The sequence below is a fragment of the Pareuzebyella sediminis genome (assembly GCF_008367235.1).
GTDB classification, from domain to species: domain Bacteria; phylum Bacteroidota; class Bacteroidia; order Flavobacteriales; family Flavobacteriaceae; genus Pareuzebyella; species Pareuzebyella sediminis.
Genome location: NZ_VTZS01000001.1, coordinates 980,109 through 1,037,779 on the forward strand (window position 1 = coordinate 980,109; position 57,671 = coordinate 1,037,779).

At 40.0% G+C, this 57,671-nt stretch carries 62 protein-coding genes (1 of these 62 only partly in view); 35 read left to right on the forward strand and 27 right to left on the reverse strand.

The genetic code is table 11. The features are described from left to right. The 6 genes from F2B13_RS04060 to F2B13_RS04080 all read left to right on the forward strand — a co-directional run. A protein-coding gene (locus tag F2B13_RS04060; RefSeq protein ID WP_149275997.1) for an acyl-CoA thioesterase crosses the window boundary here: on the forward strand, positions 1-336 show its 3' portion. It extends 75 nt beyond the left edge of the window; only the last 336 of its 411 coding nucleotides appear in the window; its start codon lies off the left edge, out of view; the stop codon is at positions 334-336. Between the two features lie 470 nt (positions 337-806). Further along, the gene (locus F2B13_RS04065; protein WP_149303305.1) at positions 807-1,538 is read left to right on the forward strand and encodes a LytR/AlgR family response regulator transcription factor; all 732 of its coding nucleotides are present in this window, start codon (positions 807-809) and stop codon (positions 1,536-1,538) included. A gap of 138 nt (positions 1,539-1,676) precedes the next feature. Continuing rightward, positions 1,677-1,835 (forward strand): hypothetical protein, encoded by a 159-nt coding sequence (locus F2B13_RS20360; protein WP_198439806.1) that lies wholly within the window; start codon positions 1,677-1,679, stop codon positions 1,833-1,835. Between the two features lie 71 nt (positions 1,836-1,906). After that, positions 1,907-4,021, forward strand: a complete 2,115-nt coding sequence (locus F2B13_RS04070; protein ID WP_149303307.1) for a tetratricopeptide repeat-containing sensor histidine kinase — start codon at positions 1,907-1,909, stop codon at positions 4,019-4,021. 10 nt (positions 4,022-4,031) lie between these two features. Beyond that, positions 4,032-4,703 (forward strand): response regulator, encoded by a 672-nt coding sequence (locus tag F2B13_RS04075; RefSeq protein ID WP_149276000.1) that lies wholly within the window; start codon positions 4,032-4,034, stop codon positions 4,701-4,703. Positions 4,704-5,041: 338 nt separating this feature from the next. Further along, complete coding sequence (locus F2B13_RS04080; RefSeq protein ID WP_149276001.1) at positions 5,042-5,515, forward strand: hypothetical protein; 474 nt, start codon at positions 5,042-5,044, stop codon at positions 5,513-5,515. Positions 5,516-5,777: 262 nt separating this feature from the next. Here F2B13_RS04080 and glyA read toward each other — a convergent pair whose 3' ends face one another. Beyond that, positions 5,778-7,052, reverse strand: coding sequence for a serine hydroxymethyltransferase (glyA, locus tag F2B13_RS04085; RefSeq protein WP_149276002.1), 1,275 nt, complete (start codon positions 7,050-7,052; stop codon positions 5,778-5,780). Positions 7,053-7,162: 110 nt separating this feature from the next. On the opposite strand from glyA, the gene F2B13_RS04090 reads away from it, so the two are divergent. Together F2B13_RS04090 and F2B13_RS04095 are read left to right on the forward strand one after the other, a co-directional pair. Beyond that, positions 7,163-7,357, forward strand: coding sequence for a hypothetical protein (locus F2B13_RS04090; RefSeq protein WP_149303309.1), 195 nt, complete (start codon positions 7,163-7,165; stop codon positions 7,355-7,357). Positions 7,358-7,616: 259 nt separating this feature from the next. Then, positions 7,617-8,810 (forward strand): hypothetical protein, encoded by a 1,194-nt coding sequence (locus F2B13_RS04095; RefSeq protein ID WP_149303310.1) that lies wholly within the window; start codon positions 7,617-7,619, stop codon positions 8,808-8,810. Positions 8,811-8,839: 29 nt separating this feature from the next. On the opposite strand, the gene ytxJ is transcribed toward F2B13_RS04095, so the two are convergent. Further along, positions 8,840-9,253 (reverse strand): bacillithiol system redox-active protein YtxJ, encoded by a 414-nt coding sequence (gene ytxJ / locus F2B13_RS04100; protein WP_149303312.1) that lies wholly within the window; start codon positions 9,251-9,253, stop codon positions 8,840-8,842. A 165-nt stretch (positions 9,254-9,418) separates the two neighbouring features. Here ytxJ and clpB point away from each other — a divergent pair, with 165 nt between their 5' ends. Together clpB and F2B13_RS04110 are read left to right on the forward strand one after the other, a co-directional pair. Beyond that, positions 9,419-12,019, forward strand: a complete 2,601-nt coding sequence (gene clpB / locus F2B13_RS04105) for an ATP-dependent chaperone ClpB (RefSeq protein WP_149303314.1) — start codon at positions 9,419-9,421, stop codon at positions 12,017-12,019. A 110-nt stretch (positions 12,020-12,129) separates the two neighbouring features. Continuing rightward, a complete protein-coding gene (locus tag F2B13_RS04110) occupies positions 12,130-12,723 on the forward strand; it encodes a TetR/AcrR family transcriptional regulator (RefSeq protein WP_149276007.1) in 594 nt (197 codons plus the stop codon). A 102-nt stretch (positions 12,724-12,825) separates the two neighbouring features. Here the strand turns inward: F2B13_RS04110 and F2B13_RS04115 are convergent, their stop codons facing one another. Then, positions 12,826-14,349 (reverse strand): PorP/SprF family type IX secretion system membrane protein, encoded by a 1,524-nt coding sequence (locus F2B13_RS04115; RefSeq protein ID WP_198440078.1) that lies wholly within the window; start codon positions 14,347-14,349, stop codon positions 12,826-12,828. 97 nt (positions 14,350-14,446) lie between these two features. Between F2B13_RS04115 and F2B13_RS04120 the strand changes: the two genes are divergently transcribed. Further along, positions 14,447-14,995 carry a SixA phosphatase family protein gene (locus F2B13_RS04120; protein WP_149276009.1) on the forward strand — a complete coding sequence of 183 codons (549 nt, stop codon included), beginning with the start codon at positions 14,447-14,449 and terminating at the stop codon, positions 14,993-14,995. 140 nt (positions 14,996-15,135) lie between these two features. Continuing rightward, entirely contained in the window at positions 15,136-15,600 is a 465-nt protein-coding gene (gene smpB / locus F2B13_RS04125) for an SsrA-binding protein SmpB (RefSeq protein ID WP_149276010.1), read from the forward strand. 25 nt (positions 15,601-15,625) lie between these two features. Here the strand turns inward: smpB and F2B13_RS04130 are convergent, their stop codons facing one another. Further along, positions 15,626-16,267, reverse strand: coding sequence for a protein-L-isoaspartate(D-aspartate) O-methyltransferase (locus F2B13_RS04130; RefSeq protein WP_149276011.1), 642 nt, complete (start codon positions 16,265-16,267; stop codon positions 15,626-15,628). Between the two features lie 240 nt (positions 16,268-16,507). On the opposite strand from F2B13_RS04130, the gene F2B13_RS04135 reads away from it, so the two are divergent. From F2B13_RS04135 to F2B13_RS04165, 7 genes are all read left to right on the forward strand, one after another. After that, positions 16,508-17,485 carry a Gfo/Idh/MocA family protein gene (locus F2B13_RS04135; protein ID WP_149303318.1) on the forward strand — a complete coding sequence of 326 codons (978 nt, stop codon included), beginning with the start codon at positions 16,508-16,510 and terminating at the stop codon, positions 17,483-17,485. Positions 17,486-17,537: 52 nt separating this feature from the next. Next, the gene (locus F2B13_RS04140; protein WP_149276013.1) at positions 17,538-18,428 is read left to right on the forward strand and encodes a 3-hydroxyacyl-CoA dehydrogenase family protein; all 891 of its coding nucleotides are present in this window, start codon (positions 17,538-17,540) and stop codon (positions 18,426-18,428) included. 107 nt (positions 18,429-18,535) lie between these two features. Then, the gene (locus F2B13_RS04145) at positions 18,536-19,198 is read left to right on the forward strand and encodes a YggS family pyridoxal phosphate-dependent enzyme (RefSeq protein WP_149276014.1); all 663 of its coding nucleotides are present in this window, start codon (positions 18,536-18,538) and stop codon (positions 19,196-19,198) included. A 74-nt stretch (positions 19,199-19,272) separates the two neighbouring features. Further along, positions 19,273-20,646, forward strand: a complete 1,374-nt coding sequence (locus F2B13_RS04150) for an exonuclease domain-containing protein (protein ID WP_149303320.1) — start codon at positions 19,273-19,275, stop codon at positions 20,644-20,646. Continuing rightward, on the forward strand, positions 20,643-21,491 hold the full coding sequence (locus F2B13_RS04155) for an ion transporter (protein ID WP_232623002.1): 849 nt from the start codon (positions 20,643-20,645) through the stop codon (positions 21,489-21,491). The genes F2B13_RS04150 and F2B13_RS04155 overlap by 4 nt, the downstream gene beginning before the upstream one ends. Continuing rightward, complete coding sequence (gene miaA, locus F2B13_RS04160; protein WP_149276016.1) at positions 21,491-22,405, forward strand: tRNA (adenosine(37)-N6)-dimethylallyltransferase MiaA; 915 nt, start codon at positions 21,491-21,493, stop codon at positions 22,403-22,405. The genes F2B13_RS04155 and miaA overlap by 1 nt, the downstream gene beginning before the upstream one ends. Next, positions 22,392-22,898 (forward strand): gluconokinase, encoded by a 507-nt coding sequence (locus F2B13_RS04165; protein WP_232623003.1) that lies wholly within the window; start codon positions 22,392-22,394, stop codon positions 22,896-22,898. The genes miaA and F2B13_RS04165 overlap by 14 nt, the downstream gene beginning before the upstream one ends. Before the next feature lie 84 nt (positions 22,899-22,982). Here the strand turns inward: F2B13_RS04165 and F2B13_RS04170 are convergent, their stop codons facing one another. The 13 genes from F2B13_RS04170 to F2B13_RS04230 all read right to left on the reverse strand — a co-directional run bounded on the left by F2B13_RS04170 (position 22,983) and on the right by F2B13_RS04230 (position 35,660). Further along, entirely contained in the window at positions 22,983-23,696 is a 714-nt protein-coding gene (locus F2B13_RS04170) for a response regulator transcription factor (protein WP_149276017.1), read from the reverse strand. 9 nt (positions 23,697-23,705) lie between these two features. Beyond that, the gene (locus F2B13_RS04175) at positions 23,706-25,283 is read right to left on the reverse strand and encodes a sensor histidine kinase (protein ID WP_149276018.1); all 1,578 of its coding nucleotides are present in this window, start codon (positions 25,281-25,283) and stop codon (positions 23,706-23,708) included. 80 nt (positions 25,284-25,363) lie between these two features. Beyond that, complete coding sequence (gene coaE / locus F2B13_RS04180; RefSeq protein ID WP_317131635.1) at positions 25,364-25,948, reverse strand: dephospho-CoA kinase; 585 nt, start codon at positions 25,946-25,948, stop codon at positions 25,364-25,366. After that, complete coding sequence (locus F2B13_RS04185) at positions 25,948-26,919, reverse strand: CdaR family protein (RefSeq protein ID WP_149276020.1); 972 nt, start codon at positions 26,917-26,919, stop codon at positions 25,948-25,950. Before F2B13_RS04185 ends, coaE begins: the two co-directional genes overlap by 1 nt. A gap of 9 nt (positions 26,920-26,928) precedes the next feature. Further along, the gene (locus tag F2B13_RS04190; protein WP_149276021.1) at positions 26,929-27,927 is read right to left on the reverse strand and encodes a glycosyltransferase; all 999 of its coding nucleotides are present in this window, start codon (positions 27,925-27,927) and stop codon (positions 26,929-26,931) included. 110 nt (positions 27,928-28,037) lie between these two features. After that, positions 28,038-28,853, reverse strand: coding sequence for an enoyl-ACP reductase FabI (locus F2B13_RS04195; RefSeq protein ID WP_149276022.1), 816 nt, complete (start codon positions 28,851-28,853; stop codon positions 28,038-28,040). Positions 28,854-29,011: 158 nt separating this feature from the next. Beyond that, the gene (gene recN, locus F2B13_RS04200) at positions 29,012-30,664 is read right to left on the reverse strand and encodes a DNA repair protein RecN (RefSeq protein ID WP_149276023.1); all 1,653 of its coding nucleotides are present in this window, start codon (positions 30,662-30,664) and stop codon (positions 29,012-29,014) included. 56 nt (positions 30,665-30,720) lie between these two features. Then, complete coding sequence (gene porD, locus F2B13_RS04205; RefSeq protein ID WP_149276024.1) at positions 30,721-31,608, reverse strand: type IX secretion system protein PorD; 888 nt, start codon at positions 31,606-31,608, stop codon at positions 30,721-30,723. Continuing rightward, entirely contained in the window at positions 31,601-32,806 is a 1,206-nt protein-coding gene (gene coaBC, locus F2B13_RS04210; protein ID WP_149276025.1) for a bifunctional phosphopantothenoylcysteine decarboxylase/phosphopantothenate--cysteine ligase CoaBC, read from the reverse strand. The genes porD and coaBC overlap by 8 nt, the downstream gene beginning before the upstream one ends. A gap of 6 nt (positions 32,807-32,812) precedes the next feature. Then, positions 32,813-33,139 carry a DNA-directed RNA polymerase subunit omega gene (locus tag F2B13_RS04215; protein ID WP_149276026.1) on the reverse strand — a complete coding sequence of 109 codons (327 nt, stop codon included), beginning with the start codon at positions 33,137-33,139 and terminating at the stop codon, positions 32,813-32,815. A 17-nt stretch (positions 33,140-33,156) separates the two neighbouring features. Further along, complete coding sequence (locus F2B13_RS04220) at positions 33,157-33,981, reverse strand: outer membrane protein assembly factor BamD (protein ID WP_232623004.1); 825 nt, start codon at positions 33,979-33,981, stop codon at positions 33,157-33,159. Positions 33,982-34,238: 257 nt separating this feature from the next. Further along, a complete protein-coding gene (gene dapA, locus F2B13_RS04225; RefSeq protein ID WP_149276028.1) occupies positions 34,239-35,129 on the reverse strand; it encodes a 4-hydroxy-tetrahydrodipicolinate synthase in 891 nt (296 codons plus the stop codon). Beyond that, the gene (locus tag F2B13_RS04230) at positions 35,130-35,660 is read right to left on the reverse strand and encodes a DUF6913 domain-containing protein (protein ID WP_149303322.1); all 531 of its coding nucleotides are present in this window, start codon (positions 35,658-35,660) and stop codon (positions 35,130-35,132) included. Between the two features lie 99 nt (positions 35,661-35,759). Here F2B13_RS04230 and F2B13_RS04235 point away from each other — a divergent pair, with 99 nt between their 5' ends. The 3 genes from F2B13_RS04235 (at position 35,760) to F2B13_RS04245 (ending at position 37,970) form a co-directional block, all read left to right on the forward strand. After that, positions 35,760-36,524, forward strand: coding sequence for a 5'-nucleotidase C-terminal domain-containing protein (locus F2B13_RS04235; protein WP_149303324.1), 765 nt, complete (start codon positions 35,760-35,762; stop codon positions 36,522-36,524). Positions 36,525-36,593: 69 nt separating this feature from the next. Beyond that, positions 36,594-37,505 (forward strand): metallophosphatase, encoded by a 912-nt coding sequence (locus tag F2B13_RS04240; protein ID WP_149276031.1) that lies wholly within the window; start codon positions 36,594-36,596, stop codon positions 37,503-37,505. Between the two features lie 15 nt (positions 37,506-37,520). Further along, positions 37,521-37,970, forward strand: coding sequence for a GNAT family N-acetyltransferase (locus F2B13_RS04245; RefSeq protein ID WP_149303326.1), 450 nt, complete (start codon positions 37,521-37,523; stop codon positions 37,968-37,970). A 15-nt stretch (positions 37,971-37,985) separates the two neighbouring features. Here F2B13_RS04245 and F2B13_RS04250 read toward each other — a convergent pair whose 3' ends face one another. Further along, positions 37,986-38,279: a hypothetical protein gene (locus F2B13_RS04250; RefSeq protein ID WP_149303328.1), complete on the reverse strand. Its 294-nt coding sequence runs from the start codon at positions 38,277-38,279 to the stop codon at positions 37,986-37,988. Between the two features lie 73 nt (positions 38,280-38,352). Here F2B13_RS04250 and F2B13_RS04255 point away from each other — a divergent pair, with 73 nt between their 5' ends. Both F2B13_RS04255 and F2B13_RS04260 read left to right on the forward strand, forming a co-directional pair. Then, positions 38,353-39,573: a hypothetical protein gene (locus F2B13_RS04255; RefSeq protein WP_149303330.1), complete on the forward strand. Its 1,221-nt coding sequence runs from the start codon at positions 38,353-38,355 to the stop codon at positions 39,571-39,573. 118 nt (positions 39,574-39,691) lie between these two features. Continuing rightward, positions 39,692-39,859, forward strand: a complete 168-nt coding sequence (locus F2B13_RS04260) for a lmo0937 family membrane protein (protein WP_149276035.1) — start codon at positions 39,692-39,694, stop codon at positions 39,857-39,859. A gap of 104 nt (positions 39,860-39,963) precedes the next feature. Here the strand turns inward: F2B13_RS04260 and ligA are convergent, their stop codons facing one another. From ligA to F2B13_RS04280, 4 genes are read right to left on the reverse strand one after another with little or no spacing between them, the layout of a single operon-like run. Next, positions 39,964-41,961 carry an NAD-dependent DNA ligase LigA gene (gene ligA, locus F2B13_RS04265; RefSeq protein ID WP_149303332.1) on the reverse strand — a complete coding sequence of 666 codons (1,998 nt, stop codon included), beginning with the start codon at positions 41,959-41,961 and terminating at the stop codon, positions 39,964-39,966. After that, positions 41,961-42,542, reverse strand: a complete 582-nt coding sequence (locus F2B13_RS04270) for an LOG family protein (RefSeq protein ID WP_149303334.1) — start codon at positions 42,540-42,542, stop codon at positions 41,961-41,963. The genes ligA and F2B13_RS04270 overlap by 1 nt, the downstream gene beginning before the upstream one ends. 37 nt (positions 42,543-42,579) lie before the next feature. Further along, the gene (prmC, locus tag F2B13_RS04275; RefSeq protein WP_149303336.1) at positions 42,580-43,449 is read right to left on the reverse strand and encodes a peptide chain release factor N(5)-glutamine methyltransferase; all 870 of its coding nucleotides are present in this window, start codon (positions 43,447-43,449) and stop codon (positions 42,580-42,582) included. Positions 43,450-43,505: 56 nt separating this feature from the next. Further along, a complete protein-coding gene (locus F2B13_RS04280) occupies positions 43,506-44,000 on the reverse strand; it encodes a GNAT family N-acetyltransferase (RefSeq protein WP_149276039.1) in 495 nt (164 codons plus the stop codon). Positions 44,001-44,045: 45 nt separating this feature from the next. On the opposite strand from F2B13_RS04280, the gene ribD reads away from it, so the two are divergent. The 4 genes from ribD to F2B13_RS04300 are packed head-to-tail and all read left to right on the forward strand — an operon-like array spanning position 44,046 to position 47,145. Beyond that, on the forward strand, positions 44,046-45,080 hold the full coding sequence (ribD, locus tag F2B13_RS04285; protein WP_232625190.1) for a bifunctional diaminohydroxyphosphoribosylaminopyrimidine deaminase/5-amino-6-(5-phosphoribosylamino)uracil reductase RibD: 1,035 nt from the start codon (positions 44,046-44,048) through the stop codon (positions 45,078-45,080). Continuing rightward, positions 45,073-45,678: an HAD family hydrolase gene (locus F2B13_RS04290; RefSeq protein ID WP_149303339.1), complete on the forward strand. Its 606-nt coding sequence runs from the start codon at positions 45,073-45,075 to the stop codon at positions 45,676-45,678. Before ribD ends, F2B13_RS04290 begins: the two co-directional genes overlap by 8 nt. A 1-nt stretch (position 45,679) precedes the next feature. Beyond that, a complete protein-coding gene (locus tag F2B13_RS04295; protein WP_149303340.1) occupies positions 45,680-46,543 on the forward strand; it encodes a DMT family transporter in 864 nt (287 codons plus the stop codon). Then, positions 46,543-47,145 (forward strand): IMPACT family protein, encoded by a 603-nt coding sequence (locus tag F2B13_RS04300; RefSeq protein ID WP_149303342.1) that lies wholly within the window; start codon positions 46,543-46,545, stop codon positions 47,143-47,145. Before F2B13_RS04295 ends, F2B13_RS04300 begins: the two co-directional genes overlap by 1 nt. A 12-nt stretch (positions 47,146-47,157) precedes the next feature. Here F2B13_RS04300 and F2B13_RS04305 read toward each other — a convergent pair whose 3' ends face one another. Next, complete coding sequence (locus tag F2B13_RS04305) at positions 47,158-47,556, reverse strand: acyl-CoA thioesterase (RefSeq protein WP_149303344.1); 399 nt, start codon at positions 47,554-47,556, stop codon at positions 47,158-47,160. A 209-nt stretch (positions 47,557-47,765) separates the two neighbouring features. On the opposite strand from F2B13_RS04305, the gene dnaA reads away from it, so the two are divergent. The 3 genes from dnaA to F2B13_RS04320 are packed head-to-tail and all read left to right on the forward strand — an operon-like array spanning position 47,766 to position 50,403. Then, complete coding sequence (dnaA, locus tag F2B13_RS04310) at positions 47,766-49,190, forward strand: chromosomal replication initiator protein DnaA (RefSeq protein ID WP_149276045.1); 1,425 nt, start codon at positions 47,766-47,768, stop codon at positions 49,188-49,190. 25 nt (positions 49,191-49,215) lie between these two features. Further along, positions 49,216-49,662: a low molecular weight protein-tyrosine-phosphatase gene (locus F2B13_RS04315; protein ID WP_149303346.1), complete on the forward strand. Its 447-nt coding sequence runs from the start codon at positions 49,216-49,218 to the stop codon at positions 49,660-49,662. An 18-nt stretch (positions 49,663-49,680) separates the two neighbouring features. Further along, complete coding sequence (locus F2B13_RS04320) at positions 49,681-50,403, forward strand: SAM-dependent methyltransferase (protein ID WP_149303348.1); 723 nt, start codon at positions 49,681-49,683, stop codon at positions 50,401-50,403. 108 nt (positions 50,404-50,511) lie between these two features. On the opposite strand, the gene F2B13_RS04325 is transcribed toward F2B13_RS04320, so the two are convergent. From F2B13_RS04325 to dapF, 4 genes are all read right to left on the reverse strand, one after another. Then, positions 50,512-50,988 (reverse strand): hypothetical protein, encoded by a 477-nt coding sequence (locus F2B13_RS04325; RefSeq protein ID WP_394348958.1) that lies wholly within the window; start codon positions 50,986-50,988, stop codon positions 50,512-50,514. 301 nt (positions 50,989-51,289) lie between these two features. Further along, positions 51,290-52,333 carry an endolytic transglycosylase MltG gene (gene mltG / locus F2B13_RS04330; protein WP_149276049.1) on the reverse strand — a complete coding sequence of 348 codons (1,044 nt, stop codon included), beginning with the start codon at positions 52,331-52,333 and terminating at the stop codon, positions 51,290-51,292. Between the two features lie 2 nt (positions 52,334-52,335). Then, entirely contained in the window at positions 52,336-52,860 is a 525-nt protein-coding gene (locus F2B13_RS04335) for a GNAT family N-acetyltransferase (RefSeq protein WP_149276050.1), read from the reverse strand. After that, complete coding sequence (dapF, locus tag F2B13_RS04340) at positions 52,854-53,630, reverse strand: diaminopimelate epimerase (RefSeq protein ID WP_149276051.1); 777 nt, start codon at positions 53,628-53,630, stop codon at positions 52,854-52,856. The genes F2B13_RS04335 and dapF overlap by 7 nt, the downstream gene beginning before the upstream one ends. A gap of 182 nt (positions 53,631-53,812) precedes the next feature. On the opposite strand from dapF, the gene F2B13_RS04345 reads away from it, so the two are divergent. The 4 genes from F2B13_RS04345 (at position 53,813) to rplS (ending at position 57,520) form a co-directional block, all read left to right on the forward strand. Continuing rightward, positions 53,813-55,210 (forward strand): S1C family serine protease, encoded by a 1,398-nt coding sequence (locus tag F2B13_RS04345; protein ID WP_149276052.1) that lies wholly within the window; start codon positions 53,813-53,815, stop codon positions 55,208-55,210. 320 nt (positions 55,211-55,530) lie between these two features. Beyond that, positions 55,531-56,148 (forward strand): tRNA (guanine-N1)-methyltransferase, encoded by a 618-nt coding sequence (locus tag F2B13_RS04350; protein WP_149276053.1) that lies wholly within the window; start codon positions 55,531-55,533, stop codon positions 56,146-56,148. 214 nt (positions 56,149-56,362) lie between these two features. Further along, positions 56,363-57,049, forward strand: a complete 687-nt coding sequence (gene trmD, locus F2B13_RS04355; protein WP_149276054.1) for a tRNA (guanosine(37)-N1)-methyltransferase TrmD — start codon at positions 56,363-56,365, stop codon at positions 57,047-57,049. Between the two features lie 120 nt (positions 57,050-57,169). Beyond that, a complete protein-coding gene (gene rplS / locus F2B13_RS04360) occupies positions 57,170-57,520 on the forward strand; it encodes a 50S ribosomal protein L19 (RefSeq protein ID WP_149276055.1) in 351 nt (116 codons plus the stop codon). The last annotated feature ends 151 nt before the right edge of the window (positions 57,521-57,671 follow it).

The window sequence follows — 57,671 nt, forward strand, 5'->3', positions numbered from 1 at the left end:
TATGTACAATGGATTCAAGATATTTCGAAAGAACATTGGCTTTCATCGGCTTCGGAACAAATGCAGGAAGGTATCATGTGGGTAGTTATGAATCATAATATTACCTACAAGAGTGCGGCCAAACTTGGTGATGTCATCGACATGAAGACTTATATTGCGGAGAGCCGTGGTGCGACATCAATTCGTATTGTTGAAATGTACGATGCGACTACAAACCATTTGTTGGTTCAATCGACCACACAATGGTGCCTGTTAAATTCCAATACCCTTAGACCAGTTCGCATATCGAAAGAAATCAAAGATGCTTTCGTAAATGAAGACAGAGATAGGCTTTGAGCGCAGATTCTGGAAGCACATTCAGACGATAGCAAAAGCACTTGAATAATATGGGTTCAAAAAAACTTCTCAATACCACGGTCACTCTTTTATGATGTACACAAATCTCTTTTCAGACAGTAAGTAGTCCAATAACTACTATTCCCCTATTTAAATACAGCCTAAACATCTACTTTTCGACCTCCCGAGACCAATATACCGGATTTCAAAGATAAATAAGGCCTAGAACGTTCGAGCCATCAGAGAAAAAATAACGGTGATTGCGAAAAATTATCGAAACTTTCAGATGACCTCTTAGAAGAAGAAACAAAAGTTTAAATATATAAGAAAAAGTTTAAATTTTTTGAAAGAAAAAACTTTCAAAAAATCTCATACTCAACGAATTACGGACAAAAACCCCAAATATTATGGGGAATATCTTGGTTCGTATGTAACTTACTGTCATTAATTTAGCTAAAAATCACCGTACATTGGAATACACCTATAACATTATAGATTCGGATGCTACCTCAAATTTGCAATTGCAGCACTATTTGGGAGAGTATGGTGATTTCACCTGTACTGCTATGTGCAAAGATAGTTCCGAAGGCATTAATCACGTGCTGAAATATTCTCCTGACATTATTTTTATCAATCTAGGGGAAAACGCATATGAATATTTCCATATGGTAATGGAACTGCACCAATATTTGACGGACCTCCCCATTATCATAGGGATTGCCAAATGTAAAAAGTATGCGTACGATGCAATAAAAGGTGGGTTCTTCGACTATTGGCTAATGCCATACAACGAATTTGATATTAGAAAATCGATTTACAGATTAAAGAAACTTCTTCCTGTAAAAGTAGAACCGCAGACACTTTGTCTAAAATCATACCGAGATTTTCAATATATCAATACCGATGATATTCTTTATTTACAGGCCGATAATAACGCGACCGAGTTTATTATGAAAGACGGTACAATAAACAATGCCTTTAAAACGTTAAAGACTTTTGAGAATCAACTTCCTAAAAATTTTGTTCGTATTCATCAGAGTTATATTGTAAACACAAAATATATTTCACGCATCAGTTACGGTAAATCGGTATGTACGCTAAAGCAGAACAAAGAGCAACTGCCATTCTCCAAATCATACCGAAAAAACATTGATGAATTGAAGAAAATACTTTCAAAAAACGTGATTTCTAGTCTTAATTGATCAAATACTCACAGAAGTCGCCTGAATACTTTTGAAAGTCGTCGATTTACTAATACATTTTTTGATGGCTATTTTTTCTTACTTATCAGCTGTAGTTTAGCTGTAACAATTAACAATAACCCCCTAAAAATTTTAAGTATGAAAAAAGTAGTTTGTATTTTCGCAGTAGTAGCAATGAGTATTGGATTTTATTCCTGTGAGTCTGACAGCAATGTAGATGAGACCGACGCAGTATATGAGTTACATGTCGACGCTCTACCTGACGGAGAGCATGCGCCCAGTGACGGAAGAGACTAAAATTCACCGATTGATAAAGTAAAAAGCCTTAAATTTATTTAAGGCTTTTTTTTTAAGTAATCATTCTATCTATGCGATTGGAATCATACAAGAAATCAACTTGGATTTTTGCATTATGGAGTTTATCTATACTGCTTACTATTCTTTCATGTGATTCAAATCTTAAGGGCGACAGTACAAGTAACAATCAACGAGAGGTCGAAATGATATTTGATTTGATTGCGGAAGGAAGAAATATACAGTTACCCTTAGTGGAAAGAAAAAAGCGATTAGAAGAAGCCCAGAATGCAATTTCAACCATCGAAGGTGATTCATCACGTGCTAAACTTTATTCTAGGTTGTCATTGGCCTATTTACGTTTAAACGATTCTCTGAAATTCAGAAACACCAACAAATCGACCATCGAGCTTTCAAAAAAAGTAGACGATAGCATAAGTCTAGCGGAAGCCAAATGGGATTTGGCACTTTTTCTCAGAAAACTTGGCGTACCCGACAGTGCGTATTTTCACTATTCTGAAGCACAAAAAATTTATTCAGATCTCGGCATGTCCTATGAATCGGGAAGAATGCTCTATAACATGGCTAGTGCACAAAGTGATATTAAAGATTATACCGGTGGTGAAATAACGACCATACAAGCTATAGAAACCCTGAAACCCTTCAATAAAAATCAACAATTGTTCAACTGTTACAACCTACTTGGTATAATCACAAGGGGACTGAAGGAGTATGACAGGGCGATTGAGTATTATAATACGGCCTTGGAATACCAAAAGGAAATTCCAGAACAGAACAATTTAGATTTAATAGTAAAAAATAATATTGGTATTGTTTATCAAGAACAAGAAAAGTACCATGAATCCATACCCTATTTTGAGGAAGTGCTCCAAAACAATTTTCTCATCGAAGAAAATCCGGATTTATATGCAAAAGCGATGAGCAGCCTAGCCTATAGCCGATTAAAAGTGGGGGATGAAAATCAACTGCAGCAACAATTTGAAAAGGCCATTCGAATTCAAGACAGTATAAATGATATAAGTGCTATTTCTCGAACCCAGTTCAATTTAGCTGAATTTTTTTTAAACCAAAAAGATACCTTGAGCGCGATAGAGCATGCAAAAAAGGCGAGGAACTCAGCTGAGCTGACTGAGAACAACGAGAGAATACTACAAACATTAAAGTTACTGGCAAAATTGGAACCTGAAAAATCGGCCTATTATACCCAACAATATATTACACTTAATGATAGCCTCCAACAAGAAGAACGAAAAGTGAGGGACAAATTTGCCCGTATCCGTTTCGAAACCGATGAGTTTATAGCCGAAAACCAAATGTTAACGCGAGAAAAACAACTATGGACGGGTATCTCAATCGCGGTATTGTTGTTAGGATTGATGACCTTTTTGATATTAGATCAACGATCAAAAAACCAAAAGCTTAGGTTTCATCAAGAACAACAAGTCGCTAACCAAGAAATTTTCAACTTAATGCTTGCCCAAAAACAAAAGGTCGAGGAGGGTAAAAAATCAGAGCAAAAGCGCATCAGTGAAGAACTTCATGACGGAGTTCTTGGTAAGATGCTTGGAGCACGTATGGTACTTACGGGCCTTAATCAAAAAAATGACCAAAATGCGGTTGTTGAGCGTAAAAGAGCTATCGACGCACTTCAAGATGTTGAAAAAGAAGTAAGGGCCATTTCCCATGAGTTAAGCCATGCTGCTTATCAAAAAATGCATAATTTTATACTTTCGTTGGAAGATCTTATAAAAACGGTCGAGAATACTGCCGGCTTTAAGGTGCAGATGCATTACGCTAAGAACTTTGATTGGGATGCGCTGAAGGGCGAGGCTAAAATAAATCTATACCGTATCATACAAGAATGCCTACAAAATAGCGTAAAGCACGCGCGCTGTGAAAATGTAACGATAGATCTGGAAAAATTCTCCACTAGGATTACCATTACCATTGCTGACGATGGCCAAGGATTCAAAAATAATTCTGGAAGAAAAGGTATTGGTATGCGCAACATCGAATCTCGGGTCGAAAAACTAAACGGGGAATGGGATATAAAGGGAGTACTTGGAAAAGGCACTACAGTCAGGCTTGAATTTTCACTTTCGGATATTATGGAAAATGGTAGTTTATATTCGGTAAAAGAGAAATCTTTGAAAGAAATTAGCGGTTAAATTTTTTATCATGAACACTCTAATTAGAATACTTGCGGTAGACGACCATGAAATGATTGTTTTGGGGTACAAATACACACTTGAATCTTGTGAATTCGAAGACTTTAAAGTGGTGGTACATATAGCACCAGGCTATCAACAGGGAAAAACAGAAATTGAGAGTTCAGCAAAGCGAATGCCTTATGACATTATTTTGTTAGATATCAGCATGTTCCCCGATAGTGCCAAAGAGGAAAGAGGCGGTCAGGATCTTGGTTTGCTCGCCAAACAAATCTCGCCTTCCTCTAAAGTTGTTTTTTTATCTTCTTTCAGCGATAGCTACCGAATAAACAATATACTCAAAACCGTAAATCCCGATGGGTATATGGTCAAGTCAGAGGTCGACCAACGAACACTACAGCAAATGGTAACAACGGTATTGGAAAAACCTCCCTACTATACCGCAGCAGCATTACAGGCTATTCGAAGAAAAATGGCCAACGAAGACCAGATTGATGAACGCGACAAAAAAATATTATATCAACTATCGATAGGAACCAAGACCAAGGACATTTCAAATGTAGTTGCGGCAGCGACCACTACAGTTGAGAATAGGAAAAGACAATTGAAATCCATATTCGGCGTAGAGAATGGTAACGATTTTGCCCTGATAGAAGAGGCAAGAAAAAGGGGATTTATTTGATTTTAGTCCATAGAATTATAACGCCATTTTTATCCCTACCGCTGGCTTTTCTAAGGTGAAAAAGAAAAACCCCAATTATTTTGAGGTTTTTCTTTGTTTAATAAGGGGCGGGGCTGCCTAATTTTGTATGCCAATGGAACCAGACTATACATTTTATGCCACTTTATCTGAATAGTTTTAATAATAATTTACCCGAAAGATCCAACTCTAATACCCAGATCAAAGGTGTTGATTCCTTTCGTCGGGACTTGGAGAAGTACTTTTTTTCACGGGTGATTATTCGAACTGGAAGACCTCAGATATCAATCACGAACCTTGTGGTTGAATTGCATTGCAACATGAGCTTAGTAGAGACGCTTTTCCATTTCAATAAAGGTAATTGGGGTAATTTAAAAAATGATAATAGGCCTTCCCTTCGAAGTATGATTAATGACATGACCTTAAAAAACAAAATGAGGTTGGACATCGGTGAGTTCTCTTTATTTTTTAAAGACACCACGATCGTTATTAGCAAGATTTATGACAATAGTATACCTGAACAATTCGACACCATCTTTACGGAAATTGGCAAGAATTATGTTCATTTTAGTAAAGGTCTGTCTGAAATTCCATACGAAATCTATGTACCCGTGTTTGAAGATTCAAAAGATGAAAATAACGCGGTCATAAACAATATCGAAGTTTCCAATAATTCTAAAAAGGATTTTTATAAATATTGGGCACTATATTTTGATTCAGAAGAAGACGCCATTATTTATAATCTAGAAAAATCTCGTTTAGAAAACGGCGACCTCTTTATGCTTAACCACTAACTGGAACATTTTGAGGTGAATGGTATAAAAGTAACTACCCATCCCCAAAAGCCAGTTCCCCCGCTGCCTGCAAAGATGCAGATGGGGATGGGATTTTAGATATCAAAATTGTATCCTCGTAAGCTCTATAGGACGGAGAAATTGGCTTTTTGGATAAATTACCCCCCCTGTTTACCCGCATTACAAAGATGGAAGAACCAAGTGATACTCTTTTTCAAGGTGATTGGCATTTCTCCACGGATCAGCAAAAGTCATGTGTGTACTAGAAGTTGAATAACTCCCTATCCCCCATCAAAGTGTTCACTTTCTTCTTTACGGATATAATTTTGCTTTCGTCCTCTGAGTTTGTCAATACTTCATCGATTAAATCGACTATTGTTTTCATATCGTCCTCTTTCAAGCCTCTTGTAGTAATGGCCGCTGTTCCAAAACGGATGCCTGATGTAACAAAAGGGGATTTATCATCAAATGGAACCATATTCTTGTTGGCGGTAATGTCGGCCTTCACGAGTATTTTTTCGGCATCTTTACCTGTAATATTCTTATTTCTTAAGTCAATCAACATCATATGATTATCGGTTCCGCCCGATATAATATGATAACCTTTTGCTACAAAAGCATTGGCCATGGCCTCCGCATTCTTCTTCACTTGTATCATATAATGTAAAAAGTCATCTGTAAGTGCTTCTCCAAAGGCTATGGCCTTTGCGGCAATAATATGCTCCAATGGACCTCCTTGATTTCCTGGAAAAACGGCCAAATCAAGCAAAGTAGACATTTTTCTTAGTTTTCCATTCTTTAGGGTAATACCAAAGGGGTTATCGAAATCTTCCCCCATCAAAATGAGTCCTCCTCGCGGCCCCCGAAGCGTTTTGTGCGTCGTGGTCGTAACGATATGACAATGGGGAATAGGATCATTTAATATCCCTTTGGCGATGAGACCTGCAGGGTGTGATATATCTGCCAAGAGTATGGCCTCGACGCTATCTGCAATCTCCCTGAATCTCTTGAAATTCATATCTCTAGAATAGGCAGAGGCACCTGCAATAATCAACTTAGGCTTTTCCTTGAGTGCAACCTCTTGAATTTTATCATAATCCAAAACCCCTGTTTCCGGGTCTACACCATAAAAAACCGGATTGTATAGACGACCTGAAAAATTGACCGGTGAACCGTGCGTTAAATGCCCACCATGCGAAAGATCAAAACCCAGTATAGTATCTCCTGGTTTTAGACAAGCGTGATAAACCGAGGCATTGGCCTGAGAACCTGAATGGGGCTGTACGTTGGCATATTGGGCACCGAACAATTCCTTAGCCCTGTCAATGGCCAACTGTTCAATTTGATCGACCACCTCGCACCCCCCGTAATAGCGCTTCCCGGGATAGCCTTCGGCATATTTGTTGGTCAGTACCGATCCTGCGGCCGCCATTACTTGCGGACTCGTAAAATTCTCCGAAGCGATAAGCTCAATGCCGTCAATTTGTCTTTGTTTCTCTTTGGCAATTAAATCGAAAACTTGGGTGTCGCGATGCATACGTCAATGTTCTGTTAAATGAGTTGCAAAAATACAAATTGCTCTTTGTTAATACTCATAAAAAAAATATTTGATTTGTAATTTATCAAATACAAATTAACAATTCTACCATGACCATTGCAGTCAATAATCCAAAGAAAATACCATGGTTGCCGGTACTGAAATTCGGATTTTCCCATCCAAAATATTCCTTTGACATTTTTCTCACTCGGGATGCTAGTATCACCATAACTAGTCATATTGAAAATCAAGCTATTGCCCTTAACGCCCTTTATCAGATCGAATATTTTAATGGGAGTGCTTAAACAAGGCCATTTTTACAGGATATCTTGAACGACTTACTTTCCGATGGTCAAAACCGGTACAAATAATTTTTCAAGGGTGGTCTGCAAATTGGATTTGGCGAGATTAAAACAAATTTGCTTCCTACCCAATCTTATAAATTGTAGGGGCTGAGCCCTAATTTCATCGATTTCATACGATATTTCATCGTTTTACGTTAGTAGAAGTACTTGTTTTGGCATGGCACTTGATTTCATGTCAAAAATCCCAAATTTGTATGTCATGAAAAAAAACCTACTTTTTCTTTCGATTTTAGCGCTATCGATCGCTTGTGGCGGTGTAAAAAAAACACAAAAGGCGGTAAACACGGGCAACTATTTTAATGCCATTAATACCTCACTAGTTAATTTGTCAAAAAATAAGGACAAAAAGAGCAATCAACCCTATATAGTTCTTCTAGAGGAAGCATTCAAAAAAAATACAAAGCGTGAACTACAACGCATTGATTTTCTGGAGAACGATGAAAATCCCGCTCATTTCGAAGAAATTTATAAGACCTATACCGCTCTGCATCAAATTCAGGAGCGCATAAAACCGTTACTTCCCTTACGCTTATATGACGAAGGCCGAAATGCCTCATTCGCTTTTAACGATTATCAAGATGCCATCTTAGATAGCAAAGATGATCTTTCAGACTACCTTTACGACAATGCCAGCGAGCTTTTACTCAGCGCCAGGAATAAAGTAGACTTTAGACAGGCCTTTGATGACTTTACCTACCTCAATGAAATCAACCCTGGTTACGAAGACACAAAGTTAAAAATGGAAGAGGCCTATGAGAAAGGACTCGATTATGTAAGAGTCGATATGATTAACGACACGGATCAAATAATACCCGCACGATTAGAGGAAGAGTTATTGAACTTCGACATTTACGGTTTAAACGATTTATGGACACGATACCACAATAACCCACAAGCTGATATAGCCTACGATTATGCCATGGAGCTGGCCCTAAAAGAAATAATTATATCTCCGGAACAAGTAAGTGAAAAACAGATTATAAAGGAGAGGCAAGTTAAAGATGGCTACAAATATGCCATAAACAGTGATGGAAATGTACTCAAAGACAGTTTGGGCAACAAAATTAAAGTCGACAAGTTCAAAACCGTAAAATGCAATTTCTATCAATTCACCCAACTAAAGACGGCACAAGTTTCCGGACTTGTGCGCTTTACCGATTTAAGGAATAAACAACAATTGAGTTCTTACCCACTTTCGAGTGAGTTTATATTTGAGCATAACTACGCAAATTACGATGGGGATAAAAGAGCCTTAGAAGATGATCTAATACCTCTCCTACAACTTGGTGCCGTACCTTTCCCTAGTAACGAACAAATGGTCTACGATGCGGGAGAGGATATGAAAATGAGGTTAAAGACAATTCTAGACCGACAACAATTTAATGCAAGATAAAATCTCCAAGCCAAATTCCTAGTTGAATCCTACTGCCTTTCCTCCAACGATACATAGGGTTCTAGGTCAATCTCGGTGATCGCACCGTGGGATTTATGCGCAACAACCGCTCCTTCCTTTATTATCAGAAGTTGAGGTGATTGATGTGTGACCCCAAATTTACGGCTAATCTCATCAGATACGTCCCTGTGCTTATGAAGGTCAAGAAAATACATATCCATATGTCCTTCTTCGATCCGATAATTCGCGCTGAACATATTCAGTACCATGCGACTAATGCCGCAGGTTGTTGAATGCTTGAAAATGACTTGAGGCCTTATTTCAGATTTCTCTTCTATTTCATCGATCTCTACCAGTGAGGTAATCGGTATCCAAGCTATTTTTCCTGTAGCTTTTTCTTCTTGATTCTTATTATGCCCGAAAAGACCATTAAATAATCCCATTTGGTAAATTTAATTGATAACAACGCTCATCCTTAAAAAAGAAGACTGACTAAATGTCTTTTTTCTACTTGGTTTTACCGACATTTTGTCAACCCCTTGGTCTTGGTAAGATTGTTGCCTTGAGTTTACCAAAAAATAAGGAATACACCAAAAAATAATAGAGACATGAATATGAATAACTACACAATAAAATCACAAGAAGCTCTTCAGCGTGCCCAGCAGCTGGCACAGGGCTTCGGACACCAGCAAATTGAAAATGAACACCTTTTTAAAGCTATTGGAGAGGTAGATGAGAATGTATTGCCCTTCATCTTGAAAAAGTTGAATATCAATGTAGGGCTGCTCAATCAGATTTTGGATAAAGAGCTAAGTAGTTTCCCAAAGGTATCGGGAGGCGAGCTCATGCTTTCACGAGAAGCAGGAAAGACCGTAAACGAAGCTGCAATTATCGCACAAAAAATGGGTGATGAATTCGTTTCAATCGAACATCTTCTTCTGGCCATTCTTAAATCTAAAAGTAAGATTGCCCAAATCCTTAAAGACCAGGGCGCGAACGAAAAAGATTTAACGGCGGCTATTGAAGAATTGAGAAAAGGTGGTAAGGTGAATTCGCAAAGTGCTGAAGAGACGTACAACGCCTTGGAAAAATATGCAAGGAACCTGAACCGACTGGCTGATAACGGCAAATTAGATCCAGTAATCGGACGTGACGAAGAAATCCGTAGAATTCTTCAAATACTATCTAGAAGAACTAAAAACAATCCAATGTTAGTGGGTGAACCCGGTACCGGTAAAACGGCAATCGCGGAAGGCCTAGCACATCGTATAGTGCAAGGAGACGTTCCTGAAAACCTCAAGGACAAAGTGATCTATTCGCTTGATATGGGAGCTTTGATCGCCGGCGCCAAATACAAAGGAGAATTTGAAGAACGTTTAAAATCCGTTATTAAAGAAGTTACTTCCGCTGATGGCAATATCGTTCTGTTCATCGACGAGATTCACACCTTGGTAGGGGCCGGTGGTGGCCAAGGAGCCATGGACGCCGCAAACATTTTGAAGCCGGCGCTGGCTAGGGGAGAATTACGGGCTATTGGGGCAACAACCCTTGATGAGTACCAAAAATATTTTGAGAAGGACAAGGCGTTAGAACGCCGATTTCAGAAAGTCATCGTAAATGAACCAGACACAGAAAGTGCCATTTCCATTTTAAGAGGTATAAAAGAAAAATATGAAGCGCATCACAAGGTTCGGATCAAAGACGAGGCCGTAATTGCAGCAGTCGAACTATCTCAACGTTACATCACAAATCGCTTTTTACCGGACAAGGCCATTGATCTAATGGACGAAGCCGCTTCAAAACTACGAATGGAAATTAATTCCAAACCGGAAGAGCTTGATGTACTGGACCGCAAGATTATGCAACTTGAAATAGAGATTGAAGCGATAAAGCGAGAAGATGACCAAGCTAAATTAAAATTACTGAATGTAGATTTGGCCAATCTAAAAGAGGACCGCAATGAGGTATATGCTAAATGGGAAAGTGAAAAATCGGTTGTCGATAATATCCAGAAAACAAAACATGATATTGAGGAATTCAAACTGGAAGCAGAACGTGCAGAACGCAATGGCGAATACGGAAAAGTAGCAGAACTTCGTTACGGCAAGATTAAAGAGGCCCATGAAAGACTGGAAATACTGCAACAAGAATTACAGGAACAGCAAAAGGGAGAAACGCTAATAAAAGAAGAAGTCACCACCGAAGATATTGCGGAGGTAGTGGCCAAATGGACCGGAATTCCTGTAACCAAAATGATGCAGAGCGAGCGTGAAAAGTTACTCAAATTAGAAGATGTACTGCATAAACGTGTAGTGGGTCAAGAAGAGGCCATTCAAGCTGTTTCTGATGCTATTAGAAGGAGTCGGGCAGGCTTACAAGACGCAAAACGGCCTATCGGATCGTTTCTGTTTCTTGGAACAACCGGCGTCGGTAAGACCGAGCTGGCCAAAACGTTGGCTTCATATCTCTTTGATGATGAGAATGCCCTGACCCGTATCGACATGAGCGAGTATCAAGAGCGCCATTCGGTCAGCCGATTGGTAGGTGCACCTCCAGGATATGTGGGGTACGACGAAGGTGGGCAGCTCACCGAAGCTGTCAGAAGGCGGCCTTACTCGGTCGTATTGCTCGATGAAATTGAAAAAGCACATCCAGATACTTTCAATATTCTGTTACAGGTTTTAGACGAAGGAAGACTGACCGATAACAAGGGACGTGTTGCCGATTTTAAAAACACGATAATTATAATGACAAGTAATATGGGTAGCCATATCATACAAGAAAAATTTGAGGACAGTGACGATATTTACAGTGCTACCGAGGCGGCACGTGTAGAGGTGTTGGGGCTGTTGCGTAAGACAATACGGCCGGAATTTTTGAATCGTATCGACGATATCATAATGTTTACACCCCTAAGTAAGGATGATATCACCAAAATTGTAAGGCTTCAACTTGAACAATTGAAGAAAATGATAGCCAAGCAACATATTACAATAGACGCTACCGATGAGGCCGTAGCCTATCTAGCCAAAAGAGGATATGATCCACAATATGGCGCGAGGCCAATCAAACGTGTTATTCAAAAAGAAGTGCTGAATAATCTTTCCAAGGAATTGTTAAGTGGAAAAATTTCGGCCGAAAGCATTGTTTTGATTGATTCATTTGACGATGCTTTGGTATTCAGAAACCAAAATGAATTGGTGGAATAACCGAAATGGGGTTGAAATTAGGGCATCCATAAAAAAGATGCCCTTTTTTTAGCGATACAATATACCACGCAGTATATATATTTTTTATATTCGTATAAAACCTCTCCTTCATGACGACCAAAGCCGAAAGAACCACAGCATATATAATAGAAACGGTGGCTCCCATCTTCAATAAGTTGGGTTACATTGGTACCAGTATGAGTGATTTAACCGAGGCAACAGGGTTAACTAAAGGAGCCCTCTACGGCAACTTTGAAAACAAAGAGGCCTTAGCCCTTTCTGCTTTCGAATACAATAGTAAAAAGTTATTGGCTAAAATCGATGAAGTCTTGACCGGGGGCAATGCCTTGGATAAAATTTTTGCCCTAACCGACTTCTATAGAAACTATGACACCTTCACCTTAGAAATGGGGGGATGCCCAATACTTAATACAGGGGTTGACGCACAAAATAACAATCGATTACTGGCAGCGGCCGTTAAAGAGACGTTGAGGGAAGTTGAAGGTAAAATCGCATTGGTTTTGGAAAACGGTATCAATAACAACGAATTGAAGCTTCCCGTAACACCTTTACAATTCGCAAAACAACTGTTCACCATGATTATGGGGGCTGTGTCGATGTCAACAATGACTCGGGACAGAAAGTATTTGGTGAATACTATTGCCTATTTAGACCTTCTAATCAAAAAAGAACTAAAAAAGTAACTTCCATTTCACGGCGCACATGGGGCAAACTATTGCCACGACATTTTTACCTTTCCCAAACGAGCTGTTTTCCTTATTGGAAGTCTTGACTTCGCTCCTACTTTATTCACCTACAACCCTAAAAATCCAAGTTTTTCCTGCGTAATTTCCTTCGAAATTAGTGTCTCTGGCCCTTCTTGCCTCTTGCATGGTATCATACCGACGAAGATAAACATAGTCGTAGTTATTCTTACTTCTTAAGAACGATTTGGGCTGTAACCCATTTCGCCGTAAATCGGTCATGAAGGCATTCAAATATTTTTTGGTTCCGAATACATTGGCAATCAGATAATAACCGGCCTCTAGTCCATCTTCTGTCTTTACCTCTTCATATTTTTCACCTTTTTGCGGTTTATCAGCTGTTGCCGACTCCATTTTGGCTCGTTCTTCGGCCTGTCGCCTTGTCTTCTCGGCCGCTTCAAATTTTATTTGTTCCAGTGAATCTACTCTACGCTGCTCTTTTAACCTTTGCGCCGCCACTAGAGCCTCGGCCTGCTCTGCCTTACTAATAGAGTCTAACCTTCGAGCTTGTTCTTGTCGTTGTTGTTCCCGAAGGGCCTCCTCCTTAGCAATTTCATCGGCATCTTCTTTAATCGGTTCGGGCTTGTATTGCGCATCTCCCAATATTAATAGGCCCTCCTCTTCCTTATCCACTTCAAAGCCGACGACCTTATGCCTTTCGTCCGGTTTTCCGAGAAAATAGGCCGCCATGATTTCAAAAGAAGGGTCTTTGGTTACCGATGAACTAACACCTAGTTCTACCAAGGCTCCTAAGGACAAATGCTTGAAGAAAGTGGCACCACCGCCTACAGCGAAACCATAAAAATTGTTATACCCCACCTGACCCCAGTACTTGTTAGTATTCAACAAGGTATAAAAACCCACTTGGTTTGCCTGGCCTGGAATGGTTCTAAGGTACATCGACGGCCTCAAAAAAGAAGTTGGCAAGTCACCTAAGGCGACTGGAAAATCATAGGACAGTAAAGACATAAATACCTTATCTTCTTTCTGGGTGTTGCTTTCATTGAGCGTAAAATTGTAATCCAAAAGATTTTCCGAGGCAACGCTCAGGGTCAAGCGCTCTACCGAAAGACTTACACCAGGTGCCATCTGTACAATAAAATCGTCAGTTACGGTAGGTTGGGGTATCGGAAGATTAGGGTCGGGTTGATACCGATTATCTGCCAAAGTCTGTTTAAAGCCAAAAATGTTTACGCCAATTGCCAAATTTACCAGAGGGCTGAAATCTAGCTTGTAGGCGTAATTCAAAACACCTCCGGTATCAAAAAAAACACCCGTATTCTGTTGAAAAAAAGCGGCGCCCACGGCTGAATTGTTCCCTAATTTTCTAGAGTAATTGAAAAATAGGGTTGAAGGATCGGCATCGATGTCTTGCCACTGCCAACGAGACCAAAATGCGAATGACTCCGGGTTGTTACGGTCTAATGAAAATGCCGGGTTGAATAAGCTAGCATTATACGTAGTTAGATTATGCTGGCGAAAATCAGCGGGAAGCCTTGGTTCTCGCTGGGAAAATAGGTTCTGAAAAGCAAGAAAAAGAACTAAAATAGGTACAAACCTTTTCATATACAAAAAAATAAAAACAAGCGTTAGCATATACTTTTTTGCCCTAATTTTAGTTAACAATTATGCAAGAGTTTTCAACCAAAAACTGGCATTACCTATGAAATGTACCAAAACCCTTTATGCCGTTATACTTTTGTTCAGTCTGGCAAGTTGCAAAGAAGAGCAAAATACTTCCAATAAGCAAACGGTTGTCTCTACATTCTATTTTATCCGCCATGCGGAAAAAGACAGGTCCGACCCTTCAAACGCCGACCCGGAACTCAATCAAGAGGGACTGGGCAGAGCGATGCACTGGGCTGAAATATTAGATGAGGTGGAACTTGATGCCATTTACACCACTGACTATTTACGAACTGAAATGACGGCCGCGCCAATCTCGGTCAAAAAAGAAATTACGGTTCAATATTACAATCCCCAAGAAGTTGATATAGAAATTTTTAAGACCGAAAATAAGGGTAAGAATGTTCTGGTAGTAGGGCACAGTAATACTACTCCAGAGTTGGTCAATAAAATGTTAGGGGAAAATAAATATGATGAAATGGACGATACGGATAATGGCAGCCTATTTATCGTTCAAATGGTAAACGAAGTTGCCGTTTCCCAACGTTTGCACTTCAATTGTAATTGTCCTAAAGCCCTTCAATAAATCTGCGTACCTACTAGGACTATGAAGATATACTCGGCCATAACGAAGGGTTTATCGGTCACAAATTCGCTAAATCAAAATTTCTATTCGCGTTTCTTTTGAGATGATTGAATTAGCGACTACTTTCTTATTTTTGCAACATGGTTCAGAACAACATCAACATCAAGAACAAAAAAGCAAAATTTGAATACGAACTTTTAGATACCTATGTCGCTGGAATTGTTTTGGCAGGTACTGAAATCAAATCCATTCGGGAAGGGAAGGCCTCTATCGCCCAAAGCTTTTGCGAATTCAACGATAATGACGAGTTATTCGTGATCAATATGCAGGTCGATGAATATTCACATGCCTCTCACTTTAACCACAGGCCAAAGGCAGAGCGAAAGTTATTGTTGAACCGTAGGGAGCTTAAAAAGTTACGCAAAGAGGTCAACACTTCCGGATTGACCATTGTTCCACTGAATCTATTCATTAACGATCGGGGTCTGGCAAAAATTAAAATCGCCTTGGCCAAGGGTAAAAAGCTATATGACAAAAGGGAGACAATTAAAGATAGGGCGAACAAAAGAAACTTGGCCCGGATCAAAAAAAGTTTTAATACTTGAACGAATCGAGCTAGACCACCTCAATTCAATTCTTATCCTCTAGAAGTGGCACGAACCTAAACGAACCGTACTCCTTTTTCTCAAACTCTTTTTCGGACTTTCGGACAAACAAGGTCATTATCTGATTATCGCTTCCCACAGGAATGACCAAGCGTCCTCCAATATCCAATTGAGAAAGAAGTGCTTTCGGAACTTCGGGCGCTCCCGCCGTAACAATTATACCTTGAAAAGGTGCTTCTTCGGGCAATCCTTTATAACCATCCCCAAAAATGGTTTTTTTAGGACGGTACCCCATTTTCGAAAAAAAGATTTTTGTCTTCTTAAAAAGTTCCAATTGCCGCTCGATAGTATAGACTTTAGCTTTCAACTGAAGTAAAATAGCCGTCTGATATCCGCTACCAGTTCCAATTTCCAAAATTTTATCATTTGGCCGAACGGCAAGCAATTGGGTTTGAAAAGCGACGGTATACGGCTGGGAGATTGTCTGATCGGCCGCGATTGGAAATGCTTTGTCTTGATAGGCATGCCCTTCAAAACTACTATCCATAAATAAATGTCGTGGTATGGCTCGAATGGCATCAAGTACTTTAGCGTCAGAAATACCCTTTGCCAAAAGTATTTTAGCCAGCTTATTGCGCAAACCGCTATGCTTTAAAGTATCTCTCATATGGCAAGGGTTAACCTGCTTGAATCACAAGGTATGCCTTTAGAGAAAATGCTCTCAAATATAGCGCGCCCAGAATTTCTGCTAGTATTGTACAAAATGGTTTGGTTTTGCAGCGAAGTTATAAAAAGTTTAGTTCAAGTTTCATTCTGAAGTTTCAAGTTTCTTAAAAGGTTTGGCAAAAAGGAAAAGGTCACTTCTAACTCAAAAAACATCCTTATTTTTGGGCAAAGACAAAAATCTATGCTTAGAGTCGGGGTTTTGGGTGCAGGCCACTTAGGAAAAATACATCTTAGGCTTCTCAACGAATCGAAAAAATATGAATTGATCGGCTTCTACGATGCAGATGTCGTAAATGCCAAAAAGGTCGAAGCAGAGTCGGGCTATACTTATTTCGATAATATCAACACCTTGATTGCTTCGGTGGATGTCGTTGACATTGTCACCCCCACCCTCTCCCATTTTGAATGTGCGAAAAAAGCCATTGAAAATGGCAAACATATATTTATTGAAAAACCTATCACGAATACGTACGAAGAAGCAGAAGAATTATTGAATTTAGAAAGAAAATATAGGATCAAGGGTCAAGTCGGGCATGTTGAACGCTTCAATCCAGCTTTTTCGGCGGTCAAACACCAAATTGAAAATCCTATGTTTATTGAAACACATCGGTTGGCCGAATTCAACCCTAGGGGTACCGATGTTCCTGTCGTACTCGACCTTATGATTCATGATATCGATGCCATTCTAAGCGTGGTCAAGGCCGAGGTGAAGCAAATCAACGCAAGTGGGGTTTCCGTTATTAGCAAGTCTCCCGATATCGCCAATGCCCGAATCGAATTTGAAAATGGCTGTGTAGCCAATCTTACAGCGAGTAGAATATCGCTCAAAAACATGCGTAAGTCTCGTTTCTTCCAAAAAGATGCATATATCTCCATTGATTTTCTGGATAAAAAAGTGGAAGTGGTCAAAATGAAAGACGCCCCTGAAAATCCCGGAGACTTTGACTTGGTGCTTCAAAATGCGGAAGGAGAGAAAAAACAGATCTATTTCGAAAATCCAGATGTGGGGGTTAACAATGCTATATTAGACGAACTAGAGTCTTTTGCGGAGGCTATTGAAAAAGATATCACGCCGCTAGTAAGTCTTTCTCAGGGCGCCAAAGCACTTAAGGTAGCCTTACAGATAATAGCATCTTTCAAAAAAGAACGGACTTTTTAAAGCAAAGGGCACTACTGTACCTAATCGCAAAGTTTAATTTTAATACAACCCAATGAATAGTATTGCTGTCATAGGAGCAGGGACCATGGGAAATGGTATTGCCCATGTTTTCGCACAAAACGGATACGAGGTTCGTCTTATCGACGTATCGCAACATGCGTTGGAAAAGGCCAAAGCAACTATTGCGAAGAACTTGGACCGCATGGTGGCCAAAGACAACATCGACGAAGCCACGAAGTTAAGTACCCTTAACAACCTATCGCTTCATACCACACTTTCCAAAGCCGTGATTGAAAGCGATCTGGCCATAGAAGCAGTATCGGAAAATATAAATTTGAAACTAAGCATCTTCAAGGAACTTGATAAAAATTGTCGCCAAAGTACGATTTTAGCAACAAACACTTCCTCTATCTCTATAACACATATCGCTTCGGAAACCGAACGTCCAGACAGAGTCATCGGCATGCATTTTATGAATCCGGTACCTATTATGCCTTTGGTCGAGGTGATACGCGGCTATTCTACTTCTGATCAAACCTGCAATACTGTTTTTGAGCTATCCAAAAAACTTGGGAAATCCCCTACCCTAGTTAATGATTACCCGGGTTTTGTATCGAACCGAATCTTGATGCCCATGATCAATGAAGCCATTTACACCCTTTACCATGGTGTTGCCGGTGTTGCTGAAATCGACACGGTCATGAAGCTGGGCATGGCCCATCCTATGGGACCTTTACAATTAGCTGATTTTATAGGATTGGATGTATGTCTTTCCATAATGAAGGTTTTGTTCGAAGGATTTAAGGATACAAAATATGCCCCGTGTCCATTATTGGTCAATATGGTTATGGCAGGAAAATTAGGCGTAAAGTCTGGCGAAGGATTTTACGATTATGCCGAATCCAAGAAGGCAGAAAAAATATCGTCACAATTTAACCGATAATTATTTTCTCAAAAAAATGCTGTATACTAGGTGATATGCGATGTACCTTACACTGAAAACGTCCTTCGAAATTTTAAGAAGCACATTAATAAATTTATAAACTACCGATGTCCATTCAAGAAAGCCTTACAAAAGTCAATGCCTCACTTCCAAAAAATGTAACCTTAGTAGCCGTATCGAAAACCAAGCCCGATACCGCGGTTAAAGAAGCCTATGAAGTGGGTCAACGTATTTTTGGGGAAAACAAGGTTCAGGAAATGGTTGGAAAATGGGAGCGCTTGCCCAAAGATATCGAATGGCATATGATCGGGCACTTACAACGGAACAAGGTAAAATACATAGTCGATTTCGTATCGCTGATTCATGGGGTAGACAGTCTAAAACTGCTCAAAGAAATTAATAAAAGGGCAAAAAAAAGCAATAGGATTGTCAATTGCCTTTTTCAAATTCATATCGCGGAAGAAGACACAAAGTTCGGTCTTGACCGATTCGAACTTTTTGATATAATAGGTTCAACCGAATTCGCCCAACTTGAACACATAAAAATCGTTGGGCTTATGGGCATGGCTACCTTTACGGATAATACAAATCAAATTCGGAAGGAATTCAAAAATCTAAAATCTCTTTTTGAAGAACTGAAAACGCAACTTCCTTCTATATCGACCTTGTCTATGGGTATGAGTGGAGACTATCGGATAGCCATTGAAGAAGGCAGTACGATGGTGCGGATAGGAAGTAGTATATTTGGAGAAAGGATTTACAACCAATAAAGACCACAGATTAAGTATCTTTGTTCTTCGCGTTGCAATCGCAAATCTAACACAAAAATCGAATCGAGCTCTACATGTACGCCATACTTGATATAGAGACCACAGGAGGAAAATTTAATGAAGAAGGTATTACCGAAATAGCTATTCATAAATTCGATGGGCACCAAGTTGTTGATAAATTTATCAGTCTTGTCAATCCTGAAAAAGTGATACAACCCTTTGTGGTCAATCTTACGGGTATCAATAACAAAATGTTGCGTACCGCACCCAAATTTCATGAAGTTGCCAAACGTATTGTCGAAATTACGGAAGACACGGTATTGGTGGCTCATAATGCCCAATTTGATTACCGCATACTACGTACCGAGTTTAAAAGATTGGGTTATAATTTTGAGCGAAAGACACTTTGTACTGTTGACCTCTCCAAAAGATTGATACCTGAAGCCGAATCTCACAGTTTAGGTAAATTGGTACGCTCGTTGGGCATACCCGTAAGTGACCGGCACCGGGCAAATGGAGATGCCCTGGCCACCTTAAAGCTATTTAAGGTGCTACTCGCTAAAGACTCCGACAAGACCATTATTAAAGGTGTTATTCGTAAGGAGACCCATGGCGAATTATCCGAAAGACAATTGGATATAGTAGAATCCTTGCCTTCAGAAACCGGGTTGTATTATATGCATGACAAATATGGAGAAATCATATTTCTTGGGAAAAGCTCAAATCTCAAGAAAAGGGTAAACCAACATTTTACCAATACTGGGAACCGCGCCAGGCAGTTACAGAAAGCGACCAAAAAAGTAACCTATGAAAAAACAGGAACTGAGCTTATAGCCCTTTTAAAGGAAAATGAAGAACTACGGCGGAATCGACCAAGGTTCAATCAAAAATTACCTGCCGTTAATTATAGCTATGGTATACGCACTAAAAAGAATGAGAATGGCTACGAGCTATTAAAAACGGAAAAGACCCGAAATCATAAAGGATTTTTTGCGGTATTCAATGGTTTGGTCGCTGCCACTAATTTTATTTCAAAAGTTACAAAGGAATTTGAGCTATGCGAACAATTGAACGGTATCTCGGTTTCGGAGAACCACTGTGACAATTTGGATAGGAATGATTGTTTTGGTGCCTGTATCAATCGTGAAGACCCTGAAAACTATAATTCACGGGTTTACAAAGCTATTTCGAAATATTCATTGGTTGATAAAAGCGTTGTTCTAATCGACAAAGGCCGTGATACGGGGGAAAAAAGTGTAATTCTCATTAAAAATGGCAATTTTGAGGGTTTAGGTTATTGTGAGCTCAATCACCAAATTAATAGTCCTTCTATTTTGGAATCGATCATTACCCCTATGGAATCGAGTGCCAACAACCTCCATATTATTGAATCGTATCTTAGGAGAAAACGTGTGCAAAAAATTCTAGAACTAAGTTATTCATCTTGAAGGACGTAAAACCGGAAAAGGGCTGGAAAAACAGAGTCCATGAAATCATCTATGAGGCCGACACCCCAATGGGTAAGTGGTTCGATATCGCTTTGTTCGGACTTATCATTTTCAGTGTTCTCTTGGTCATGCTCGAAAGTGTCAAATGGATTGATGTTCAGTATCATGGAGTTCTTTTGACCTTAGAATGGATTGTAACCATTCTCTTTACCATAGAATATGTTGCACGAATCATAAGTATTAAGAAACCATTGAAATATGTTTTCAGCTTTTACGGTTTAATAGATTTCTTCTCCACCATTCCTTTGTACCTCTCCTATATTTTTGCGGGTTCGCAGGTATTGTTGGCTATAAGGGCTTTCAGACTTCTCCGCGTCTTTCGGATCTTAAAATTGGTCAGGTTTTTAGGTGAAGCTTCACAACTTATGAAGGCCCTAAAGGCCAGCAGAGCAAAAATAACGGTATTCCTTTTTACCGTTCTTATCATCTCTGTAATTTTAGGTACTCTAATGTACTGGATTGAAGGTGACGAAGCAGGTTTTACCAGTATTCCAACGAGTATTTATTGGACCATTGTTACACTTACCACAGTGGGATATGGCGATATTGCGCCCATTACGCCCCAAGGTCAATTGATCGCCACAATAATCATGCTGTTGGGTTATGGCATAATCGCAGTTCCCACGGGTATCGTAACTTCAGAACTCAGCAGACAGAGTACGGCCAAGAACGACCCTAATCATGAAGACTTCGTACATATCAATACGCAGGTTTGCCCAACCTGTGCAAAAGAAGGTCATAGAGATGATGCCAGCCATTGCTATAACTGTGGAAGTAAGCTGTAATGGAAAAGACACTCGTATCTGTAGTAGGGCCAACAGCCATTGGAAAAACCAAACTCGCCATAGTCTTGGCCCGTCACTTCGACACCGATGTCATTTCAGCAGATTCACGACAGTTTTATAAAGAAATGAACATTGGAACTGCCGTACCCTCAGCAGAAGAACTTTCCTTGGCACAACACCATTTTATTCAGCATAAAAGCATATTTGATCACTATTCGGTCGGTGCATATGAAAAAGATGCCATATCAATGTTGCATAAGCTTTTTAAGGCTAAGGATTTAGTTGTCATGGTGGGTGGTAGTGGACTTTATATCGATGCCGTTGCCAAGGGATTGGATGAGTTTCCAGAAGTGCCTCCTCATTTTCGAAAAAATCTTAATAAAAAATTGGAGAAAGACGGCCTAGAAAGCCTTCAAAAAATGCTTCATGAACTTGACCCTGTTTATTATGCCAAAGTAGATCTAGAGAACCCTCATAGATTAATCAGGGCCTTAGAAATCTGCTTGGCCTCGGAGAAACCGTATTCTTCGTTCTTATCTTACGATAAAAAGAAAAGAGCCTTTCAAACGGTAACTATTGGCCTGAACACAGAAAGAAGTATTCTTTATGATCGTATCAACAAAAGAGTCGACAAAATGGTAGATCGCGGATTATTGGCCGAAGTAGAAAGTCTTAAAAATTTTAAAGGACTAAACGCGCTACAAACCGTTGGCTATAAAGAACTTTTCGCCTATTTCGATGGGAATTGCACCCTTGATTTTGCTTTGGGCGAAGTAAAGAAAAACACAAGGCGATTTGCCAAGCGGCAACTCACGTGGTTTAAAAGAAATCAGGAAACACTTTGGGTTACGCCGAGTATGAATGAAGAAAGAATCATTTTAAAGTTAGAAAAGGACTTAATTGGAAAAAAATAAGACGACATTCATTGTTATGGGAGTTTCCGGATGTGGAAAAAGTACCATTGGGAGGATGATCGCCACCGTATTAGAACTTCCGTTTTTTGAAGGGGATGAATATCATTCCCCTGAAAACGTTTTAAAAATGAGCCAAGGGAATCCACTGAACGATGAAGACAGATTAAGCTGGCTACTACGTCTCAATTCCTTGGCCAAGCAGAACAGCGACTCCGGGTCGGTAATTGCCTGTTCTGCCTTGAAAGAAAAATATAGAAGCATACTTAGTAAAGATATCAAAGAACATACGAGGTATATTTATCTCAAGGGATCTTTCGAAGAGCTAATAAAGCGAATGACATTGCGCACAGATCATTTTATGCCGCCAGCACTATTAAAATCACAATTCGAAACGCTTGAGCCGCCCGAAGATGCGTTGACCGTTTCTACAGAAAACCCTCCTGAAATCATTGTCGAAAATATTTTGAAACAGCTTGATAAGTCAAAAATATAGGTACAAGAACCCTAAGGTTCTTAAATAAAAAAGCCCAACTGTGTCTCACATTTGGGCTTTTTAGTATGACGAAAATTTAAATGTCTATTTTTCTTCTTCCTTAACTACCAAACGAAAGCCTTCTCCATGTATATTGAGTATCTCTACGGTATCATCGCGCTTTAGATATTTCCTTAATTTGGCAATATAAACATCCATGCTTCTTGAGGTAAAGTAATTATCATCTCTCCAAATCTTGGTCAATGCCAATTCACGAGGCATCAAATCATTTTCGTGAAGGGCCAATAAACGTAATAGCTCATTTTCCTTTGGCGAAAGTTTAATGGCCTCCTCCTCTTTATACTTTAGAAAACGGAGCTTTGAATTAAGATGGAAATTTCCAATTTTAAATTCGAATTTTTTACTATCTGCCAATGTATTAGAAGCTTTTCTTTGAAGAATAGCTTTTAATTTCATCAGCAAGACTTCCGAATCGAAAGGTTTATTGAGATAATCATCAGCACCAGCCTTATACCCTTTGAGAACATCTTCTTTCATTGTTTTGGCGGTGAGAAATACGATGGGTACATTCTCATTTTTTTCACGAATTTCCTTCGCCAAGGTAAAGCCGTCCTTATAGGGCATCATAACATCTAAAATACAGATGTCATAATTATCTTTTTTAAACTTCTCGAACCCCTCCATGCCATTTTTAGCCAAGGTTACATCGAACTCGTTCATCGATAAATAATCTTTAAGAACGATTCCGAAATTGGGGTCGTCTTCGACCAATAGTATTTTCTTATTTATTGTTTCCATAACTTTGAGTTAGATTAAAGGCAATTTTATGTAGAAAGTGCTTCCTTTTCCTTTTTCACTTTCAGCATATACCTCTCCTTGATGATCATCTATAATTTTTTTAACATAGGCCAGTCCGAGACCGTGACCTTTAACGTTGTGCAAATCTCCCGTGTGTTCTCGATAAAATTTTTCGAAAACTTTTTTCAAAACTGCTTTACTCATTCCCGCACCCTGATCTTGTATTTTCACAATGATATGATTCTTTGCTACCTCTGTATAAACATCGATTCGCGGTGCATCTGGGGAATATTTTATGGCGTTATCGAGAATATTAACGATAACGTTGGTGAAATGCATTTCGTTAGCGAGAACTTCAGTGCTTTGCGCCGCCAAATGTGATTTAATATATCCCCCTCGATCAGCGACAATAAGTTCGACATGGGCGATCGCATCTTGAACAATATCGTGAACATCAACCCTATCTTTGCTGATATCCAATTGGTTCTTTTCCAACTTGGATATTCTTAATACATTTTCAACTTGGGCATGCATTCTTTTATTCTCGTCCCGAATCATTCCAAGATATCTTTCAACCATTTCGTGGTTGCCGATAACTTTTGGATTTCGAATCGCCTCCACCGCCAAATTGATGGTGGCAATGGGGGTCTTGAACTCATGCGTCATATTATTTATAAAATCAGATTTTATCTCTGAAATCTGTTTTTGCCGAATCAACTGATATATGGCTCCGGAATACGAAGCGACAATAACCAATATAAAGAGAAGCGACAAGAAAGCCATCCCCATGATGGTACTCATCAAAAAGCGCTTCTTCTTAGGGAAATTGATCAACAATGAAAAATTCGTATTGCCCTCACTATCCCTAAAAATAGGCGCGCTATACGGTGTACTTTCGGTTAATTTAAATTTTTTTGACTTAACCTTGGTGGGAATACCCCTACTGTATATTCCATATTCATAATCAATATCTAGTCCACGATCCTCAAGCTCACGATTTAGCAACAATTCGATTTCCTGCTTTGAAACCCTTTTGTGTATAGGAACTTTTTTGGCATACTCCATGAACATATCATCGAACGCCGCCTTTTCCATCGCCGTAAGTCCACCAATCTTTTCAATGATCTTTTTAGGGGATAATTCATAACTCTTACCATCAATCCCCAAATTCGAACCAAAAATCGCACTAGTGCGTTTACTGGTGTAATTTGTAATGGTTGTGTCATTGCCATTGCCTCCGTCAAAAAAAGTCGAGGCGACATCATAATTTTCTTCTAGAATTCCATGGGAATAAAGACGAAACTCGTTTGAATTCAAATCTCCTTCAATAAAGAAGATATTCTTCAAGCTTGTACTTTTAGGACCTTCAATACTATCGATAGAACTCAAATAACGTTCGGAATAATCGTTCCGTTCGCGACTTTCAATTTTATCGGTTACTTCTTTCAATACATCAATGACCACGTTTGAAAATTGTTCTTCCTTGTCCTCTACCGACCGTTTGATCCAAAAGCTTTGTACAAAGATGATTCCGATCAAGGAGAGGCTCATCAGTATGACCAAAAGAACAAACAACCTCCTATTCATTATTATAAAATTAAAGATTTAACACTAGCAAATGGTACGTTTAACCTAACCTTAACAAAAAGGTTAAAATCCCTAAAGCACTAACTACTAGCAAGCAACGACTGATGAACTTTCAATACTTCTGAACGTGTTCGTGCCAAATCCAAGTTCCTTATCACGTAATCCGAACCTTTAATTTTTTCTGAATCTTTCCACTGGTTTTGTATACGCTCTAGCACAGATTTTTTTGAAATATTTTCATTTCGTTTCATAATTCGTTCTATACGTATATCTCTGGGCGCAGTCACTAAAATTATCCGATCGTAAAACTCTTGGGAACCAATTTCGAATATAATAGCCGTCTCCTGAATGACATAGGGTGATTTTTGTTTTTCGGCCCACCTCAAAAAATGTTTTCTTACAGCTGGGTGAACAATGGCATTCATTTTCTTCAAGAGCGATTCATTTGCGAAAATACGCTCCGAAATGTATGCCCTGTCCAATTCACCCTCTGGGTAGGCTAGTTCTCCCAGAAGCCGCACGATTGCATTTCTGACCTTCCTTGAGGTTCCCATTAATTTTTTCGCTTCCTCATCGGAATTATACACCGGAACGCCCAGTTCTTCGAACATTGTGCCCACGGTGGTTTTACCGCTCCCTATTCCCCCGGTTAAGCCAACGATCATCACTCCTTCTTAATTACATATTCTACTTCGTCTTCCAAAAGTGTCGTGCTATGAAGACCTTCTGGTTGCTTGACTAGGCTTAGTTTCAATTCTTTGGAGCTGGGATCCTTTATGGACTCATAATCTCCTACCACTTGAAAATCGGATTCCTCGAGTTCTTGCAAACGTTTAATTTTTGCCTTGCATAAAACCGAGGCCATTTCAGGAAAGGTCTTTATTTCTGCCCCAGCGGGAAAATTTACTGTCGTTATGGGCACTTTGAAGACTTTTTCGGAAAAACGGGCAATCTTCGCTTTGAGATTAACTCCATTTTCTGAGAAAGTGGTATGCTCAAGTTTTTCTGGTCTTACGATGTCTACGTCTCTGGAAAAATCAGCATCCAAATCGGGAAGTCTTATGCCCTTTGTTCTTACCCAATCAATTGTATCGATTTCTTTTTTGGGACCCGTTAATAGAATACTATCCGGCGTCACTTTTATACCTCCCTCCATCAAATAGTTTTGTGCCAAATTAATGACCACCTTGGGCTTCACGGGAACTTTCTTCGACATCACCGGAAGCATTTCAAAAAACAAAGTATCCTCATCCATTTCCAACAAGACCATCGACCTGGGCAATTGACTCTCAATCTGTTGCCGATACGACGCTACAGGTGCAAAAAATGAAGAATCATTTTTGCTTAATTGAGACAAATCGATATTCACGCGCTTATTCATAAAATTGAATCGCAAGAACTGAAATCCTCCTGCCTTCAATTTAACACCCACTTTATTCTTTGAGGCGCTTTCATACAGGTACCCATCAGGTACGTTCATAAAATTAAGATCGAATACAGCATCTCCGGTGTAAGACCTCGATAAATTATTTATAAACCAAATGAGTGCCGAACAAAATAAGAACACCAAAAAGACCTTCACTTTTCGCTTTTTAAGTCCGTTCTTGATTTTTTGTAATATAAGCTCGAGTGCCATAAAATAGGTCTAGAAAAATAATTCAGGAAATAATTCCTGTGGTTTCTTTTTGCTAAAGGTAATTAAGATGGTCGATTTTAAAAAGCCAAAACCATATCCTACAAATTGAACTACCACGGCTACCAACGATAAAAAAGCTACGGTCAAACTTCGATTCTTTAGAAGTGAATCGACAAAAATGAGGCCAAAGTATATAAAAAATAAGAACAAAGGTAAATATAGCCCTACCCCCCATAAAATCAATGAAACTAGAAACGCTATGCAAAAAAAGGTCGGAAACCAGTAGGTCACTTTAGCCGTGCCAGGATGCCAAAGATTCAAAATAGGCCTTACCATACCGAACTTTTTCACTTGCACGTAAAATTTCTGCCAATTGATTCTTCGTTTATGGTACACAAATGCCTCTGGAATCTTTCTACTATCAAAACCGCTATTCCAAATACGAAAGGTAAAATCAGGATCCTCACCGGGGTGTATATTGCCAAACCCACCTATTTTATCAAATATAGTTCTCGAAATCCCCATATTAAAACTTCGTGGTTGGAACCTGCCCATCGACCTTTTATTACCGCGTATGCCCCCCGTTGTCAAAACCGAGGTCATAGAATAATTTATAGCTTTCTGCTCTACACTAAAGGATTCATGGGCCGCATCAGGACCTCCATAGCAATGCACATATTGTGCTTTCAGGGTATTGTACACCGTATTCAGGTAATGAGGTGGCAAAATACAGTCAGAATCCAATATGATAAAATAATTACCCTTGGCACGCTGCATGCCATAATTTCTTGTATCCCCGGGACCAGTGTTCTTTTTAGTATAATAAGAAATAGATAGGCTATTGGAGAATTGTTTCACCACATCTTCTGAAGATATAGTTGAGCCGTCTTCAACGATAACAACCTCGAAAGGGCCTGGATAGTTTTGTACCGCAATACTCTTTAAAAGCTCCTCTATTTCATTGGGCCTATTATAGACAGGAATAATGAAAGAAAAGTAGAGATTCATCTCAATCTTAAGAGTTTAAGTGATGCACATAACCCTTCACGATTACCATGCCTATATTATCGGCTTATACGCGCCAAGAGATTTTTACGAAGTGTAACTTCATCAACGGCCTACTGCTCCGTGAATTTTTCAATAACCTCTTGACTAACACCTGTACTGGAGAACCCCCCGTCGTGGAAAAGATTCTGCATCGTAACCTTACGTGTTAGATCGGAGAATAGCGTTATTGTGTAATCGGCACAATCCAATGCTGAAGCATTCCCTAACGGAGACATTTTTTCAGCATAACTAATAAAACCATCAAACCCTTTAACACCTTGCCCCGCAGTAGTAGGGGTCGGAGATTGTGAAATGGTATTGACACGGACTTTGTTTTTTTTGCCAAAGAAATACCCAAAACTACGGGCAACGGACTCTAAATAGGCCTTATTATCGGCCATATCGTTGTAATCGGGAAAAACCCTTTGTGCCGCCATGTAAGTTAGTGCCACGATACTGCCCCATTCTTGCATAGCGTCCGCTTTATGTAGGCTTTGCATTACTTTGTGAAAAGAAAGTGCAGAGACATCCCACCCTTTTGTTGTAAAATCATATTTTTCGTCGGTATAGGCCCTTCCCTTTCTAACGTTCACCGACATTCCGATTGCATGTAAGACAAAATCAATCTTACCTCCTAGCAGTTCCAATGATTTAGCAACCAAATTATCCAAGTCTTCTTCACTGGTAGCATCGGCAGGAATAATCTGAGACCCCGTTTTTTTTGCCAATTCATTAATCTGGCCCAAGCGCATAGCGACAGGTGCATTGGTCAGCACGAAGGTACCACCTTCTTCGTGGACACGCTCGGCGGTTTTCCAAGCGATAGAATTCTCATCTAGAGCCCCAAAAATAATTCCTTTTTTTCCTTTCAATAAGTTGTAAGCCATATTTACGGTATCAATTTTATTAGTTGCGGTGTGGTCAAAGATATTTAAAAAAGTTGGCAGACAACAGAAAAAATCCGACCAAGAAGTACGCCTTACACATTTGTAAAATACCTAATACAAAATATTAGGAGTTAATGCCGGTCCACAACTAAGGAGAATCAATTCAAGAGCTGCTTAGCATGGGCAATGGCGGAATCGGATAGCTGTTTACCTCCTAGCATTTCCGCAAGTTCAATAATACGTTCGTTTTCATCGAGTTTCTTCATTTGCGTCTTTGTAACGGCATCAGCTTCGACCTTGAACACTTTATAATGGTGATTACCTTTAGAGGCTACTTGAGGTAAATGGGTTATTGAAAAAACTTGCATATTTTTGCTCATCGCTTGCATGATATCTCCCATACTGTTAGATATTTCCCCCGAAACCCCAGTATCGATCTCATCGAACATCATGGTCGGTAAATTTTCATACTCAGCCAGTATGGCTTTTATAACTAGCATAATTCGAGACAATTCCCCACCCGAAGCCGTTTTTTTCAATTCTCCGAAATCGGCGCCCTTGTTCGCCGAAAACAAAAATGTCAAATCATCCTTCCCATTGGTCTTGAACACGTTGGCCTGCTGTACTTCAATCTTAAAACTAGCACTCGGCATTCCCAAAGAACCCAAGCTTTTGGATAGTTGCTCTTTTAAACGCGGTAGTACATTTCGTCTTTTGACATGAATAGTATTTGCAACATCTTCCATGGCGTTTTTCACTACCTCCACCGCTTTCCTTTTTTCCACTATTGCACTGTCAAGACTTTCTGTCTCCGCTATCTTTTCGTCAAGTTCGTTTCTAATCGCCAAAAGCTCCGAAACAGTAGCCACACCATGCTTTTTTTGAAGATCATAAATACGTTGTAACTTGCCGTTGACATCTTCCAACAATTGGGGGTTCGCCTCTGTATTTTCATGAAAGGATTGCAATTCTGTCGCTATGTCGTCTACCTCGATTACCACTGATTGAATACGCTCGTTCAAATCAGCATATAGACCTCCAAAACCAGATAGTTTATTAGACACTTGCTTCAACTGTGCCAATAAGTTGGAAACACCTATTTGCTCATCATTAAGCAATTGAAACCCTTGAGACAAAAGTTCCATAATATTTTCGATATTGCTCAATTGCTCATACTGTTCTTCTAGTTCTTGTTGAATACCTTCCTTTAAAGGAGCTTCTTCTAGTTCTTTGAGCAGAAAAAGGTTATAATCATGCTCCTTAATTTCATCGCGCTGGCGATCAATAAGCACAGTCAATTCCTTCTCGATTTTACCATAATCACTGAAAAGGTGTCTATAATTCTCTAGTAATTGCCTATTCCCGGCCAACGCATCGATTACCATGAATTGAAAATCATTATCGGCAAGCCGTAAAGTCTGGTGTTGCGAATGCACGTCTATAAGCCTATCGCCCAATTCAGCAAGTACGGTAAGGTTTACCGGAGAATCGTTTATGAAAGCTCTTGATTTACCGCTGGGATGAATTTCTCTTCTAATTATGGTATGGCCTTCGTAATCAAGGTCGTTTTTTTCAAAGAAAGATTGCAAATCGTACTTACCTATTTCGAATTCAGCTTCAATGATACATTTTTCAGACTTATCTCTCAATGACGACAGATCTGCCCGTTTTCCCAGCACCAATGATAATCCTCCTAGAAGAATGGATTTACCCGCCCCGGTTTCCCCAGTAATACACGTAAAACCTTCAGAGAAGGTCACGTTCAGGTCATCGATCAAGGCATAATTTTTAATGGTAAGATGTACGAGCACGGCTTAAAATTCTGTTCAGACCGTAAAGATAATCGATAATTATATACTAGGGGATATTAGTATGTAATGGCATTCCAGGTGCTTGAATACAGGGGTGCTATTCGGTTCAAAGTTTCCTTTAACTTGACCACATCGACCTTCGGACCATCTGAAAAGATATTTTGAATCTCCTCTGATTTTGCATCGAAGAACGTTTGAATCAAAAAAGCATTGGGTCTTCTGTTCATCATTGTCTCAAAAAGCTTCATCGTCCCTGAAATGACTTGCTTTCCGGTGCTATTATTGTCCGCTAAAATATCAAGACCTTTTCTATGATAATTATACATGGCAATACGGTATTCGCGATAGGTATTTGAAAGAAGGTTATCAACAAGTTCGAAGCGACTCCTGTCGCTATTTTGATCCCAGCCTGAGTAATTGGTTGCTTGTGCCTGAGTGGTTATCTGCTGTGCCTTTCTGAAATACTCTGTTCCACCTTCCAGTGAAAAGGTATCGGCATCGAGGCCCAAAATAATATAAACGTAATAAGAAACTACACTGACAAGATTTGATTCAAATACATTTTCGTTGAAGACCAAGGGTTGAAACTCTACATATTCGAAGTTCAGCTGATTGTCTTTATAGTTGAAAACAGGTGTCTCATAGGAGGTGTTGAATACTGGGCGAGATGATTGTATTTGTATATTTCCCTCGAATCGATTGGACTCGTACTTGGTAATCGTGATAAACATTTGAGCGTTCACCCGTTCGTTTTCCTTATATGTGCGATTCGTCCATTTATTCTTATTCACAAAATCGTTGAGAGATCTTTCGAGGGTCTTGAAAATTTGTTGATTGGTTTGGGAGACCTGATCGGCATTGACCGTTACTACACAGTTCATTTCTTGGGACCACACCGAAAGCGCAAAAAACAATGTAGCTATTACAATTATAAAGTTACGCATGGTATTTCTTCAAAATTTCGTCAAAAATGTCTTTGGCAACATCGGCCTTCGCCTTTAATTCAAACGCCTTTATTTTTAAATTCTTATCTATGAAAGTGATTTTATTGGTCGCTTTTCCAAAACCGGCACCCTCATCATTGAGCGAATTTAAAATTATAGCATCAAGATTCTTCTTCTTGAGTTTACCTTTTGCATTTTCCAACTCGTTTTCGGTTTCCAAGGCAAAGCCTACCAAATATTGTTTTGTCTTTTGTTCGCCTAGAGACATTAAGATATCCAAGGTCTTAACCAGTTCAATAGAGATGGCCGATTCCTTTTTCTTAATTTTATTGGATGCTACCGATTTGGGTCGGTAGTCGGCCACCGCTGCAGCACATATAACGATATCCATATCTATATAATACCGATGTACGGCCTCGTACATTTGTTGGGCCGAAACCACCTTTTCGATTTTAAACGCCGCATGTTCAAGTACAATGGATGTAGGGCCCGAAATTAGAACAACCTCACCTCCCAGCGCCGAAGCCCTTTTTGCCAGTTCGTATCCCATTTGCCCCGAAGCATGGTTTCCGATATATCGAACCGGGTCAATAGCCTCATACGTGGGGCCGGCGGTGACCAATATTTTTATTCCGCTCAAGGGTAGCCCTTGGGAAAGGTAATTTACTATGAAATCCACAATTTCCTCAGGTTCGGCCATTCGCCCTTCCCCATGCAACCCACTGGCAAGTTCTCCTGAAGCTACGGGTATCATCACATTTCCGAAAGATTGTAGTCTTTTAAAGGAACTGCGTGTCGAGGGATGTCGATACATGTCCAAATCCATCGCCGGGGCGAAAAAAACCTTGCATTTCGCAGAAAGATAGGTCGCCAATAAAAGGTTGTCACAGGTGCCATTGGCCATTTTAGAGAGCGTATTGGCCGTAGCCGGTGCCAATACCATAATATCGGCCCAAAGTGCTAGGTCGACATGATTGTTCCAATCTGTGGTATTTTCTTCATGCCGTGCAAAATCATGAAGAACGGGATTCTTAGAAAGTGTAGCTAGTGTGAGGGGCGAAACAAAAGAACTGGCGCTTTCAGTCATAATAACTTTGACCGTAGCACCAGCTTTTATAAATAATCGAACAAGAAAAGTCGTTTTATAAGCTGCAATTCCTCCGGTAACTCCTAAAAGGATATTCTTGCCGCTCAACATACTTTTCTACTTATCTTTCTCTGTATTTCTATAGTAGATCTTGTCTTCCAACCACTCCTCTACAGCCAATGCATGGGGTTTTGGTAACTTTTCATAAAATTTGGAGACCTCGATTTGTTCTTTATTCTCGAACACTTCTTCAAGACTATCGCTGTAAGTAGCGAACTCTTCTAGTTTTTCTAGGAGCTCCTTTTTGATTTCCGAGTTGATTTGCACGGCCCTTTTGGCTGCTATGGATATCGCTTCATATATGTTATCCGTTTTTTCGTCAAATTCATTTCGGTTAACGGTTGTCGTAGAAACGGGAGCTTGTGAATTTTTAAGATCGTTCATATTCATGATTACACTAATTATTTTGCTTCTTTTTCTTGGATAAAATCTTGTAATTCTAGATTAACTTTTTGAATAAGTTCATCTGCCTCTTCGGTATATTTTGTATCTGGAAATTGCTTTTTTAACGCGTTATAGTCAGCCATTGCGTCTTTCAAGCGCTCTTGTTGTACTCTTTCACGACTATTAAGCGCGAACTGTGTGGCCGATTCGAACCTATAGTACATGGCATCTTCGCGGTATATCGACCCTGGATAATCTGAAATAAAGTTATCGAAGGCAGCTACCGCCGGGGTCAAGAAAGTGAAATCGAATTCCCCAAGCTTGTTGAACTGCTTGGCAATTTCGTAAGCTTTACGTTCCTTTTTTGTGGTCAATTCTTGGGCCATAATGTTGGCTTCTTCAAAATATTCAGAATCCGGATAGGCATTGATAAAATTCTGAAGTTTTGCCAAGGCCTTATCGGTATCGGTCTGATCAAGCGAATATTTAGGCGACAATTCAAAATAACTCTTCGCTCCATTGAAAGAGGCCTCTGCCACCTTTTCACTTTTAGGGTATGATTTTACAAAGCGTTCGAACTGATACCCCGCCATATTGTAATCCCTTCTTTTGAAATAGGTGTCGGCCAGAAAAAACTGAACACGTTCCCCTTGAGGTTTACCTACATATTTAGGGGCTATCTGCTCGAACAACCTGTTCGATCTCTTGAAATCACCTTCTTCATAATATTTCTGGGCCAATTCGTACTTGGCCTTAACGTCCTCGTTTTTCAGCACCTTTTGATACTCACTACAGGACTGAAACACAACGGCTAACAGAAGCAGGCTAAAGTATGTACGCATTTTAAAAAACATTTTGCAAAATTACGGATTACTTGCGGATTTAAAAAACAAAATAATAGGAACTAAAATACCATCAAAAAGCGCGCTATCTAGGCTTTTGGGTAAGATTTAACACTTCCAAATATAATACTCACACTTTAAACCGATTCCTTTGCTATGGATAACCGTCACTTTAACGTCTCCATTTCAACAAGATAGACGCCGAAATAGTACAACTTTAAAATTCGATAAATAGTATATGTTGAAGTGTTCGGCAACTATACTCCGACCTTGACAAACGGCTTAATAAAGTTAGTTATTTGTTTTTTCAAAGTAGGTGTTGCTTCTACCAAGGGAAGCCTCACCGAAGCGTATGAAAGGTTCAAAGCTTCAAAAAGCGCCTTTATCCCTGCCGGATTCCCTTCCCTGAAAATCAAGTCCATACCTTCTAGCAATGCATAGTGATTTTGATAGGCCACATCGACATCCCTGTCAAGACCAGCTCGGATCATTTCAGAGAATTCCGCGGGCAACCCTTGACCCAATACGGAGATTACTCCTGAGCCACCGGCTAAAACTGTGGGAAGCGCAGTTGCGTCATCCCCCGAAATAATCAGAAAATCTTTTGGACATTTTTTAAGAAGTTCATGTACTTGCAACAAGCTACCCGCGGCCTCTTTTATGCCAACAATGTTTTCAACTTCTGTAGCCAATCTTACCACGGTATCGGGCAGCATATTGCTACCTGTTCTACCAGGAACATTATATAGTATAATAGGTTTCGGGGAAACATTCGCTATCGCCTCAAAATGACGAAAAATACCTTCTTGGGTCGGTCTGTTATAATAGGGGGATACCGAAAGGACCGCGTCAAAATTGGTCAAGTCTAAACTTTGTAAATCATCGATGACGGCCGCCGTGTTATTTCCACCGATTCCTACTACTAAAGGTAAGCGGCCTGCATTGGCTATTGTTACGGTATCAATTATGGTTTGCTTTTCAGCTTTAGTTAGCGTGGCTGTCTCACCCGTAGTTCCAAGGACCACGAGGTAATCTACCCCGCCCTCAATACAATAATCAACAATACGGTGCAAGGCATCGATATCCAGAGATAAATCTTCCTTAAAAGGCGTAATCAAAGCCACTCCCGTACCTTTTAATTTTTCCATTTATATTTCGTTTAAGACCCCAAGATATTTTTTTAACTCTGTTTTGAACGTATCAAAATCGTTCAAGGGGCAATCCAAAATTAAATCATTGTAGACCTGGTCTACACCTTTAAAACCAACCCTAAACCGGGCTCGTGTCTTGATACTCATCAACTGAATCAACAAATTCTCCTCCGTATAATAATTTACCAAGAGATCATATTCACGGCTCAAAAATTCGAGTGCATAACTATTCTCAATCTTCCCGTTCCAGCCCAAATCCTTGTCGGAAAAAACCGGTGTGGAATACGGCGAATTTTTGTCGTAATGGCCCTTATAACCAATAATTTTCACGGCATTGGGCCTCATATTGTAATCTTCAACAAAATCATAAAATAAGTTGGCATCATCAAATTTATCAAGGTCAACTATACAGCCTATGGATGTGATACCCTTCTCTCGCTCTACAACCGGAGGGTCCTTGGCAAGCTCCTGCTTTAAAAATTTAACACCCGATTGATACTTGAACTTATCTTTTATTCCCTTGATCATGTATTTTTACAATTTTAAACCACTCCTGAAATAAAGGAACTGGGTTTTACAAATGTAAAGAATATCACCTCATATTTAAATGCTAAGATAAAACGATTTATGGGTTTAAAAATAAAACATTTTGTTATATTTATAACTATTATAAGCGGTGGCTCATGTCGCCACAACTCGACCCATCTATCGCAAATAACAAGTTCCCAAACCAGAATAGACTCGTCGCTGAGGGCTTCCGGGGCTTTTGACGAATTTATAGCTCCTTATCGTAGCAGGTTGAATGAAGTTTTGGACAGCACCCTGGCCTATGCGCCACAAACCATCACCAAAGAAGACGGACAATTCAACACTTCGGCGGGAAACCTAATTGCCGATATCATCTTCTCGGAAGCAAACCCTATTTTTAAATCCCGTACCGGGAAAGATATCGATTTTGTGCTTTTAAATCATGGGGGTATTCGTTCTATTATTTCTAAAGGTAATGTATCGACCCGAACCGCCTTCGAAGTTATGCCTTTTGAAAATTCAATCGTGGTTGTGGCCCTGGATGGCCATGTCATTTCAGAAATGGTCGATTTTCTAAGGGATTCGGGCCAGGCCCATCCGGTTTCCGGTATTCAGATTATATTGAACAGTGACAACATCCTTAACTCGTTTATGATTCAAGGAAAACCCTTGGATTTGACCCGAACTTATAATGTAGCGACATCAAATTATTTGGTTACTGGAGGAGACAATATGACTTTTTTCAAAAAAGCCAAAAGCATTATGGACACCGACTATTTTATTCGGAACGCCATTATTGATTACTTTAAGAAAGTCGACACGCTTTCGACGGTTGTCGATGATCGGTTTATTAAGCTCCATTAAGATGTAGGATCAATTATATTCGGTTGACCCCTCTTACGTTCGGATCAACACTTCGTTTAAATTAAAAATATGAAAAGAAGAGCTTTTCTAAAAAACACATCGGTCTCAGGAGCATACATCGGTCTAGGGGGTATTTTTATAGAGTCTTGTGCGGCCGAACAAAGACAAGTGACCATATTACACACTAACGACGTACATAGCCATATCGACCCTTTCCCCAGTAATCATTCCGAATATCCCAACTTAGGGGGGGTGGCTAGAAGAGCGTCGCTCATCGAAACTATCAGAAAGGAAAACCCTAATACACTTTTATTCGATGCTGGTGATATTTTTCAGGGAACACCTTACTTCAACTTTTACGGGGGCGAGCTGGAATTTAAATTAATGAGCATGCTTAAATATGACGCAGTGACTATTGGCAACCATGACTTTGACAATGGTATTGAAGGTCTTTTTGCTCAAATTCCAAATGCTGAATTTGCTATGCTCTCGGCCAATTACGATTTCAGCAATACCTTAATGGACGGCCAAGTTGCCCCTTACAAGACTTACACTCTTGACGGCATTAAAATTGGAGTGTACGGACTTGGCATCAAACTTGACGGGTTGGTGACCAAAAAACTGTTTAAGGAGACGAAATATCTAGACCCCTACGAGATGGCACAAGATACCGAACGCATTTTAAAGGAAAATGAAGCATGTGACCTTATAATTTGCCTATCACATATCGGGTACGATTACCAAACAGAAGATAGGCCTAGCGACTTGAAACTTGCGGCCTTATTGAATTTTACGCATCTTATTATTGGGGGACATACCCACACCTTTCTTGACAAACCAACCATTGTTCAAAACAGAAAAGGTTTGAAGACCCTCGTTAACCAGGTCGGCTGTTATGGGGTTAATCTTGGCCGTATCGACTTTTATTTCGATAATCGAAATACCTCTCCCCAAGCTAAAGGAATTTCAATTTCGGTCTAATCGAATGTAACGGCCATGATTACGATTCACCGTACCAATACTCAAAACGAAGCTTTTATCAACCTGGTAGTCCAACTTGACCATGAACTTGCCCAAAGGGATGGTGGGCAACATGAATTTTATAATCAGTTCAACAGTATATCTGATATTCGCTATGCCGTGATGGCCTATAGGAACAAGGAACCTGTCGGATGCGGGGCTTTAAAAGAATTCAATGTTGATAGCATGGAATTGAAACGAATGTTCGTGCTACCAGAGGCCCGTGGCTACGGAGTAGCCTCAAAAATCATAAAATTTTTAGAAAGGTGGGCTAGAGCATTGGGTTATAAAAATTGTGTTCTGGAAACAGGTAAGAGGCAACCGGAGGCCATAGCCCTGTATACGAAGAACGGATACAAGGTGATTCCAAACTACGGGCAATACAAAGGTGTGGAAAATAGCATTTGCTTCTCAAAAAGCCTTTAAAAATTTGCAAAGGCCTTAAGCAAGCAAGTACTCCGTGATTTCTCTACGTTCTTCAGCCAAAGTATTTGTAGGGTATTTACGATTGGCCTGGCGATACCAATATCCGGCATTAAACTTATCGCCTTCTTGGCGATGCAGATGGGCATGTATCCAGCTACCTATAGTGGTATGTAGGTCTTGAGCAATGTCGTGAGAGCGTTCCCAATTACCCTTCTCTGCGTGCCACATGGCCTTCAAAGGCTCCGACCAATGCTCTTCGGGTCTATCATTTTCTAAACTTTTGACAAAATTGGAATAGGAATCCAGCATCCTTTTAATTTTAATAATCCTCTACTACTTGGAATTCAAAAATACCTAATTTCACCAAACCAATCATGCTAGTGTGACCATTTCAAAGCTAAAAATACCGTACCGTGCAAAGTATCTCCCCTATCTGGTGTCGCTTCTCCTGACCCTTTTGATTTTGGCCATACACATGGCCCCGAATATGGACAGCATGCTGAACGAGAACAATACTCGTATTTCACATGTTTTCTTGAAATCGCAAATAGAATACCATAAAGAACTCCCCCCCTTTGCACGAAGGCCCTTGACGAGCTTTCTCATCGACAGCACTATTGAGCTTTTTGGGGTGAGGGCCGGTTTTGCTTTTATCTTTGTGAACTTTTGTTTCTTATTTCTAAGTGGTTTGCTTCTCTTCAAACTCGCTCTCGATCTCAAGGCCACCCGTAGGCAGGCGCTTTTGAATATGATTGTCTACTTTTTATCGTTTTCCATCTTGTTCGCCTTCTTCCCTCCTATTTTTAGTTACGACGAGCCACTGCAGTATTGTTTCATATTTTTGGCCATAATCTCGTATTTTAAGGATAAATGGGCTCTTTTCGTTCTTTTTTTTAGTCTGGCACTCATCGCTCGTGAAACGAGCATATTACTCCTTCCAGCGTTTTTTCTCTTTGCAGTAAAAGGAAACATTGACAAAAACATTTCTTTTAATGTCTCCCAAAAGTGGGGAATGCTACTGGCTCCTGTGCTCATATATGGTATTTACATTGGGGCTTTTATCCTAACAAATGAACAGTTAGAGGAAACTCAGCTCGAATTAGGGAGTCGATTTTCGTGCTTCTTGGAAAATTTTGAGAGCTTCAAGAATACATCAGAATCTCTTTTATCGATCCATTTTACACTGAGCTTTTATCTGTGTTTGATTTTTGTACCTCCAAAACGATCTAATACGCTCTCGGAAAATATGTTTGTTAAAGCCTTTTTGCTCACCGCCTTTATAAACACCCCTATCGTCTTACTAACGGCCTTTGCTCGGGAATCGAGACTTTTTACGTTACCTCTACTTCTAATTTGGCCCGTCTTTTTTCAACTGTTCGATAAAGATTTAAGCTATTTTTTTTCAAGGAGATTTCATAAAGAACTTTTTGCTACGGCCTCAAAATCACTCGGCATCATAGTTTTTATGGCATTCAATTTTATAGGATGCTTCATACTATACAAGAATCTTGGCCTTGGAAAGAATACCTACTTCGCCGAGTACCTATTTCTTCTGAACACCTTCCTTTTTACGTATGTGTGGTCTAAACTTCGAAGAGGCTAGAAACATCGAAAAATTGACATATGCCCCGCGTTTGCATCATTTATTTCATGAATAACGTCATTCCTCTACCTGTATTTTCTCTTATTTAGTGGAAACAATTCAAAATAAATAATCAATTATGAGAAGTCTTCTTTGGCTTGTTGCCGTCATTTGCATTATCGTTTGGCTTTTAGGAATGTTAGGGGTAGTACCCGGTCTAGCGACTAATAGCCTTATCCACATTTTAATCGTTATTGCCGTTATCGTTATTCTTTACAACCTCATATCAGGTCGTAAGCCTTTATAATAACGGTTTAAAAAATCAATAATCCTCACCCATTTTACTATAAATAGGTGAGGATTGCTATTTCTGACCTCTTCGTCCATGGCTTTAGTCTGCTCAGAGGCTTATCATGAAATTATTTCGAAGAATTCTTTTTCGGAAATTATTGGAATTCCCAGCTGTTCAGCTTTACTCCGCTTACTCGGCCCCATTTTGTCGCCAGCAATCAAATAAGCAGTTTTTGAAGATATACTTGAACCTACCTTACCTCCATTATCTTCAATCATTTTTTTAAGTTCATCCCGACTCACGCTTTCAAAGACACCGGATACGATAAGGGTCATCCCTTTTAACTTATCGGTTTGGTTTTCCAATTGCTCTTCCGATAGAGAAAATTTCAGTCCATACTGCTTCAAGCGGGCCACGATTTCCCGATTCTTTTCGTTCTTAAAGAATTCGACGACCGATTGTGCAATACGTTCCCCTATCTCATTCACTTGGGTAAGTTCATCAACACTTGCCTTCATCAACGCATCTATATTCTTATAGGCCTTCGCCAATTTTTTAGCGACCGTTTCGCCCACAAAACGAATCCCAAGGGCAAACAGAACCCGTTCAAAAGGAATTTCGATAGATGCGGTCACCCCGGCCACCAGATTTTCAGCAGATTTATCCGCCATGCGCTCCAAAGGCAATAATTGCTCTTTGGTCAAGGTGTACAGATCCGCATAGTTCGTGATTAAACCTTCCTGATAAAGCTGTTCTACGGTTTCACTCCCTAAACCTTCGATATCCATCGCCTTGCGCGATATGAAATGTTGAATACGGCCTGTAATCTGGGGCGGGCAGCCATAGTAATTGGTACAATAGTGTTTCGCATCACCTTCCGTGCGGGTCAACGGTGTACCGCACTCGGGACAAAATTCTATATACCTTGTTGGTTCGGAATCAGGGGAGCGTTTGGTGAAGTCTACTCCCACAATCTTGGGAATTATCTCCCCTCCCTTTTCCACAAAAACGGTATCTCCCTCACGAATATCGAACTTTGCTATTTGATCTGCGTTGTGCAAAGAAGCTCTTTTTACAGTAGTTCCTGCTAAAAGTACCGGTGACAGGTTGGCGACAGGGGTAATCGATCCCGTGCGGCCGACCTGATAAGTGATCTCGTTAAGCAAGGTGGCAACTTGTTCGGCCTTAAACTTGTAGGCCATTGCCCAACGAGGCGATTTTGAGGTAAAGCCCAGTTCTTCTTGTTGGTGCAGGCTATTTACTTTTATGACGACACCATCGGTTTCATAGGGCAAATCATGACGACGGGTATCCCAATAATCGACAAAAGCCACTACCTCGTCCGTTGAATTGCACAATTTGGCGGTCGAAGGAATTTTGAAACCCCATTCGCGGGCTTTCTCCAACATTTCCCACTGTGTGGATATCCCGGTGTTTTGTCCAACTATGCCGTACATAAGGCAATCCAATGGTCGTTGTGCCACCACTGAACTATCCTGTAATTTAAGACTTCCCGAAGCGGTGTTTCTAGGGTTCATATAAGGTTCTTCGCCGCTCTCGACGCGCTCTGCATTCATCTTTGCGAAACCTTCGAAAGGCAGTACGATTTCACCACGTATATCAAATTTTAGCGGAAACTCCCCTTTGAGTTGTAAGGGTACGGACCTAATGGTCTTCACATTGGTGGTCACGTCATCCCCTTGAAAACCATCGCCGCGAGTGACCGCCCTTACCATTATTCCGTTTTCGTAACTAAGATTTATAGAGGCTCCATCGTATTTTAGCTCACAAGTGAACTCGACGTTAGAATCCCCCAAAATTCGTTGGATGCGCTTTTCCCAATCTTCCAAGTCATCTTTGGAGTATGAATTGTCCAAGGAGTACATTCGCTCGCTATGAACGACCGTTTCAAAATTTTTGGTTATCGAGCCACCAACGCGCAAAGTAGGTGAACTCGGGTCGTAAAATTCTGGATGTTTTTCCTCCAAGACCTGTAATTCCTTGAGTTTAAGATCAAATTCATAATCTGATATCACCGGGTTATCAAGCACATAATAATTGTAGTTATGCGCTCTTAGTTCGTCACGTAAGGCTTCTATTTTTTGTTGATCGGTCATTATATTTGCTCTTTAGTAATCTTTTTTGATTTGGGCGAAGGCCGATAAGTTTCCATTTTCACTACTAATTCATTGATCGTGTCCGCTACCAAAAGCATTTCAAAATTTGCTTGTCTAAGAAAACCTTGGTTCACCATTTTTTCCAACATTTTAATCAGATCGTCGTAAAACCCGTTGATATTCAAGATACCTATGGGTTTTTTATGAAGCCCCAATTGCGCCCATGTTATCATTTCAAAAAGCTCTTCTAAAGTTCCGTACCCACCGGGAAGGGTCATAATACCGTCAGAGAGTTCATGCATCTTCAACTTTCGCTCGTGCATATTTTTAGTAACGATCAATTCGCTCAACCCGGAATGAACTACTTCACGATGCATTAAAAAATCGGGGATAACACCGATCACCCTACCCCTGTTATTCAGGGCGCCCATTGCCACTTTGCCCATCACCCCGATCTTGGCACCTCCGTACACCAATGTTATATGTCTGTTCGCAAGGGTCTTTCCGAGTTCGGTGGCAATTTCTAGCACATAAGGATCATTTCCTTCTCTGCTACCACAAAAGACCGCTATACTTTTCATATACCTTGTATTGAATTTTTTGCTGACTAAGTTTTCTTCAACGGCCGTACCTACATTTTATAAAACGGTCGTTTCCGAACATATCCTTTCGCAGTTCAATTTCAGAAAAATTATGTTGTTTCAAAAGGGTTACGATCGCCTCCCCTAAATAATGGTTGATTTCTAAAAATAACCGCCCCTTTACTACCAAATTATTTTTTGAAAACTGAATAATTGCCCGGTAAAAGACCAAAGGATCCTCGTCAGGGACAAAAAGTGCGGTCGCAGGCTCGTAATCCAAAACATTTTCGCGCATGACATTTCTTTCCGACTCCCGAACATAGGGAGGGTTAGAAACAATAACATCGTATTGCCCTCCTGAAGTACCGATTGCGAGTATATCCATGATCTCGAAGTCAATATTGGCGTCGTTCGATAGGGCATTTTTTTTGGCTATTTTTAAAGCATCCCTCGAAATGTCGACGGCCACCACTTTAGCCTTAAAGAGGTGCTTTGCAAGTGAGATGGCAATACAGCCACTCCCTGTTCCTATGTCCAACACCCGTATTTCCTTAAGCTCGTCCTTCTTCGGTTTCGTATTCAAATCATCAATGATCCATCGTACCAATTCTTCGGTTTCCGGCCGAGGAATAAGTACATTTTCGTTCACCATAAAATTCATGTCCATAAAGGTGGTACTCCCGATAATATATTGAACCGGTCGATGATTACTCAATTGTGCGAGGGCCTTGAACAACGGTTCTTCTTCACCCTTCGTAACTACCAAATTGGGCTGTAGCGTCAATACAAAGCGCTCTAGATGAAGATAGTGTTCTATGAGAAGATAAAAGAAACTATCAATTTCTTCCTTAGGATATATCCCTTTGAGTTCTTTATGAAAAATATTCTTGATTGCCTTTAACTGCACTTCAATTGGTTTTCACTTGGAGCAAATATCTTAAATACCTTAGGTTTTGGGAAATATTAAATTAGGTCTTTTAGCATCCATACATTACATGAAAAATGGCCGGTATGACCCAACCGAGCATCAATGTATTCAAAGCCGGATCGGACATACAGGCGCTGGGCAGCTTTCATAAAAGGCATCGTTTCAAGGTACACTTGTTCAAATCCAAATTTTCTAGCATATTCGAAACATGATTGTATCATTTTTGAACCTAATCCCCTACCCCTTATCGTTTTGTGAAAGTACATTTTTTGCAGTTCACAGACATTGCCATTGTAGTGCTCCAGGGGTGCGATTCCTGCACATCCAAGAATCTTGCCCTGATCTTCTACCACCAGATATACCGACCTTGGCCCACTATATTGTTCGTACATTCGATCCAATGCCTTATCGGCATAGGCGGTTCCTACTTTAGGCACTCCCATTTCGACCAAGACCTCACGTATCAAGCTGGCCACTATAGGGTTATCTTCGGGTCGTATCCGGCGAATGGTATCAACACTGGTTTCCATGGAATAATATCCTATTTTTACCGTGTGAATATACACAGATTTTATATGCTTCGGTGCATCGAAATTGCAAAGAACGGGTTAGGAACGACCGCTCCCAACCCAATGGTGGGCGCCCTATTGGTATACAACGGAAAAATAATCGGTGAAGGTTTCACCAGTGCCTATGGAGGACCGCACGCCGAAGTGAATGCCATTGCATCGGTAGAAGACAAAAGCCTTTTAAGCAAAGCTACGCTCTATGTTACTTTAGAACCTTGTTGTCATTTTGGCAAAACGCCACCATGTACCGACTTGATTATAAAATCTAAGATACCTCATGTTATAATCGGGCTTACCGACCCTCATGAAAAGGTATCCGGTCAGGGTATTCGAAAACTTCGAAGTGCCGGAATTGATGTTATTACAGGGGTATTGGAAAAGGAGTGTCGCGAACATCATAGAAGATTTTTGTGTTTTCACACCAAAAAACGACCTTATGTCATTCTAAAATGGGCGCAAACCGCTGATGGCTTTATTGCTCCTGAACGTCATAGGCGAGATGCAACCCCCCGCCCCTTTTGGATAACCCAGTCCAATTCTCGACAATTAGTACATAAGTGGCGTACCGAAGAACAGGCTATTTTGGTAGGAACACATACGGTATTGGAAGATAATCCAAAGCTCAACGCTAGATATTGGATCGGAAAGAATCCCATTAGAATAATCATCGATAAGGATTTGAAAGTACCACGTAGCCATCATGTTTTTGATGGTACTATTACCACAATTGTACTGACGGGTATAAAAAAGACAGATCGGTATGCAGAGAAGATAATTTTCGAATTACTCGATTATTCCAAAGCGTTGGTACCCCAAATTTTTGAAATCTGTTACAGACATTATATTATAAGCCTCATAGTTGAAGGGGGGGCTCAAACCTTACAGACCTTCATTGCCGCCCATGCCTGGGACGAGGCCCGAGTTTTTACAGGAAATGCTTTTTTTAAAAAAGGAATTGAAGCACCTGTTCATTCGGGCACCTTGACCTGTACATCTATGGTAGGTTCGGACGAACTCAAAATTTACAGAAGCGATGATTAAGAATATTATTTTTGATTTTGGGGATGTCTTCATCAATCTTGACAAGCAAGCTGTTTTTAGACAACTTAAAAAATTCGGAGGCGAAAAAATTGTAAGCCCTGAAATGATAGCTTTGAACAACGCGTTTGAGATAGGTGCAATGACCACGGAATCGTTTATCGACGGAATGTCTTCTTTAATACCGGCCATGGATTCAGAAGAGCTGGTTCGTATTTGGAATTCGATGCTATTGGATTTTCCCGACGAACGATTACAATTCATCGAAAACCTAGCTAATGAAGGAACTTACCGTCTTTTTCTTTTGAGCAATACGAACGCCTTACACATTCCACATGTCGAGAAGATTATAGGTTCTGAAAAATTTCAGCGCTTCAAAAATGCCTTTGAGCAATTTTATCTCTCACATGAAATTAAGATGCGTAAACCCAATGCCGAGATCTACAGGTTTGTGCTCGATGAAAACCGACTCAATGCCCAAGAAACTTTTTTTATAGATGATACTAAGGAGAATGTGGAGGCGGCCGAGAAATTAGGTATTAAGTGCTGGCACCTCAATGTAGGCCAAGATGATATCGTCGAATTAAAAGACAAACTCTAGCATGGCCTATCTTGCGTTAAGTATTCTAGCATCAAGCCTTATTTTTGTCATTTTCAAGCTCTTTTCAAAACATGGGGTACAAACCATTTATGCCATCGTCGTCAATTATTTTATTGCGGGCACCATGGGTTTTATATTATATAATGACGGAGGGAATTGGAAGACTATTATCGATAAACCTTGGTTTTGGGGGACTTTACTTTTAGGGGTACTCTTCATCGTAGTCTTCAACCTTATGGCTATTACCTCCCAGCGGTCGGGGGTTTCAGTCGCATCGGTCGCCACAAAAATGTCTCTGGTAATCCCTGTTCTTTTTGGTGTGGTGGTATATAAAGAAGAATTGGGGGCACTTAAGTTATTCGGCATTTTTTTGGCCTTGGCAGCCGTCTATTTTAGTTCGATCAAACAAAAATCTTTAATCGTACAAAAGGCATCTTTAGTGTTTCCCGTTTTAGTGTTCTTAGGTTCGGGCATTATCGATACGAGTATTAAATACATTCAAGAGATGTATATCAATGAAAACGAGTACCCTTTGTTTTCAGCGGCCGTATTCGGTTCGGCCGCCTTTTCAGGAACTGTTATGTTAAGTATCAAGAGCTTAAAAAAGCCGTTAAAATTTAATTCAAAAAATATTTTAGGGGGTATTGCGCTGGGAATACCTAACTATTTTTCAATCTACTTTTTATTGAAGGCCCTTGAGAACGAAACCCTTAATAGTGCCTCTATTTTCACTATCAACAACGTAGCCATTGTCATGTTCTCAACGTTACTTGGCATTCTGTTGTTCAAGGAAAAAATCAGCCTTATGAACTGGGCCGGCATTGCTCTGGCCATTCTCAGCATAGTCATTGTAGCCCTATTCTAATGGAGGATCTGTACTACACAATTCGCCAACCTTCGTCGGAAATTCTTTTTAAAGAAAAAAAGAGCAAGTTCTTTGGATATGCCTACCCTATTTCTACTGAAGATGAGATAAAATCCCTACTCGAAAAAATTCAAAAAAAACATCCCACAGCAAACCATATCTGCTATGCCTGGCAGTTAGGCATTGAACCCGTAAGCTATAGAGCTTACGACGATGGTGAACCTACCAATACCGCTGGAATGCCCATTTATGGACAAATACAATCCTTCGGGGTTACTAATGTTCTGGTAATAGTGGCCCGTGTTTTTGGTGGAACAAAACTAGGAACCGGAGGGTTGATCGCTGCCTATCGACAAGCTGCCAAGATGAGCTTGGAAGGCACTAAAATAATCCAAAAGACCCTTAAAGAATATATCAAACTATCTTTTCAGTACGAGAACATCAACATTATCATGCGCACGATTAAGCAGCAAAAGGTGACCATACATAGCCAACAACTTGATTTGGCATGTGAACTCGTTATCTCGGTTAGAAAAAACGATGCGGCAGAGGTGCGAAGACTATTTAAGGCCATCAAAGGGGTTGGGGTCTTTTCGACTTAACTTTTTCTACTTTTATTTCTCTATCTTTTCCAATACATAATCAGGACATCTAATTGGACGCTTTGTCTTATCGTCCATAAAAACCAAAACGGTGTTCGCCACCATCAGTACTTCTTTATCTTGATTGTATATTTTGTAGTCAAATTCTATTTTGACCAATGGCCTATTTTTCAGGATTGTTTCTACCGTAATCAGGTCGTCATAATAGGCCGATTTCTTGAAATCCATTCGTAGAGAAATTACGGGAAGAATAATACCTTTTTCTTCTAATGATTTGTACGAAATTCCAAGTTGCCGTAACCATTCAACCCTTCCCATCTCTAAGTATTGCGCATAGTTCCCGTGATAGACAACGCCCATTTTATCCGTTTCACCGTAGCGTACTCGGAAAGATATTCTGTTAAAATCCATAGAAATTCAGGTAAAAACGATATATTTAAATGATTTCGTTTATGTAGCTATCAACATGCGAAAAAAAAAGGGCAAATTCAATAGCCTTTTCATTTTTTTTTTAGCTTTTTTGTTCACATATTTGCCTCATCAAGAAAGTGCGTCAGCTTCGAGTGCTTTTGGTTATTTTACGAAGTCGCTAACCAACTAAATTAAGAGAAACTTTAAAAATGGGTGTCACTGCTAATTCCGTATGGAGCAATTGTTTAGCTTTTATCAAAGACAACATACAACCGCAGGCATTCAAAACATGGTTCGAGCCCATCAAGCCCATAAAGCTTTCCGACAATGCGTTGAGCATTCAGGTACCAAGTAAATTCTTCTACGAATGGCTTGAGGAACACTACGTCAAATTACTTAAGGTAGCCCTTACCAAAGAACTTGGCGATACAGCAAAGTTGGTGTACATTATTCGAATGGAGAATACGTACGGCAATAAAGAGCCATTTACCGAGAAAATACCTAGTACAAATCGTGGAAGCATGGGGCCACAAGAAATGGATGTACCTGTAAAGTCAAAAAATCCAGAATTAAAAAATCCCTTCGTAATTCCTGGAATACGCAATATTAAAATTGAGTCTCAACTCAATCCGGGATATAATTTCGATAATTTTCTCGAAGGTGACTCTAACAGGTTGGCAAGGTCTGCCGGTATGGCCGTAGCGAACAAACCAGGCGGTACCTCGTTCAATCCCTTATTGGTCTTTGGAGGTGTTGGTTTAGGCAAAACGCATTTAGCACACGCTATAGGGGTTGAAATCAAGGACAAATACCCAGAACGTACCGTGCTCTACATTTCAGCTGAAAAGTTCACCCAGCAATACATTGAATCGGTAAAGAAAAATACGCGCAACGATTTCATTCATTTTTACCAGCTTATTGATGTCTTGATCATTGATGACGTTCAGTTCCTATCCGGAAAATCAGGCACTCAAGATGTGTTCTTCCATATTTTCAATCATCTGCACCAAAATGGGAAGCAGGTGATTTTGACCTCCGACAAGGCGCCGGTAGATATGCAGGATATAGAACAAAGATTACTATCTCGGTTTAAATGGGGTCTATCGGCCGAATTACAAAATCCGGATTATGAAACACGGGTTTCCATTCTAAAGAACAAACTCTACCGGGATGGCGTTGAAATGCCTGAAGAGATTATCGATTATGTAGCTAAGCATATCAAAACAAACATACGAGAACTCGAGGGTGCCATTATTTCATTGATTGCCCAATCTTCTTTCAATAAAAAGGAGGTTACCATAGAGCTAGCACAGCTCGTGGTTGAAAAGTTCGTGAAAAATACTAAGCGGGAGGTGTCGATCGATTACATACAAAAGGTGGTATCCGATTACTTTGAAATGGACGTGGCGACCTTACAATCAAAAACACGTAAACGCCACATAGTACAAGCCCGGCAATTGGCCATGTTCTTTGCTAAAAAATTCACTAAGGCTTCATTGGCCAGTATAGGTTCTCAAATTGGAAAACGAGACCACGCTACAGTTCTTCATGCCTGCAAGACCGTAGATAATCTGGCAGAAACAGACAAACAGTTTCGAAAATATATCGAAGACCTTACCAAAAAATTCTCCTAATAATCAATCCCCTCACCGCATATTTATGAAAACCAAAATACTTATGGTATGCTTGGGGAACATTTGTAGGTCGCCTTTGGCCGAAGGTATCTTACAAAGTAAGGTCGATTCTGAAAAAGTCCTGGTAGATTCCGCTGGTACCGGAAATTATCATATTGGGAAGCCACCGGATCCGAGATCAATTGCAGTTGCACGAAAAAATGGGCTGCATATCGAAAAGCAACGCTGTCGGCAATTCAGTCCAAACGATTTTCAAAAATTTGATGTAATTTATGCTATGGACAATAGCAACTTCAATGCCATCATCGACATGGCCAACGGTCAAGATGAAATCGTCAAGGTAAAACGCCTGATGGACGAAATAGATGGGCCTATAAAGGAAGTTCCTGATCCCTATTGGGACGATGACGGATTTGAGAAAGTCTTCCGTCTCATTGATAGCGCCTGTCAGGCAATAGCCACGAAGCTCTAACGGAACCAAACTACCAAGATGGCTGATAGTAATAAAAAATCCGGGAAATTATATTTGATTCCAACCACCTTAGGTGAAAATGAACCTCTAGAGGTGCTTCCTATTTCCATAAAAAGAGCCGTCGAGCGTATAGATCATTTTATTGTCGAAAATGAAAAATCTGCCCGAAGATTCATTAAAAAAATAAGTCCTAGAAAGTCTCAGCCAGGTCTTCATATTTCGGTATTGAATAAATATACAGAGGCCGAAGAGGTACCATTACTGTTAAAACCTTGTACCGAAGGCTATGATGTTGGAATTGTATCGGAGGCGGGTTGTCCGGGCATTGCCGACCCAGGGTCTGCCGTAGTCGAGATAGCGCATCGTAAAAAAATTCAAGTCGTGCCGTTGGTCGGTCCCTCTTCAATTATTCTAGCAGTTATGGCCAGCGGAATGAACGGTCAAAATTTTGCGTTCAACGGTTATTTACCAATTGACTCAGGTGAACGTAAAAGAAGCATCAAAAGGCTGGAGAAAATCTCGCGGGACACAGGACAGACCCAACTCTTTATTGAAACTCCGTATCGAAATGATAAGCTCTTAGCGGAATTGATTAAAACCCTGCATCCGAATACCCGCCTGTGTATAGCTTGTGACCTGACCCTTGCCAGTGAATTTATCTTGACCCAAACGGCCGGTGAATGGCCAGATACAGACCTTACACTTCATAAAAGACCCGCCATTTTTTTAGTACAGGGATAATGGCAAGAAGTTATTTAGCATATAAATATGCATTTAAAAAATAAACCCTGATCATAAAGATCAGGGCCTATTCATTTTCATATCTACAAAAAATCTTTATATAGTCTCTTAGACTTTTGGGTTGTGCCTAGGCAACACATGGGAAACATCGTAACCAGAAAATTTCCTCATATAAATAGCAATACTTGTACCATAACTATCCGACACATCATAGGCGCCCCAAGAACGAAGATATTTCTTTACATTTCCAGCTCCGGCCAAGTGAGCTGCGGCCAATATTCCTGATTCCGTAATTTCCACTCCTGCGATTTGCTTCCCTACAAATCGCTTAATATCCCTTCTAAGAATCCATTTGTTACGTGCGATATTGGTCTGAAACACCTTTTCTTGTAACACTGGGTCGTTCAAAAACCTCGTGGCATTATAGACGCCCATAAGTTGAAGGGTACCGATACCGAATTGGTATTTTCCCAAATATCCCAAGGTATTTGTGGTAAAGTAATTGCCTTGTGACTCTTTGAAGGCCAAGGCTTCCTTAAAACCAATGTAAGAGCTACCCAAAAAAGGAGGGGCTACTGCTAACATTGCATTGTTTATGGTTTTGTTTTTGGGATACAAAACCATTGTAGGTTGAGTAACTTTTAGTGTTTTCGGCACTGTCAACGTTTTCGGTTTAAACGCGAAACTCACTAAAATGCTGGTAATGACAAGGGGGCTGGATAAAACTAGCCACTTTCTCATACGTTGTTTTTCCTATGACTTACGAAAAAAAAACCTGCATAGATTTCACGGTACAAAGATATATGCGATTTTATAAGACTTGTAGAATGCTTTGTTAAAAAAACCAATATTTAGTTAAGAAGTCCTAAAGATGCGGTGAAATGCCCTATCTCTTGATTTTTTGGGCGTTAATCCATTGGATATACTGCACCTTATTCCGGTTATGTTGGGCAGCTGTTTCGGCAAACTTATGATATCCAAAATCATCTACATTGGCCACCATATATAAGTAGTCGTGCTTTTCTGGATTCAAGACCGCATCAATAGCGGAAATATCGGGCATTGTAATTGGGCCAGGAGGTAGACCTCCATATTTATAGGTATTGTAAGGCGAGTCAAGCTCCAAATCTTTATAAAGTACGCGCTTTATAATAGTATCGAAATTTCCGGTATGCTTTTTTAATGCATAGATGACCGTGGGATCAGCTTGTAATAGCATACCTCTTTTGAGCCTGTTAAGATAGAGTCCTGCGACTTTTGGGCGCTCATCAACCTTAGCTGTTTCCTTATGAACTATAGCGGCCAATGTCGAGACCTCATGAGGGGATAAATTCAGTGCTTTGGCTTTTTTCAAACGATCCTCATTCCAGAACCTTCGATATTCTTTCAGCATTCTATCCCGAAACTCGGTTGCCGAAGTGTTCCAAAAAAATTCATAGCTGTTCGGAATATACATGGTCAAACTGGTCGCTTTATCGAGTTTGTTCGATTTCAAAAACCCCTCATCGCTAAAAGACTTGTATAAGGCAAGGCTGTCCGCTTCAATCTGGGCCGAAATCCTTCCGGCCAAATCAGCTAGCGTCTCCTGATTATTAAATGCCACTTTAATAGGTATATTGTTACTGCGAAGTGAATTAATTATCTCATTATTGTTCATGCCCCTTTTTATGGCATATTTTCCAGCTTTGACATTTGATACATATCCCTTTCTTTCTGCCACTTGGGAAAACGAGCCAACATCTTTCAATAGTGGGGCTACTAGCTCCTTTACTTCGATAAAATCTGCATCCGAGGGAATATATAAATAGGCCACCTCATTATTAAAACTGGTATTCGGGCTAAAAATGGCGTCATAGACTTTATAGGCAAATACCCCGCCCGCTAAAAGACCTGCCAACAAAACAATCAATAAAATACGTTTAATATACATGCTTATATATTTCGCTTTTGAAACAAAATTTCATTTTTATATTCGCCTCCCGAATAGACCCAATCCTTTTTCAAACCTACCTCTTCAAAGCCCAACCGTTTAAATAAACGAACACTGGCTTCATTACTTTCCATAACATTCGCATAGAGCTGCCTCAAATCAAGTACTGAAAAGGCATAGTCGATTAGTAATCCGATAGCCTCTGCCCCAAGTCCTTTATTTCGGTTTTCATCACCGATGATAATAACGCCCAAGCCTGCACGATGGTTTTTAGGATCGAAATCGAACAAATCGATCAACCCTAGTACTTGATCTTCTTGGTCACATATGCACAACCGTAATTGTTTTACTTCATAAATATCCCGATGGGCATTGTCCAAATAGTTTCGAAGCACATGACGTGAATAAGGCGTGGTCGTGCCACTGATTTCCCAAACCTCAAGATCATTTTCCAATCTATATAGAAAATCCAGATCTTCAGGTTCTAGCGCCCTCAATTCGATGCGGTCTCCTTTTAACGTCAACATTCAATCTCACCTTTGAACACCTGAGTGGCCGGCCCAGTCAAATAAATCTCGTTATATCCCTCCTGAGTTTGTTCAAACTTTACGCGCAGTTTGCCCCCCGGTGTTTCGATGTCGACCACATTGGCCTTTGTTCTACCGGAATTGTGCATCGCCAGGGCCACCGCGGTAACGCCCGTGCCACATGAGAGGGTTTCATTTTCGACACCGCGCTCATAAGTTCGCACGGCAAAAGCTTTATCGGATAAGGGTTCAACAAAATTAATGTTGCTTCCGTTAGCCCCATAAAGCCCGTAACGTAATTTTTTACCTTCCTGAAAAACTTTAAAATCCTTCAAACCGTTCACCACTTGTACATGATGGGGGGAACCTGTATCGAGAAACAAATATTCTTTTTTTTCTCTAATTTCAGGAACATCGGGCATATGTAGGCTGACCTGGCCACCATCAATGGTCGCATCATGTGTACCTCTTACGGAGAGAAAAGCGGTCTTATTACCTATAATGCCCAAAAAATTAGCGAAGGCAACAGCGCAACGGCCTCCGTTTCCACAAAGACTTCCTTCCTTGCCGTCAGCATTGAAGTAAACCATTCGAAAATCCGACACATCGTCATTTTCTATCGCAATGAGCCCATCTGCCCCAATGCCGAACTTTCTGTCGCAAAGCATTTTGACAAGGTTGGCATCGTTTTTCGGAAATTTTAAGGTACGGTTGTCTATTAAAACAAAATCATTTCCCGTTCCCTGGTATTTATAAAATTGAATTGTCATTTTAAATATTCAAGGCACAAATATAGGGTTTTCTCGCAATCAGATCACCCAGAAAAAGAACAACCTATCTTACAATGAAAGCTTACGGTCAAGATATTTTTGGCCGTTAAAAAGTAGTTAAACCTTTGATTGAAGTACAGAAAATCAAGTAATTTTAACATGATTAAAAGTTGTCATACACTATGAAAAAAATAACAAGTTCATTCGTAATCGCCGTCCTTGCCGGTGCCATCACCTTGGGAGCCTACAAGATTTTTTTCGAGGAGCCGAATTACACCGTAGTTTCAGAAAGTAGTGAAACCCCAGTGTTCAACACGAATTTCACCCCTACATCTGCGAAGGGTGCGGGTATCAACGAGGTTGATTTTACCGTGGCGGCCGAAAGTACTGTCAATGCTGTGGTTCATGTCAAAAATCTTACCATTAGTAGAGGCCCCACTAGTCTGATGGACTTTATATATGGTAGTGGAGGTACGGAAAGGGCCCAGGTAGGAACCGGATCGGGGGTTATCATTTCGCAAGATGGCTATATTGTCACCAATAATCACGTCATAGCAAATGCCAATCAACTACAGGTTACACTCAATAATAACAAAACCTATGAAGCAGAATTAATAGGTACCGACCCAAACTCCGACATCGCGCTCATTAAAATTGATGGGGACAGAAATTTACCATATTTGGCCTTTGGTGATTCAGATGTAGTTAAAGTCGGGGAATGGGTTTTGGCCGTTGGAAATCCTTTTAACTTAACTTCAACCGTAACCGCGGGCATCGTAAGTGCCAAAGCACGGGATTTAGGTATGGGCGGAAAACAATCATTCATTCAAACCGATGCCGCGGTGAACCCTGGAAACAGTGGAGGTGCCTTGGTCAATACTAACGGAGACCTTATCGGAATAAATACGGCAATAACTTCTCAGACAGGTTCATACGTCGGTTACTCTTTCGCTGTTCCCAGCAACATTGCTAAAAAAGTAATCGAAGATATTTTGGAGTATGGGAACGTACAAAAAGCGATTTTAGGAATTAAACCTGTGCCCCTTAATACGCCCTACGCCAGGGAAAAAGGTATAAAGGATATTGATGGAGTCTATATTGATGGGGTTGAAGAGAATACCGGTGCGGCCGAAGCCGATTTACGTAGAGGAGACATAATCAAACAGATAGATGATATTCAAATACATAAATTTCCAGACTTAACCGGCTATCTCTCTACCAAGAGACCCGGAGACGAAATTCAGGTGACCTTTGCCCGTGATGGTGAAAAAATTACGGTTCCCATTGTGTTGACTGAACTGCAAACCGTCATCGTGCCCGAGATGGGACTTGAGGTAAAAAACCTTACCAAAGAAGAAAAGAAAATGTACAATATAGATTTTGGCGTCCGTATCGTTGGCGTTCCCGAACGTTATAGGGGGTACGGACTTGATGGCAAAATTCTTCTTGCCCTGGGAAATGAGGAAATTAACGACATTCAGGAAGCAAGGATGTTATTCGGCCGTATTTCAAAATATGGAAAGACCGTGATTACGATGATGAACGAAAATGGTGAACGGGAACGTTTGATTTTTCAATAAGGTAAAAATGATAAAGAGCATCTATGTTAGATGCTCTTTTTTTAAAGTTAATTATGGATGCTTTGATCTGTTATTCCAAGCTCATTTCCTAAATAGGAATATTTCATTCATTTGAACCGCAAAATGCACATTTCACAAAGTCATGGTTGACTTTTTAAGTACACGGGGCAAAAATTCCTATCCCAGTATATTTTTATTTAGGCTAGATGGACTTCCATTACCGTTTCAAAATCAAGCTTGTGATTAAATTTTTTTCTTAATTAATATTATTGGATTACTTTAGTCGCCTCTAAATCATTAATTCAAAGAATTATTTTATCATGAAGGGTTATAAAATACTACTTATTATAATGGCCTTCTTGACCTACAGCCAGAACTATGCCCAGGAAGGTGAAGAACAAGAGCCATCATTGGATCGAGGTACTATCGAAAGCCAGTTTGACTTTATTTATAATAAATCAGGAAACTATAGAGCCGAAGGAAAAAGGTACGAAGTGGTACGCACCATTTCTTTAGATCAGTTGCGTCAAAACGTGATCGACACCCTTAATAGTTATAATGAACGTGCGGCAGAGTTAAAAAACACGATTTCGGAACATGAATCGACCATTTCTTCCCTGAACAACAAGTTGGAGGAGACCACCAATAACCTAGCTGCAGTAACGGAAGAAAAGGATAGCATGTCATTTTTGGGTATAATGACCTCAAAGGGCACCTATAATGCTATTTTATGGACGGTCATCGGTTCTTTGTTGTTATTGCTACTGATTTTTATCTATAAATTCAGAAATAGTAATATACTTACACAAGAGGCAAAGTCTAACCTTGCCGAGCTAGAGACGGAATATGAAGATCATCGAAGAAGAGCTTTGGAAAGAGAGCAGAAAATCAGTCGACAGTTACAGGACGAGATAAACAAGTACAAGAAACAAAAATGATAAAAAGCTCCTTTTGGAGCTTTTTTTTTGATTTCATATGTACTCATTCATGAACACAGACAAAGCATGAAAAAACCATTGCATTGCAAACCGATGGTGTTCAATCTTCACATACAATTCACGACATGAGATTTTACGAAACGGTCAATCTACAGAAGTTTTCCAAGGTTTCATTACTTTTGAGCCCCTCTTTGATTTAAAAACAGGTCTGAACATGAGAATCGATATTATTACCGTACTTCCTGAATTGTTGGAAAGTCCATTCAAGGCCTCTATACTTAAAAGGGCCATAGATAAGGGGCTCGTAGAAATACACTTACACAATCTCAGAGATTACACCGATAATAGTTATAATCAAGTAGATGACTATCAATTCGGCGGTGGTGCTGGTATGGTTTTAATGATCGAGCCCATCGATAAATGTATTACTAGTTTAAAAGCCGAGCGAGCATACGACGAGGTAATTTACATGACTCCCGATGGTCGGACGTTAAATCAGAAAATGGCCAATAGCCTATCGTTATTAAAAAATATTATCATCTTATGCGGTCACTACAAAGGAGTGGATCAACGGGTCAGGGATACTTTTATTAGCAAGGAAATATCAGTGGGTGATTATGTACTGTCGGGTGGCGAGTTAGGCGCAGCCATTCTCTGCGATAGCATTATAAGGCTCATTCCTGGTGTGTTGAACAATGAAACCTCGGCACTTACCGATACGTTTCAAGATAACCTATTGGCCCCACCGGTCTACACCCGTCCCTCGAATTATAAGGGATTGAAAGTTCCTGAAGTTCTTTTAGGAGGGAATTTTCCGAAAATCGAAAAATGGCGGGAAGAACAGGCCTTGGAACGAACAGAACGACTACGACCTGATTTATTGGACGAAATCGACATGTAGGTCTAAAAATAATAAAAATCTATTGCAGGTTCTAATTTATAGCCTATTTTTGCATCCTGTTAAATCAACCTCTGACGAAAATCGTGCACGTTGGTCCAAGCATAACTCTAAAAAAATATCATGGAATCATTATTAAAATTCGTTGAAGACGAGTTTGTTCCTAAAAAAGAATTTCCAAAATTTTCAGCGGGAGATACTATCACCGTTTATTATGAAATTAAGGAAGGGGAAAAAACCCGAACCCAGTTTTTCAAAGGGGTCGTTATTCAAAGAAGAGGATCGGGAGCCACCGAAACCTTCACTATCCGTAAAATGTCAGGTACGGTGGGTGTAGAGCGTATTTTTCCAATGAATATGCCCGCGCTTCAAAAAATAGAGGTCAACAAGAAAGGGAAAGTGCGCAGGGCACGTATATTCTACTTCAGAGGTCTAACGGGTAAAAAGGCCCGAATTAAAGAAGTACGCTCTTAAGAGCAGAAAATATATTTTAAACCACATACCGCTTCGAAATTTATCGAAGCGGTTTTTTTATGAACAATTGTTAATTACCTTGGTTCATAACCTGTTCATTTTAAATGTGTTAAATATTTTGGTAGATTGATAGATTCACCATACATTTAAT

Coding starts and splice junctions, on each gene's coding strand:
- F2B13_RS20360 (WP_198439806.1), top strand. CDS start 1,677: ATGAAAAAAGTAGTTTGTATTTTCGCAGTAGTAGCAATGAGTATTGGA.
- F2B13_RS04070 (WP_149303307.1), top strand. CDS start 1,907: ATGCGATTGGAATCATACAAGAAATCAACTTGGATTTTTGCATTATGG.
- F2B13_RS04075 (WP_149276000.1), top strand. CDS start 4,032: ATGAACACTCTAATTAGAATACTTGCGGTAGACGACCATGAAATGATT.
- F2B13_RS04080 (WP_149276001.1), top strand. CDS start 5,042: ATGAGCTTAGTAGAGACGCTTTTCCATTTCAATAAAGGTAATTGGGGT.
- glyA (WP_149276002.1), bottom strand. CDS start 7,052: ATGCATCGCGACACCCAAGTTTTCGATTTAATTGCCAAAGAGAAACAA.
- F2B13_RS04090 (WP_149303309.1), top strand. CDS start 7,163: ATGACCATTGCAGTCAATAATCCAAAGAAAATACCATGGTTGCCGGTA.
- F2B13_RS04095 (WP_149303310.1), top strand. CDS start 7,617: ATGAAAAAAAACCTACTTTTTCTTTCGATTTTAGCGCTATCGATCGCT.
- ytxJ (WP_149303312.1), bottom strand. CDS start 9,253: ATGGGATTATTTAATGGTCTTTTCGGGCATAATAAGAATCAAGAAGAA.
- clpB (WP_149303314.1), top strand. CDS start 9,419: ATGAATATGAATAACTACACAATAAAATCACAAGAAGCTCTTCAGCGT.
- F2B13_RS04110 (WP_149276007.1), top strand. CDS start 12,130: ATGACGACCAAAGCCGAAAGAACCACAGCATATATAATAGAAACGGTG.
- F2B13_RS04115 (WP_198440078.1), bottom strand. CDS start 14,349: ATGAAAAGGTTTGTACCTATTTTAGTTCTTTTTCTTGCTTTTCAGAAC.
- F2B13_RS04120 (WP_149276009.1), top strand. CDS start 14,447: ATGAAATGTACCAAAACCCTTTATGCCGTTATACTTTTGTTCAGTCTG.
- smpB (WP_149276010.1), top strand. CDS start 15,136: ATGGTTCAGAACAACATCAACATCAAGAACAAAAAAGCAAAATTTGAA.
- F2B13_RS04130 (WP_149276011.1), bottom strand. CDS start 16,267: ATGAGAGATACTTTAAAGCATAGCGGTTTGCGCAATAAGCTGGCTAAA.
- F2B13_RS04135 (WP_149303318.1), top strand. CDS start 16,508: ATGCTTAGAGTCGGGGTTTTGGGTGCAGGCCACTTAGGAAAAATACAT.
- F2B13_RS04140 (WP_149276013.1), top strand. CDS start 17,538: ATGAATAGTATTGCTGTCATAGGAGCAGGGACCATGGGAAATGGTATT.
- F2B13_RS04145 (WP_149276014.1), top strand. CDS start 18,536: ATGTCCATTCAAGAAAGCCTTACAAAAGTCAATGCCTCACTTCCAAAA.
- F2B13_RS04150 (WP_149303320.1), top strand. CDS start 19,273: ATGTACGCCATACTTGATATAGAGACCACAGGAGGAAAATTTAATGAA.
- miaA (WP_149276016.1), top strand. CDS start 21,491: ATGGAAAAGACACTCGTATCTGTAGTAGGGCCAACAGCCATTGGAAAA.
- F2B13_RS04170 (WP_149276017.1), bottom strand. CDS start 23,696: ATGGAAACAATAAATAAGAAAATACTATTGGTCGAAGACGACCCCAAT.
- F2B13_RS04175 (WP_149276018.1), bottom strand. CDS start 25,283: ATGAATAGGAGGTTGTTTGTTCTTTTGGTCATACTGATGAGCCTCTCC.
- coaE (WP_317131635.1), bottom strand. CDS start 25,948: ATGATCGTTGGCTTAACCGGGGGAATAGGGAGCGGTAAAACCACCGTG.
- F2B13_RS04185 (WP_149276020.1), bottom strand. CDS start 26,919: ATGGCACTCGAGCTTATATTACAAAAAATCAAGAACGGACTTAAAAAG.
- F2B13_RS04190 (WP_149276021.1), bottom strand. CDS start 27,927: ATGAATCTCTACTTTTCTTTCATTATTCCTGTCTATAATAGGCCCAAT.
- F2B13_RS04195 (WP_149276022.1), bottom strand. CDS start 28,853: ATGGCTTACAACTTATTGAAAGGAAAAAAAGGAATTATTTTTGGGGCT.
- porD (WP_149276024.1), bottom strand. CDS start 31,608: ATGCGTAACTTTATAATTGTAATAGCTACATTGTTTTTTGCGCTTTCG.
- coaBC (WP_149276025.1), bottom strand. CDS start 32,806: ATGTTGAGCGGCAAGAATATCCTTTTAGGAGTTACCGGAGGAATTGCA.
- F2B13_RS04215 (WP_149276026.1), bottom strand. CDS start 33,139: ATGAACGATCTTAAAAATTCACAAGCTCCCGTTTCTACGACAACCGTT.
- F2B13_RS04220 (WP_232623004.1), bottom strand. CDS start 33,981: ATGCGTACATACTTTAGCCTGCTTCTGTTAGCCGTTGTGTTTCAGTCC.
- dapA (WP_149276028.1), bottom strand. CDS start 35,129: ATGGAAAAATTAAAAGGTACGGGAGTGGCTTTGATTACGCCTTTTAAG.
- F2B13_RS04230 (WP_149303322.1), bottom strand. CDS start 35,660: ATGATCAAGGGAATAAAAGATAAGTTCAAGTATCAATCGGGTGTTAAA.
- F2B13_RS04235 (WP_149303324.1), top strand. CDS start 35,760: ATGGGTTTAAAAATAAAACATTTTGTTATATTTATAACTATTATAAGC.
- F2B13_RS04240 (WP_149276031.1), top strand. CDS start 36,594: ATGAAAAGAAGAGCTTTTCTAAAAAACACATCGGTCTCAGGAGCATAC.
- F2B13_RS04245 (WP_149303326.1), top strand. CDS start 37,521: ATGATTACGATTCACCGTACCAATACTCAAAACGAAGCTTTTATCAAC.
- F2B13_RS04250 (WP_149303328.1), bottom strand. CDS start 38,279: ATGCTGGATTCCTATTCCAATTTTGTCAAAAGTTTAGAAAATGATAGA.
- F2B13_RS04260 (WP_149276035.1), top strand. CDS start 39,692: ATGAGAAGTCTTCTTTGGCTTGTTGCCGTCATTTGCATTATCGTTTGG.
- ligA (WP_149303332.1), bottom strand. CDS start 41,961: ATGACCGATCAACAAAAAATAGAAGCCTTACGTGACGAACTAAGAGCG.
- F2B13_RS04270 (WP_149303334.1), bottom strand. CDS start 42,542: ATGAAAAGTATAGCGGTCTTTTGTGGTAGCAGAGAAGGAAATGATCCT.
- F2B13_RS04280 (WP_149276039.1), bottom strand. CDS start 44,000: ATGGAAACCAGTGTTGATACCATTCGCCGGATACGACCCGAAGATAAC.
- ribD (WP_232625190.1), top strand. CDS start 44,046: ATGCTTCGGTGCATCGAAATTGCAAAGAACGGGTTAGGAACGACCGCT.
- F2B13_RS04290 (WP_149303339.1), top strand. CDS start 45,073: ATGATTAAGAATATTATTTTTGATTTTGGGGATGTCTTCATCAATCTT.
- F2B13_RS04295 (WP_149303340.1), top strand. CDS start 45,680: ATGGCCTATCTTGCGTTAAGTATTCTAGCATCAAGCCTTATTTTTGTC.
- F2B13_RS04300 (WP_149303342.1), top strand. CDS start 46,543: ATGGAGGATCTGTACTACACAATTCGCCAACCTTCGTCGGAAATTCTT.
- F2B13_RS04305 (WP_149303344.1), bottom strand. CDS start 47,556: ATGGATTTTAACAGAATATCTTTCCGAGTACGCTACGGTGAAACGGAT.
- dnaA (WP_149276045.1), top strand. CDS start 47,766: ATGGGTGTCACTGCTAATTCCGTATGGAGCAATTGTTTAGCTTTTATC.
- F2B13_RS04315 (WP_149303346.1), top strand. CDS start 49,216: ATGAAAACCAAAATACTTATGGTATGCTTGGGGAACATTTGTAGGTCG.
- F2B13_RS04320 (WP_149303348.1), top strand. CDS start 49,681: ATGGCTGATAGTAATAAAAAATCCGGGAAATTATATTTGATTCCAACC.
- F2B13_RS04325 (WP_394348958.1), bottom strand. CDS start 50,988: ATGTTAGCAGTAGCCCCTCCTTTTTTGGGTAGCTCTTACATTGGTTTT.
- mltG (WP_149276049.1), bottom strand. CDS start 52,333: ATGTATATTAAACGTATTTTATTGATTGTTTTGTTGGCAGGTCTTTTA.
- F2B13_RS04335 (WP_149276050.1), bottom strand. CDS start 52,860: ATGTTGACGTTAAAAGGAGACCGCATCGAATTGAGGGCGCTAGAACCT.
- dapF (WP_149276051.1), bottom strand. CDS start 53,630: ATGACAATTCAATTTTATAAATACCAGGGAACGGGAAATGATTTTGTT.
- F2B13_RS04345 (WP_149276052.1), top strand. CDS start 53,813: ATGAAAAAAATAACAAGTTCATTCGTAATCGCCGTCCTTGCCGGTGCC.
- F2B13_RS04350 (WP_149276053.1), top strand. CDS start 55,531: ATGAAGGGTTATAAAATACTACTTATTATAATGGCCTTCTTGACCTAC.
- trmD (WP_149276054.1), top strand. CDS start 56,363: ATGAGAATCGATATTATTACCGTACTTCCTGAATTGTTGGAAAGTCCA.
- rplS (WP_149276055.1), top strand. CDS start 57,170: ATGGAATCATTATTAAAATTCGTTGAAGACGAGTTTGTTCCTAAAAAA.